The 56,712-nt window shown below is 70.2% G+C and carries 51 protein-coding genes, 3 tRNA genes and 1 other RNA gene (2 of these 55 running past the window's edge); 35 read left to right on the plus strand and 20 right to left on the minus strand.

Features of this window, described 5'->3' with window-relative positions:
• From JOD63_RS06295 to JOD63_RS06355, 13 genes are all read left to right on the plus strand, one after another.
• Window positions 1–934 carry the 3' portion of a pyridoxal phosphate-dependent aminotransferase gene (locus JOD63_RS06295; protein ID WP_045276773.1) on the plus strand. The gene continues 209 nt to the left of window position 1, outside the view, so the window shows 934 of its 1,143 coding nt (coding positions 210–1,143); its start codon lies off the left edge, out of view; it ends in the stop codon at window positions 932–934.
• Window positions 935–997: 63 nt separating this feature from the next.
• The gene (gene lepA / locus JOD63_RS06300) at window positions 998–2,848 is read left to right on the plus strand and encodes a translation elongation factor 4 (protein WP_045276774.1); all 1,851 of its coding nucleotides are present in this window, start codon (window positions 998–1,000) and stop codon (window positions 2,846–2,848) included.
• A 9-nt stretch (window positions 2,849–2,857) separates the two neighbouring features.
• Window positions 2,858–3,508 carry a DUF1990 family protein gene (locus tag JOD63_RS06305; RefSeq protein WP_045276775.1) on the plus strand — a complete coding sequence of 217 codons (651 nt, stop codon included), beginning with the start codon at window positions 2,858–2,860 and terminating at the stop codon, window positions 3,506–3,508.
• Between the two features lie 7 nt (window positions 3,509–3,515).
• Window positions 3,516–4,733, plus strand: a complete 1,218-nt coding sequence (hemW, locus tag JOD63_RS06310; protein WP_045276776.1) for a radical SAM family heme chaperone HemW — start codon at window positions 3,516–3,518, stop codon at window positions 4,731–4,733.
• Window positions 4,734–4,817: 84 nt separating this feature from the next.
• Entirely contained in the window at window positions 4,818–5,858 is a 1,041-nt protein-coding gene (hrcA, locus tag JOD63_RS06315; RefSeq protein WP_045276777.1) for a heat-inducible transcriptional repressor HrcA, read from the plus strand.
• Window positions 5,859–5,909: 51 nt separating this feature from the next.
• Entirely contained in the window at window positions 5,910–7,025 is a 1,116-nt protein-coding gene (dnaJ, locus tag JOD63_RS06320; RefSeq protein WP_211088064.1) for a molecular chaperone DnaJ, read from the plus strand.
• A 3-nt stretch (window positions 7,026–7,028) separates the two neighbouring features.
• Window positions 7,029–7,763, plus strand: a complete 735-nt coding sequence (locus JOD63_RS06325) for a 16S rRNA (uracil(1498)-N(3))-methyltransferase (RefSeq protein ID WP_045276779.1) — start codon at window positions 7,029–7,031, stop codon at window positions 7,761–7,763.
• Between the two features lie 41 nt (window positions 7,764–7,804).
• The gene (locus tag JOD63_RS06330) at window positions 7,805–8,152 is read left to right on the plus strand and encodes an HIT domain-containing protein (RefSeq protein WP_045276780.1); all 348 of its coding nucleotides are present in this window, start codon (window positions 7,805–7,807) and stop codon (window positions 8,150–8,152) included.
• Window positions 8,153–8,192: 40 nt separating this feature from the next.
• Window positions 8,193–9,224: a PhoH family protein gene (locus tag JOD63_RS06335; RefSeq protein WP_245244320.1), complete on the plus strand. Its 1,032-nt coding sequence runs from the start codon at window positions 8,193–8,195 to the stop codon at window positions 9,222–9,224.
• Entirely contained in the window at window positions 9,221–9,691 is a 471-nt protein-coding gene (gene ybeY, locus JOD63_RS06340) for an rRNA maturation RNase YbeY (protein ID WP_045276782.1), read from the plus strand. Before JOD63_RS06335 ends, ybeY begins: the two co-directional genes overlap by 4 nt.
• Window positions 9,688–11,046 carry a hemolysin family protein gene (locus tag JOD63_RS06345; protein WP_045276783.1) on the plus strand — a complete coding sequence of 453 codons (1,359 nt, stop codon included), beginning with the start codon at window positions 9,688–9,690 and terminating at the stop codon, window positions 11,044–11,046. The genes ybeY and JOD63_RS06345 overlap by 4 nt, the downstream gene beginning before the upstream one ends.
• Window positions 11,046–11,942 (plus strand): GTPase Era, encoded by an 897-nt coding sequence (gene era, locus JOD63_RS06350; protein ID WP_045276784.1) that lies wholly within the window; start codon window positions 11,046–11,048, stop codon window positions 11,940–11,942. Before JOD63_RS06345 ends, era begins: the two co-directional genes overlap by 1 nt.
• A gap of 1 nt (window position 11,943) precedes the next feature.
• On the plus strand, window positions 11,944–12,879 hold the full coding sequence (locus JOD63_RS06355) for an NADP-dependent oxidoreductase (RefSeq protein ID WP_045276785.1): 936 nt from the start codon (window positions 11,944–11,946) through the stop codon (window positions 12,877–12,879).
• A gap of 15 nt (window positions 12,880–12,894) precedes the next feature.
• On the opposite strand, the gene JOD63_RS06360 is transcribed toward JOD63_RS06355, so the two are convergent.
• The gene (locus tag JOD63_RS06360; protein ID WP_045276786.1) at window positions 12,895–13,527 is read right to left on the minus strand and encodes a hypothetical protein; all 633 of its coding nucleotides are present in this window, start codon (window positions 13,525–13,527) and stop codon (window positions 12,895–12,897) included.
• A 220-nt stretch (window positions 13,528–13,747) separates the two neighbouring features.
• Between JOD63_RS06360 and leuA the strand changes: the two genes are divergently transcribed.
• Window positions 13,748–15,508 (plus strand): 2-isopropylmalate synthase, encoded by a 1,761-nt coding sequence (gene leuA / locus JOD63_RS06365; protein WP_045276787.1) that lies wholly within the window; start codon window positions 13,748–13,750, stop codon window positions 15,506–15,508.
• Window positions 15,509–15,617: 109 nt separating this feature from the next.
• Here the strand turns inward: leuA and JOD63_RS06370 are convergent, their stop codons facing one another.
• Entirely contained in the window at window positions 15,618–16,304 is a 687-nt protein-coding gene (locus tag JOD63_RS06370; protein WP_045276788.1) for a trimeric intracellular cation channel family protein, read from the minus strand.
• A gap of 113 nt (window positions 16,305–16,417) precedes the next feature.
• Between JOD63_RS06370 and recO the strand changes: the two genes are divergently transcribed.
• Genes recO through JOD63_RS06385 form a run of 3 tightly spaced genes read left to right on the plus strand, consistent with a single transcriptional unit; the run spans window position 16,418 to window position 18,702 of the window.
• On the plus strand, window positions 16,418–17,158 hold the full coding sequence (recO, locus tag JOD63_RS06375) for a DNA repair protein RecO (protein WP_045276789.1): 741 nt from the start codon (window positions 16,418–16,420) through the stop codon (window positions 17,156–17,158).
• Window positions 17,155–17,964 carry an isoprenyl transferase gene (locus JOD63_RS06380; protein ID WP_045276790.1) on the plus strand — a complete coding sequence of 270 codons (810 nt, stop codon included), beginning with the start codon at window positions 17,155–17,157 and terminating at the stop codon, window positions 17,962–17,964. Before recO ends, JOD63_RS06380 begins: the two co-directional genes overlap by 4 nt.
• A gap of 57 nt (window positions 17,965–18,021) precedes the next feature.
• Complete coding sequence (locus JOD63_RS06385; RefSeq protein WP_045276791.1) at window positions 18,022–18,702, plus strand: DsbA family oxidoreductase; 681 nt, start codon at window positions 18,022–18,024, stop codon at window positions 18,700–18,702.
• A 77-nt stretch (window positions 18,703–18,779) separates the two neighbouring features.
• On the opposite strand, the gene JOD63_RS06390 is transcribed toward JOD63_RS06385, so the two are convergent.
• Entirely contained in the window at window positions 18,780–19,283 is a 504-nt protein-coding gene (locus JOD63_RS06390; protein WP_045276792.1) for a glutathione peroxidase, read from the minus strand.
• 90 nt (window positions 19,284–19,373) lie between these two features.
• On the opposite strand from JOD63_RS06390, the gene dusB reads away from it, so the two are divergent.
• From dusB to JOD63_RS06420, 6 genes are all read left to right on the plus strand, one after another.
• The gene (gene dusB / locus JOD63_RS06395) at window positions 19,374–20,540 is read left to right on the plus strand and encodes a tRNA dihydrouridine synthase DusB (protein WP_045276793.1); all 1,167 of its coding nucleotides are present in this window, start codon (window positions 19,374–19,376) and stop codon (window positions 20,538–20,540) included.
• Window positions 20,530–21,906: a deoxyguanosinetriphosphate triphosphohydrolase gene (locus tag JOD63_RS06400; RefSeq protein ID WP_045276794.1), complete on the plus strand. Its 1,377-nt coding sequence runs from the start codon at window positions 20,530–20,532 to the stop codon at window positions 21,904–21,906. The genes dusB and JOD63_RS06400 overlap by 11 nt, the downstream gene beginning before the upstream one ends.
• On the plus strand, window positions 21,906–23,756 hold the full coding sequence (dnaG, locus tag JOD63_RS06405) for a DNA primase (RefSeq protein WP_045276795.1): 1,851 nt from the start codon (window positions 21,906–21,908) through the stop codon (window positions 23,754–23,756). The genes JOD63_RS06400 and dnaG overlap by 1 nt, the downstream gene beginning before the upstream one ends.
• Before the next feature lie 43 nt (window positions 23,757–23,799).
• Window positions 23,800–24,588 carry an ATP-binding cassette domain-containing protein gene (locus JOD63_RS06410; protein ID WP_045276796.1) on the plus strand — a complete coding sequence of 263 codons (789 nt, stop codon included), beginning with the start codon at window positions 23,800–23,802 and terminating at the stop codon, window positions 24,586–24,588.
• 64 nt (window positions 24,589–24,652) lie between these two features.
• A tRNA-Asn gene (locus JOD63_RS06415) sits at window positions 24,653–24,725 on the plus strand.
• 62 nt (window positions 24,726–24,787) lie between these two features.
• Window positions 24,788–25,465 (plus strand): hypothetical protein, encoded by a 678-nt coding sequence (locus JOD63_RS06420; protein WP_045276797.1) that lies wholly within the window; start codon window positions 24,788–24,790, stop codon window positions 25,463–25,465.
• Here JOD63_RS06420 and def read toward each other — a convergent pair.
• Window positions 25,462–26,028 carry a peptide deformylase gene (gene def / locus JOD63_RS06425; protein ID WP_084613713.1) on the minus strand — a complete coding sequence of 189 codons (567 nt, stop codon included), beginning with the start codon at window positions 26,026–26,028 and terminating at the stop codon, window positions 25,462–25,464. The genes JOD63_RS06420 and def overlap by 4 nt on opposite strands.
• A gap of 42 nt (window positions 26,029–26,070) precedes the next feature.
• Here def and JOD63_RS06430 point away from each other — a divergent pair, with 42 nt between their 5' ends.
• Window positions 26,071–27,150, plus strand: coding sequence for a DMT family transporter (locus JOD63_RS06430; protein ID WP_045276798.1), 1,080 nt, complete (start codon window positions 26,071–26,073; stop codon window positions 27,148–27,150).
• Between the two features lie 6 nt (window positions 27,151–27,156).
• Here the strand turns inward: JOD63_RS06430 and JOD63_RS06435 are convergent, their stop codons facing one another.
• The 3 genes from JOD63_RS06435 to JOD63_RS06445 form a co-directional block, all read right to left on the minus strand.
• Window positions 27,157–27,444, minus strand: a complete 288-nt coding sequence (locus tag JOD63_RS06435) for a hypothetical protein (RefSeq protein ID WP_045276799.1) — start codon at window positions 27,442–27,444, stop codon at window positions 27,157–27,159.
• Between the two features lie 81 nt (window positions 27,445–27,525).
• Window positions 27,526–27,599, minus strand: a tRNA-Ile gene (locus JOD63_RS06440).
• Between the two features lie 31 nt (window positions 27,600–27,630).
• Window positions 27,631–29,619: a DUF262 domain-containing protein gene (locus JOD63_RS06445; RefSeq protein WP_045276800.1), complete on the minus strand. Its 1,989-nt coding sequence runs from the start codon at window positions 29,617–29,619 to the stop codon at window positions 27,631–27,633.
• A gap of 213 nt (window positions 29,620–29,832) precedes the next feature.
• Between JOD63_RS06445 and JOD63_RS06450 the strand changes: the two genes are divergently transcribed.
• Both JOD63_RS06450 and JOD63_RS06455 read left to right on the plus strand, forming a co-directional pair.
• Window positions 29,833–30,606 carry a hypothetical protein gene (locus tag JOD63_RS06450; RefSeq protein WP_045276801.1) on the plus strand — a complete coding sequence of 258 codons (774 nt, stop codon included), beginning with the start codon at window positions 29,833–29,835 and terminating at the stop codon, window positions 30,604–30,606.
• Between the two features lie 185 nt (window positions 30,607–30,791).
• On the plus strand, window positions 30,792–31,295 hold the full coding sequence (locus tag JOD63_RS06455; protein ID WP_045276802.1) for a DUF3145 domain-containing protein: 504 nt from the start codon (window positions 30,792–30,794) through the stop codon (window positions 31,293–31,295).
• Window positions 31,296–31,456: 161 nt separating this feature from the next.
• On the opposite strand, the gene JOD63_RS06460 is transcribed toward JOD63_RS06455, so the two are convergent.
• From JOD63_RS06460 to aceE, 6 genes are all read right to left on the minus strand, one after another.
• The gene (locus tag JOD63_RS06460) at window positions 31,457–32,695 is read right to left on the minus strand and encodes a beta-ketoacyl-[acyl-carrier-protein] synthase family protein (protein ID WP_045276803.1); all 1,239 of its coding nucleotides are present in this window, start codon (window positions 32,693–32,695) and stop codon (window positions 31,457–31,459) included.
• 58 nt (window positions 32,696–32,753) lie between these two features.
• Entirely contained in the window at window positions 32,754–33,002 is a 249-nt protein-coding gene (locus JOD63_RS06465) for an acyl carrier protein (RefSeq protein ID WP_045276804.1), read from the minus strand.
• A 77-nt stretch (window positions 33,003–33,079) separates the two neighbouring features.
• Complete coding sequence (locus JOD63_RS06470; RefSeq protein ID WP_045276805.1) at window positions 33,080–34,081, minus strand: beta-ketoacyl-ACP synthase III; 1,002 nt, start codon at window positions 34,079–34,081, stop codon at window positions 33,080–33,082.
• Between the two features lie 14 nt (window positions 34,082–34,095).
• Window positions 34,096–35,007, minus strand: coding sequence for an ACP S-malonyltransferase (locus JOD63_RS06475; protein ID WP_045276806.1), 912 nt, complete (start codon window positions 35,005–35,007; stop codon window positions 34,096–34,098).
• A gap of 88 nt (window positions 35,008–35,095) precedes the next feature.
• On the minus strand, window positions 35,096–36,307 hold the full coding sequence (locus JOD63_RS06480) for a PucR family transcriptional regulator (protein WP_045276807.1): 1,212 nt from the start codon (window positions 36,305–36,307) through the stop codon (window positions 35,096–35,098).
• Between the two features lie 8 nt (window positions 36,308–36,315).
• Window positions 36,316–39,045, minus strand: coding sequence for a pyruvate dehydrogenase (acetyl-transferring), homodimeric type (gene aceE, locus JOD63_RS06485; RefSeq protein WP_045276808.1), 2,730 nt, complete (start codon window positions 39,043–39,045; stop codon window positions 36,316–36,318).
• 174 nt (window positions 39,046–39,219) lie between these two features.
• Between aceE and JOD63_RS06490 the strand changes: the two genes are divergently transcribed.
• The 3 genes from JOD63_RS06490 to JOD63_RS06500 all read left to right on the plus strand — a co-directional run bounded on the left by JOD63_RS06490 (window position 39,220) and on the right by JOD63_RS06500 (window position 41,804).
• Window positions 39,220–39,292 (plus strand) — tRNA-Val (locus JOD63_RS06490).
• A gap of 37 nt (window positions 39,293–39,329) precedes the next feature.
• Window positions 39,330–40,061 (plus strand): zinc ribbon domain-containing protein, encoded by a 732-nt coding sequence (locus tag JOD63_RS18185; protein WP_045276809.1) that lies wholly within the window; start codon window positions 39,330–39,332, stop codon window positions 40,059–40,061.
• An 18-nt stretch (window positions 40,062–40,079) separates the two neighbouring features.
• The gene (locus tag JOD63_RS06500; RefSeq protein WP_045276810.1) at window positions 40,080–41,804 is read left to right on the plus strand and encodes a bifunctional 3'-5' exonuclease/DNA polymerase; all 1,725 of its coding nucleotides are present in this window, start codon (window positions 40,080–40,082) and stop codon (window positions 41,802–41,804) included.
• Between the two features lie 4 nt (window positions 41,805–41,808).
• Here JOD63_RS06500 and JOD63_RS18190 read toward each other — a convergent pair whose 3' ends face one another.
• Both JOD63_RS18190 and JOD63_RS06510 read right to left on the minus strand, forming a co-directional pair.
• Window positions 41,809–43,584: a DUF4012 domain-containing protein gene (locus tag JOD63_RS18190; RefSeq protein WP_045276811.1), complete on the minus strand. Its 1,776-nt coding sequence runs from the start codon at window positions 43,582–43,584 to the stop codon at window positions 41,809–41,811.
• A complete protein-coding gene (locus tag JOD63_RS06510; RefSeq protein ID WP_045276812.1) occupies window positions 43,581–44,255 on the minus strand; it encodes an LPXTG cell wall anchor domain-containing protein in 675 nt (224 codons plus the stop codon). Before JOD63_RS06510 ends, JOD63_RS18190 begins: the two co-directional genes overlap by 4 nt.
• 145 nt (window positions 44,256–44,400) lie before the next feature.
• Between JOD63_RS06510 and rnpB the strand changes: the two genes are divergently transcribed.
• Window positions 44,401–44,761: RNase P RNA component class A (gene rnpB / locus JOD63_RS06515), an RNA gene on the plus strand.
• 23 nt (window positions 44,762–44,784) lie between these two features.
• On the opposite strand, the gene ppgK is transcribed toward rnpB, so the two are convergent.
• Window positions 44,785–45,546: a polyphosphate--glucose phosphotransferase gene (gene ppgK, locus JOD63_RS06520; protein ID WP_045276813.1), complete on the minus strand. Its 762-nt coding sequence runs from the start codon at window positions 45,544–45,546 to the stop codon at window positions 44,785–44,787.
• Between the two features lie 74 nt (window positions 45,547–45,620).
• Here ppgK and JOD63_RS06525 point away from each other — a divergent pair, with 74 nt between their 5' ends.
• The 3 genes from JOD63_RS06525 (at window position 45,621) to JOD63_RS06535 (ending at window position 50,270) form a co-directional block, all read left to right on the plus strand.
• The gene (locus JOD63_RS06525) at window positions 45,621–45,845 is read left to right on the plus strand and encodes a hypothetical protein (RefSeq protein WP_045276814.1); all 225 of its coding nucleotides are present in this window, start codon (window positions 45,621–45,623) and stop codon (window positions 45,843–45,845) included.
• Window positions 45,846–45,917: 72 nt separating this feature from the next.
• Complete coding sequence (locus tag JOD63_RS06530) at window positions 45,918–47,255, plus strand: glutamine synthetase family protein (RefSeq protein ID WP_045276815.1); 1,338 nt, start codon at window positions 45,918–45,920, stop codon at window positions 47,253–47,255.
• 12 nt (window positions 47,256–47,267) lie between these two features.
• Window positions 47,268–50,270, plus strand: coding sequence for a bifunctional [glutamine synthetase] adenylyltransferase/[glutamine synthetase]-adenylyl-L-tyrosine phosphorylase (locus JOD63_RS06535; protein ID WP_045276816.1), 3,003 nt, complete (start codon window positions 47,268–47,270; stop codon window positions 50,268–50,270).
• Window positions 50,271–50,369: 99 nt separating this feature from the next.
• Here the strand turns inward: JOD63_RS06535 and glnA are convergent, their stop codons facing one another.
• Window positions 50,370–51,794, minus strand: coding sequence for a type I glutamate--ammonia ligase (gene glnA, locus JOD63_RS06540; protein WP_045276817.1), 1,425 nt, complete (start codon window positions 51,792–51,794; stop codon window positions 50,370–50,372).
• Window positions 51,795–51,896: 102 nt separating this feature from the next.
• On the opposite strand from glnA, the gene JOD63_RS06545 reads away from it, so the two are divergent.
• Window positions 51,897–52,319, plus strand: coding sequence for an RDD family protein (locus JOD63_RS06545; RefSeq protein ID WP_045276818.1), 423 nt, complete (start codon window positions 51,897–51,899; stop codon window positions 52,317–52,319).
• Window positions 52,320–52,343: 24 nt separating this feature from the next.
• Here JOD63_RS06545 and JOD63_RS06550 read toward each other — a convergent pair whose 3' ends face one another.
• The gene (locus tag JOD63_RS06550) at window positions 52,344–53,054 is read right to left on the minus strand and encodes a DUF4191 family protein (RefSeq protein WP_045276819.1); all 711 of its coding nucleotides are present in this window, start codon (window positions 53,052–53,054) and stop codon (window positions 52,344–52,346) included.
• 119 nt (window positions 53,055–53,173) lie between these two features.
• Between JOD63_RS06550 and JOD63_RS06555 the strand changes: the two genes are divergently transcribed.
• Entirely contained in the window at window positions 53,174–54,532 is a 1,359-nt protein-coding gene (locus JOD63_RS06555; protein WP_045276820.1) for a hypothetical protein, read from the plus strand.
• 17 nt (window positions 54,533–54,549) lie between these two features.
• Here JOD63_RS06555 and sucB read toward each other — a convergent pair whose 3' ends face one another.
• Both sucB and lpdA read right to left on the minus strand, forming a co-directional pair.
• Complete coding sequence (gene sucB, locus JOD63_RS06560) at window positions 54,550–56,271, minus strand: 2-oxoglutarate dehydrogenase, E2 component, dihydrolipoamide succinyltransferase (protein ID WP_045276821.1); 1,722 nt, start codon at window positions 56,269–56,271, stop codon at window positions 54,550–54,552.
• 64 nt (window positions 56,272–56,335) lie between these two features.
• Window positions 56,336–56,712 carry the end of a dihydrolipoyl dehydrogenase gene (lpdA, locus tag JOD63_RS06565; RefSeq protein WP_045276822.1) on the minus strand. The gene runs 997 nt beyond the window's last position, so the window shows 377 of its 1,374 coding nt (coding positions 998–1,374); its start codon lies beyond the right edge, outside the window — the gene reads right to left on this strand; its stop codon occupies window positions 56,336–56,338.

The following is a 56,712-nucleotide window of genomic DNA, read 5'->3' on the forward strand; positions in this document are numbered from 1 at the left end:
CGACGCCATCGTCCGCAAACTCGCACGGGAGAACGGCCTGATCGTCGACGAGGAGCAGGTCTGGGTCACCGTCGGTGCGACGCAGGCGCTGCACACGGCGATGGCCGTCACGCTGGCCCACGGCGACGAGGTGCTCGTCCCCGACCCCGGCTACACGACCTTCACGATGAACGCGCACATGCTCCAGGCGGTGCCGGTGCCGTACCCGCTGCGGCCGGAGCGCGGCTTCCAGCCCGACCTCGACGAGCTCGATGCGCTGGTCACCCCGCGCACGCGCGCGATCATCGTCAACACGCCGTCGAACCCGCTCGGCTCGACGTTCGACCGCGCGACGCTCGCCGGCATCCTCGATCTCGCCCGTCGGCACGACCTGTGGGTCATCAGCGACGAGGTCTACGAGCGGTTCACCTGGGGGAGTCCGCACGTCAGCCCGGCATCACTCGATGACGACGGTCGCGTGCTGTCGGTCTTCTCGCTGTCGAAGTCGCATGCCATGACGGGTGCGCGTGTCGGGTGGCTCGTGACGCCGCCGGGGTGGCGGCCCACCATGCTGCGCGTGCAGGAGGCGATGGTCAGCTGCGTCGACGAGCCGGCGCAGCGCGCAGCGGTCGCCGCGCTCGACGGCGACCAGCACGACGCCCGCGCGGCCGCCGACGGATATCGCGCGAACCTCAATGCGGCGACCGCCCTCCTGCGCGCCCGGGGCGTGCACCACCTCGAGCCGACCGGGGCGTTCTACCTCTGGATCGACGTCTCGCACGTCTCCGACGGCGATGTGCTCGCCTGGTGCGAGCGGTTCCTCGAGGAGGACGGTGTCGCCGTCGCGCCGGGTTCGGCATTCGGCGCATCGGGCGAGGGCTGGATCCGCGTGTGCGTCGCCACCGGGCAGGAGCTGCTGCTCGAGGGCCTGCGCCGCATCCCGGCGCCGGGGTGAGCGCGCGCGCCCGTCACACGGTGAAATCGCGCACAGGTCCGCACCCGTAGAATCGACTGCGACATGTCACCTCGCGCCCTGAAGCCTCTCGAGCCTGCCGCCACGCCGCCCGAGGCGATCCGCAACTTCTGCATCATCGCCCACATCGACCACGGCAAGTCGACGCTGGCCGACCGCATGCTGCAGATCACCGGCGTCGTCTCCGACCGCGACATGCGCGCGCAGTACCTCGACCGCATGGACATCGAGCGCGAGCGCGGCATCACGATCAAGTCGCAGGCCGTGCGCATGCCGTGGCAGACGGATGCCGGCACCTTCGCGCTGAACATGATCGACACCCCCGGCCACGTCGACTTCACCTACGAGGTCAGCCGCTCCCTCGCCGCCTGCGAGGGCGCGATCCTCCTCGTCGACGCGGCGCAGGGCATCGAGGCGCAGACGCTCGCCAACCTCTACCTGGCGCTCGAGAACGATCTGCAGATCATCCCGGTACTCAACAAGATCGACCTGCCCGCCGCCGACCCCGAGAAGTACGCGGCCGAACTCGCCAACCTCATCGGCGGGGATCCGGCCGACGTGCTGCGTGTGTCGGGCAAGACCGGCATGGGCGTCGAGACGCTGCTCGACCGGATCGTCGAGCAGATCCCCGCGCCGAAGGGCGACGCCGACGCACCGGCGCGCGCCATGATCTTCGACTCGGTGTACGACTCGTACCGCGGCGTCGTCACCTACGTGCGCATGGTCGACGGCAAGCTCGAGCCGCGCGAGCGCATCCAGATGATGTCGACGCGAGCGCAGCACGACCTGCTCGAGATCGGCGTGTCGAGCCCCGAGCCGGTCCCGACCCGCGGGCTCGGCGTGGGCGAGGTGGGCTACCTCATCACCGGCGTGAAGGACGTGCGCCAGTCCAAGGTCGGCGACACCATCACGAACCACCGCAAGCCCGCGACCGCCGCGCTCGCGGGGTACACCGATCCGAAGCCGATGGTGTTCTCGGGCATCTACCCGATTGACGGCAGCGACTACGGCGACCTGCGCGAGGCGCTCGACAAGCTCAAGCTCTCGGATGCCTCGCTGCAGTACGAGCCCGAGACCTCGGTGGCGCTCGGCTTCGGCTTCCGCTGCGGGTTCCTGGGCCTGCTGCACCTCGAGATCATCACCGAGCGCCTCTCGCGCGAGTTCGACCTCGACCTGATCACGACGGCGCCGTCGGTGACGTACGAGGTCACCACCGACACCGGCGAGTCGGTGACCGTAACCAACCCGAGCGAGTACCCCGACGGCCGCGTGGCCTCGGTGTCGGAGCCCGTCGTGAAGGTCGGCATCCTGCTTCCGAAGGACTACGTCGGCACGGTGATGGAGCTCTGCCAGCAGCGCCGCGGCACCCTCCTCGGCATGGACTACCTCAGTGAGGACCGTGTCGAGCTGCGCTACAACATGCCGCTCGGCGAGATCGTCTTCGACTTCTTCGATCACCTCAAGTCCAAGACGCAGGGCTACGCCAGCCTCGACTACGAACCGGCCGGCTCGCAGACCGCCGACCTCGTGAAGGTCGACATCCTGCTCCAGGGCGAGAAGGTCGATGCGTTCAGCTCGATCGTCCACCGCGACAAGGCGTACGCCTACGGCACGCTCATGACCGAGCGGCTGCGCAAGCTCATCCCGCGCCAGCAGTTCGAGGTGCCGATCCAGGCCGCGATCGGCGCCCGCATCATCGCCCGCGAGAACATCCGCGCGATCCGCAAGGACGTGCTCGCCAAGTGCTACGGCGGTGACATCACGCGCAAGCGCAAGCTGCTCGAGAAGCAGAAGGAGGGCAAGAAGCGCATGAAGATGGTCGGTCGCGTCGAGGTCCCCCAGGAGGCGTTCATCGCCGCGCTCTCGGGCGACGTCGAGGGCAAGGCCGCCAAGTAGGCTGTTCAGATGCGTCGAGGAACATTCCGGGACGACACCGTCGACTACGCCGCCGTCGGGGCGACGCAGGCGCCCGATCTCATGCAGTATCCGCCCGAGCGGAGCATCCCCGCCGAGCAGGCATGGCGCATCGGCAGCGGTGAGGCGCGCTTCCAGACCGCCGCGGAGGCCCTGATGTCGTGGGGTGCGCTGCGCGGAGCAGGGCTGGCGGTCGCCGACGTGCGTCCGGCGTCGGGTCCGATGTACTCCGGGGTGAGCTTCGACGCCGAGGGTCACCCCGTCGCCCCGAGCCGCTCCGAGGCCGACGTGCGCTACGACGCCGACGGCACCCCGTACGTGGGTGCGGGCACCACACTGCGCGTCGACGGGCGTGTCAAGGGGCTGAAGGCCGACGCCGAGCTCCGTGTGATCTTCGCGCTGGAAGAGCCGCGCCGCGTGGGCTTCGCCCTGGGCACCGTCGGCGAGTCGGTCGTGAGCGGCGAGGAGTCGTTCATGCTCGACTGGTACGACAACGACGAGGTGTGGTTCACCGTCCGCGCGTTCGACGCCCCCGCCTCGCTCGTGTACCGGATGATCCCCGCTCTCACGCGCAGGCGCCGCCGCGAGCTGTTCACCGGGTACCTGCGCGCGATCTCGCCGCTGTACACCACCCCCGCGTGAGGGCCTGATGGGCTCGGCGCTCCCGCTCGGCGACCCGGTCCCCGCCGACGGCTCACTTCCCGAGGGCACGGCGGTCGATCCGCACACCCCGTTCAGCGTGTACCTGCACGTGCCGTTCTGCCGCGTGCGGTGCGGGTACTGCGACTTCAACACGTACACCTCGTCGGAGCTGCGGGGTGCGCGACAGGACGAGTACGCCGACACGCTGCTGACCGAGATCGCCCTCGCCGCGCGCGTGCTCGACGGCGTCGGCGCCCCGCGACCGGCATCCACGGTCTTCTTCGGCGGAGGCACGCCGACACTCCTGCCTCCCGGAGATCTCGCCCGCATGCTCGACGGGGTCCACGCGACGTTCGGCCTCGAGCCCGGTGCCGAGGTCACCGTCGAGGCGAACCCCGACACCGTGACGGACGCCGTCGCCGACACGCTCGCGGCGGCCGGCGTGACGCGACTGTCGATCGGCATGCAGTCGGCAGTTCCGCATGTGCTCGCCGCCCTCGACCGCACGCACGAGCCCGCCAACGTGGCGACGGCAGTCGCCGCCGCGAGACGCGCGGGTCTCGACGTGAGCGTCGACCTCATCTACGGCGCACCGGGGGAGTCTCTGGCGGACTGGCGCGCATCCCTCGATGCGGCGACGGCGCTCGCACCCGACCACATCTCGGCCTACGCGCTCATCATCGAGGAGGGGACCAAGCTCGCCCGGCAGATCCGCCGCGGCGAGGTCCCGGCTCCCGACGACGATCTGCAGGCCGACATGTACGAGCTCGCCGACGAGCTCCTCGCCGCAGCCGGATTCTCCTGGTACGAGGTGTCGAACTGGGCGCGCACCGATGCCCAGCGCTCACGCCACAATCTGGCCTACTGGCGCGGATCGGACTGGTGGGGCTTCGGTCCGGGCGCCCACAGCCACGTCGCCGGCACGCGGTTCTGGAACGTCAAGCATCCGGCCGCCTACGCGCAGCGTCTCGCCGCCGGGGAGTCCCCGGCCGCCGGGCGCGAGGTTCCGGATGCCGCGGCGCTCGAGCTCGAGCGCATCCTGCTCGGCTCGCGGATCCGGGAGGGCCTTGTGATCGCCGACCTGCCGGCACCGGCGCGCACAGCGGTGGCCGGCCTCATCGCCGACGGTCTGGTCGAGGCGGGCCCAGCGCTTCGCGGGAGCCTCGTGCTCACCCGCCACGGGCGGCTCCTGGCGGATGCCGTCGTGCGCGCACTCACCGAGTGACGCGCCTCGCCGTCGTGGGGGAGGGCATCCGATAGAATTGGCACTCCGGTCATGTGAGTGCCAATCTCGGGACGAGGAGGCGTGGTGGTCAGCGAACGAGGACTGCAGGTGCTGCGGGCTATCGTCCAGGACTATGTCGACACGCGCGAGCCCGTCGGCAGCAAGGCGATCGTCGAGCGTCACGCCTTCGGCGTCTCGGCTGCCACGATCCGCAACGACATGGCCCAGCTCGAGGACGAAGAGCTGATCACGGCACCCCACACGTCGTCGGGCCGCGTCCCGACAGACAAGGGGTACCGCGTCTTCGTCGACCACCTCGCCGAACTCCGCCCGCTGAGCGCGGCCCAGCGGACCGCCATCTCGTCGTTCCTCGAAGGCCCCGGCGACCTCGACGACGTGATGGCGCGCACCGTGCGCGCACTCACGCGGCTCACCGGCCAGGTGGCGATCGTGCAGTACCCGTCGTTCGCCCGCGCGACGGTCACCCATGTCGAGCTCGTGCAGCTCGGCGGGGGACGGATGCTGGTCGTCGTCGTCACCGACACCGGACGGGTCTCGCAGCGCCTCGCGTTCGTGCGCGACGAGTTCGACGACGCCGACCTCGCCACCATGCGCGCATCGATCGCCACGCTGGTCGTCGCTCAGCCCGTGCAGAACGGAATGCAGCGCATCGCCGATCACCTCGCCGGCGACCGGCTCGCGCCGTCGCCGCGCGTGCAGGCTACCGACGAGATCGCCCGCCTCGTCGCCGAGGAGCTCGACGAGTTCCGCCAGGACAAGCTGGTGATGGCCGGCAGCGCCAACCTCGCTCGTCGCGAGGCGGACTTCCGCGGCAGCATCTATCCGCTCCTCGAGGCGATCGAGGAGCAGGTGACGCTGCTCCGGCTGATGGGCGAGATGGTGGCCGACGAGCAGGGCCTCGCGACCAGCATCGGTCGCGAGAACGAGCCGTTCGGCCTCGCCGAGGCGTCGATCGTGACGAGCGACTACGACGCGACCGGGTCGCGCGCCCGCGTGGGCGTGCTCGGCCCCACACGCATGGACTACCCCACCAATCTTGCGGCGGCACGTGCCGTCGCCCGCTACCTCACGCGCCTGCTCGAAGAAGACGAGAGCAGCCGCTGACGCGGAACGAACACCACGACCCCGCGGCGCGCCGCGGGCAGGAAGGCGAAAGTGGCTGACCACTACGAGGTCCTCGGCGTCTCGCGCGAAGCGACCACCGACGAGATCAAGAAGGCGTACCGTCGCCTCGCGCGGGAGCTGCACCCCGATGTGAACCCCGGCGAGGAGGCATCCGAGCGCTTCAAGCTCGTGACCCACGCGTACGACGTGCTGAGCAACCCCGATCAGCGCGCCCGCTACGACATGGGCGGCGACAACGCGTTCGGCGGCGGCGGCGCAGCCGGATTCGGCGGGTTCGGCGACATCTTCGAGACGTTCTTCGGCGCCGGCGGCGGTGCCCGCGGCGGGCGTCCGCGCTCCCGGCGCGAGCGCGGTCAGGACGCCCTGGTGCGGGTCACCCTGGACCTCGGCGACGTCGTCTTCGGCGCCCACCGCGACATCGAGGTCGACACCGCGGTGCTCTGCGAGACGTGCGAGGGCTCCTGCTGCCAGCCGGGCACCCAGCCGGTGCGGTGCGACATCTGCCAGGGCAGCGGCCACGTGCAGCGTCAGGTGCGCAGTCTCCTCGGCAACGTCGTGACCAGCGCCCCGTGCAACATCTGCCAGGGCTACGGGACGACGATCCCGTACCCGTGCGGCACCTGCCAGGGACAGGGCCGCGTGCGCGCCCGGCGCACCGTGTCGCTCGACATCCCCGGTGGCGTCGAGACGGGCCTGCGGCTGCAGCTGCCCGGATCGGGCGAGGTCGGGCCCGCGGGCGGCCCCAACGGCGACCTGTACGTCGAGGTGACCGTGACGAACCACGACGTCTTCAGCCGTGACGGCGATGATCTCCTGGCGACACTCGAGGTCTCGATGCCCGACGCCATCCTCGGCGCGAACACCACGATCGAGTCGCTCGACGGTCCGGTCGACCTCGAGGTGCGCGCGGGCGTGCAGTCGGGCGACGTGCTCACGATCAAGGGGCGCGGCATCACGCCGCTGCGCGGCACCCAGCGCGGAGACCTGCGCGTCGGCGTCCACGTCGTGACCCCGACCCGGCTCGACCACAAGGAACGGGCGCTCATCGAGGACTTCGCCGCGCGCACGAAGGCACCCGCGCCCCGCCTGGCCGAGTTCCACCAGGGCCTGTTCGCCAAGCTGCGCGACCGCTTCCGCAACGGCTGAGCCATGGCGCTGCACTTCCTGCTCGAAGGACCGCTGACCGCCGAGGCCGGCGACGAGGTCGTGCTCACCGGCGCCGAGGCGCACCATGCGGCGACGGTGCGGCGCGTCCGCGCCGGCGAAGCAGTGACGGTGGGCGACGGTGCAGGCGTCTGGCTCACCGGCGAGGTCGCCTCGGTCGCGGCGCGCGAAGTGGTGGTGGTGATCGCTGCGCGTCGCACCGATCCGCAGCCGTCCCCCCGCGTCGTGCTGGTGCAGGCGCTGGCGAAGGGCGACCGCGACGAGCTGGCGATCCAGGCCGCGACCGAGCTCGGCGTCGATGCGATCATCCCGTGGCAGGCGTCCCGGAGCGTCTCGCGCTGGGACTCGGCGAAGGCCGAGAAGGGGCGGGCCCGCTGGGCCACGATCGTGCGCGAGGCTGCGAAGCAGGCCCATCGCTCGTGGGTTCCCGAGATCGGCGAGCTCACGACCACCCGCGCCCTCGCGGCGCTGGCATCCACCGCGCGAGTCCTCCTCCTCGAACCGACCGCCGACACGCCGCTCACCGGACTCGACCTGGCCGCCGGCGACGGCGACCTCGTGTTCGTCGTGGGCCCGGAGGGCGGGTTCGCCCCGGAGGAGCTGGCAGCGCTCACGGCTGCCGGTGCGACCGCGGTGCGCCTCGGCGCGACCGTGCTGCGCACCTCGACCGCCGGGCCGGCCGCACTGTCGGTCGTCAACGCCGCACTCGGCCGCTGGTGACCGACCGGTCCGCGCACCGCCCTGCTGGCTAGACTGAATCCATGAGCGAGCCCAGCGTGTTCACGCGCATCCTGAACGGCGAGATCCCCGCCGAGGTCGTCGCCGAGACCGAGAACGCGGTGGCCATCAAGGACATCGCGCCGCAGGCTCCGGTCCACGTCGTCGTCTTCCCGCGCGACGCGACGTACCGCGACGTCGTGGAGCTCGCAGCCGGTGATCCGGCTCTCCTCACCGAGATCGTCGGCCTCGCGAACTCGGTGGCCGCAGACCTCTCCGACGGTGATTTCCGTCTCGTGTTCAACCGCGGCGCCGGCGCCGGCCAGACGGTGTTCCACGTTCACGCCCATGTGCTGGCCGGCGGACTGAAGGAGTCGAGCCTCGGTGGCTGACGAACCCACGATCGAACGCGTGTACGCCGACGGCGTCGCCATGGTGCAGCTGCTCGGCCCGCAGGACCGGCTGCTGCGCGTCGTCGAGCGCGAGCACCCCGGCGTCGACGTCCACGTCCGCGGCAATGAGATCACCCTGACGGGAGAGGCGGATGCCGTCGCCGCCGCACGCACGCTCGTCGACGAGCTGCTCGCTATGACGAAAGCGGGGCACGCGCTCGGCGAGTCCGACGTGTCGTCGTCGAACCGCATCCTCCGCAGCGACGGCGGGCCGCGCCCCTCGGAGGTGCTCGGGGAGGCGATCCTGTCGTCGCGAGGCAAGGTGATCCGCCCGAAGACCCTCGGTCAGAAGGCATACGTCGACGCCATCGAGGAGAACACGATCGTCTTCGGCATCGGCCCGGCCGGTACCGGCAAGACGTATCTCGCGATGGCCAAGGCCGTGCAGGCGCTGCAGCGCAAGGAGGTCAGCCGCATCATCCTCACCCGGCCGGCGGTCGAGGCGGGGGAGCGGCTCGGATTCCTGCCGGGAACGCTCACCGACAAGATCGACCCGTATCTGCGGCCGCTGTACGACGCGCTGAACGAGATGCTCGACCCCGAGCTCGTGCCGAAGCTGATGGCGACGGGGACGATCGAGGTCGCCCCGCTCGCCTACATGCGCGGCCGTACGCTGAACGACTCGTTCGTCGTGCTCGACGAGGCGCAGAACACCACGCCCGAGCAGATGAAGATGTTCCTCACGCGTCTCGGCTTCGGCACGCGCATGGTCGTCACCGGCGACATCACGCAGGTCGACCTGCCCCAGGGGGCCTCGGGACTCCGCCTCGTGACCCGGGTGCTCGGCGACATCGACGACATCCACTTCTCGTACCTGACGAGCGACGACGTGGTGCGCCACACGCTGGTGGGCCGCATCGTCGACGCGTACAGCGAATACGACGAGCGTCGGCTGGCCGCGCGCCGCGAGCGCGACGAGGCGAGCGAATTCGCCAACCGAGCCGAGCGCCGAGGCGCCCCGCGCCCCGGCGGCCCGCGCGACCACATGCCCAAGCGAGGACGTTCATCATGACCATCGAGATCAGCAACGAATCCGGGATCGCCGTCGACGAGACGGTGCTGCTGCGCCTGATGGAGCACAACTTCGCCGAACTGCACGTGAGCGCCGACGCCGACGTGGCGATCCTCCTCGTCGACGAGGGCGCGATGGAGTCGCTCCACGTGCAGTGGATGGACGAGCCCGGCCCCACCGACGTGCTCAGCTTCCCCATGGACGAGCTGCGACCGGGCACCGAAGACGCGCCGACGCCTCCGGGTCTGCTCGGCGACATCGTGCTGTGCCCGCAGGTCGCCGAGACCCAGGCGGTCGCGGCGAAGCACTCCACGCAGGACGAGCTCGTCATGCTCACCACCCACGGGCTCCTCCACCTCCTCGGCTTCGACCACGCCGAGCCCGAGGAGGAGCGCGAGATGTTCGGACTGCAGCGCGAGCTGATCTCGGCGTTCGAGGCATCCGAGCGCCGACGACCCCGCGCATGACCGCCGCCCTCCTCCTCGCCGCCGCCGTCGTCCTGCTCGCCTTCGGCGCCCTCATGGTCGCCGTCGACGCGGCGCTCGGCGTCACCTCCCGCGCCGACCTGGCCGATCTCGCCGCCGGCGGCCGCAACGCCGCCGCGCTCGGGCGGATCGGCGCCGACCCCGAGGCGCACTCGACCGCGGTGAACTTCATCCGCGTGCTCGCCGAGACGACGGCTGCCGTGCTCGTCACGGTCGCGCTGGTCGACCTGTTCAACAGCATCTGGTGGGCCATGCTCGCCGCCGCCGTGCTCATGACGGGGATCTCGTACGTCGTCGTCGGCGCGAGCCCCCGGTCGGTCGGTCGTCGGCACGCGAAGGGTCTGCTGCGCTGGGCCGCACCCATCATCCGCGGAGTGCGCATCATCCTCGGGCCGCTCGCGCATGGCCTCGTCGCCCTCGGCACACGCATCACGCCCGGCGCTCGGAGCTCGTCGTTCGCGTCGGAGGAGCAGCTGCTCAGCATCATCGACGAGGCGACCGAGAACGAGCTCATCGAGGAGGACGACCGGGAGCTCATCCACTCGGTGTTCGACTTCACCGACGCGTTCGTGCGCGAGGTGATGGTGCCGCGCACCGACATGGTCACGGTCGACGCATCCTCGACCACGCGCGAGGCGATGGCGGTGTTCCTCGACAAGGGGGTGTCGCGCGTCCCCGTCGTCGATGACGACGCCGACGACGTCACCGGCGTCCTCTATCTCAAAGACCTCGTGCAGTTCGGCTTCCGCGATGAGGCCGGCTGGCGCGATGCCCCGATCACGCGCATCACCCGGCCGGCGGTGTTCATCCCCGAGTCGATGAAGGCCGAGACGCTCCTGCAGCAGATGAAGCGCGATGCGGTGCACGTCTGCCTCGTCGTCGACGAGTACGGCGGCGTCTCGGGCCTCGTGACCCTGGAAGACCTCATCGAGGAGCTCGTGGGCGAGATCGCCGACGAGTACGACCCCCGCGCCGACGAGGTCACCGAGCTCGCGCCCGGGCACTACCGGGTGAGCTCGCGCCTCGGACTCGACGAGGTCGGCGACCTGTTCGGGCTCGAACTCGACGACGAGGACGTCGACTCGATCGGCGGGCTCCTCGGCAAGGCGCTCGGACGCATCCCGCAGCCGGGCGCGACGGCGGACTACGCCGGCCTCGTGATGACCGGCGGCGCCACGCGCGGCCGCGGTCGCGGGATCGCGACGGTCTTCGTCGAGCGCAGCGACACGGCCGACGAGGCCGAGCCTGCCGCCGCACGACACCCGCGCACCGGCGAGATCCGCGTGGTCGCACCCCGCACGGGCGAGACCCGTGTGGTCAAGAAGGGCGGAAGATGATGGCCGAGCAGACCCGATCCGGTTTCGTGACGTTCGTAGGACGACCCAATGTGGGCAAGTCGACGCTCACGAACGCACTCGTCGGCGAGAAGGTCGCCATCACCAGCGACAAGCCGCAGACGACGAGGCGCGCGATCCGCGGCATCCTGAACCGCCCGAGCGGCCAGCTCGTCATCGTCGACACCCCGGGCCTCCACAAGCCGCGCACCCTCCTCGGGCAGCGCCTGAACGACCTCGTCGAGCAGGTGCTCGGAGACGTCGACGTGATCGGCTTCTGCGTGCCGGCGACCGAGAAGGTCGGCCCCGGAGACCGGCGCATCGCCGAGTCGCTGTCGGGGTACGGGCGCGCCAAGAAGGTCGCGATCGTGACGAAGACGGATGCCGCGTCCCGCGACCAGATCACGGAGCGCCTGATGGAGGTCGACAGCCTCCGCGAGGACTGGGCGGCCGTCATCCCGCTGTCCGCCGTCGCCCACGAGCAGCTCGACGTGCTCTCCGACGAGCTGCTCGCCCTGATGCCGGTGGGTCCTGCGCTGTACCCCGAGGGCGTCGTCACCGACGAGACGCTCGAGGACCGCATCGCCGAGATCATCCGCGAGGCCGCGCTGGAGGGCGTGCGTGACGAGCTGCCGCACTCGATCGCGGTCACGATCGAAGACATCGCGCAGCGCGAGACGGGGTCGATGACCGACATCCACGCGAACCTCATCGTCGAGCGCGACAGCCAGAAGGCCATCATCATCGGCCACAAGGGCTCGCGCCTGCGCGACGTGGGTGCACGCGCCCGCGCGCAGATCGAGCCCCTGGTGGGGACGAACGTGTTCCTCAAGCTCCACGTGCGCGTCGCCAAGGAATGGCAGCGCGACCCCAAGCAGCTCGGGCGGCTCGGGTTCTGACGTGGCCGCGCACTGGATCGCGCCGCGGCCGGGCACCCCGGAGGTCTGGGAGTTCGTCGAGCACGAGGTGCCGGCGCCCGGCAGCGGCGAGGTGACGATCGCGGTGCGCGCCGCGGGGATGAACCCCGCCGACGTCAAGCACGTCGCGTCGGAGCGCCCTGGGGCGACGTTCCCCGTGCCGATCGGGTACGAGGTCTCCGGCGTGCTCACCGCGATCGGCCCCGACACCGTGATCGGCTCCGGCGCCGCGCGGATCGGTGACGAGGTGGTGGCCTTCCGTGTGCAGGGAGGCTACGCCACCGCACTCACGGTCGACGCGTCGACGGTGTTCGCGAAGCCGGCGCGGCTCAGCCACGCCGAGGCCGCGAACCTCCTCCTCGCCGGCACGACGGCGGCCGAGATGCTCGACGTGGTGAGCGCCGGAGCGGGCGAGACCATCCTGGTGCACGGCGCCTCCGGCGCGGTCGGGGTGAGCGTCCTCCAGCAGGCTCGGCTTCTGGGCGTGCGGGTCGTGGGGACGGCGGGTGAGCACGGCGCCGAGCGTGTACGACGGTACGGCGGCATCCCGGTCCGCTACGGCGACGGGCTCGCCGCGCGGGTGCGCGAGGCCGCGCCGTCGCCGGTGGCGGCGGCGCTCGACTGCGTCGGCACGGCCGAAGCCGTCGACGTGTCGCTCGACCTCGTCGCCGACCGCTCCCGAATCGTCACCATCGTCGCCGCGGCACGCGCCGCGGAGTCCGGATTCCGCGCCGTCGCGGGGGCGCTGCCGGCCAGCGCCCGGTTCCGCGACGCCGCCCGCGCCCGGCTCCTCGACCTCGCAGCGTCGGGCTCGCTCGAGGTGCCCCTCGCGACGACCTACCCGCTCGCCGACGCGAAGGAGGCCGCGGCCCACCTCATGGCGGGGCACACCGGCGGGAAGATCGCACTCATCCCGTGACGGCGGTCGGGCAGCTCAGCCGTCGATCGCGCGCAGCGCGGAGCGGATGACGACGACGCCCTCCCCGTAGTCGGCATCGGCGGCGTCCTGCCAGGTGCCGTCGTCCCAGACGACGTCTACCCAGAGCCACCCGTTGTCGGGAGTCGATCCGAGGAGCGCGTCGCCGAGTGCATCCGGCAGCCCGTCCTGGATCTCCTGCAGCTCAGCCTCGTCTCCGGCTCCCGGCTCGCCGCCGGTCGGGTCGTCGAGCATCATCGGGTCGTAGAGCGCCAGCATGATCGGCGGCTGGGTGACGGTGAACGTCTCGCCGTCGTACGTGCCCTGCACCGCGTAGGAGCCCCACGTCACGTCGCCCGAGGTCTCGGAACCGTCGAGCCTGTCCCACGACCACTCGGCGAGGGGGAGTCCGGAGCACTGCGGCGGGTACGACTCCTGAACCGCGCCGAGGCACAGCTCGACAACGCCCGCGACGTCCATCACCATCCCCTGGGCGATCACCTCGCCCTCCGGCGGCGCCGGCCACAGCGAGCCGAGAGAGCTTCCGGGCGGGGCATCGCCGGCGGGCGCTGCGGTCGCGCAGCCGGTCACCAGCACGGCGGCGACGATCGTGAGGGCGGTGAGAGCAGGAAGTCGGCGATGACGGGTCATATCTGGTCAGTGTCGTGCACAAAGCGATCGTCTCGCCCGCTTCGGCGACATCCTGCTAACATCGACGCATGCGCTTCGGCCGGCTTCTCCTTCTTAGCCGCCGCGACGAGACCTCGTTCTAGGGCCTTCCTCGTCGCGGAGCTTCGTCGTTGGCCCGCATCATCCGGTATCGCGTCGGCCGTTCGGACCGCCGATCCAACACAGAAGTGAAGCGACCATCATGGAGAACTCCCAGAAGCCGTCCGGCATGCCGATCCACAAGTATCGGCCGTTCCACGAGCAGATCCGGGTGGATCTGCCCGACCGCACCTGGCCCGCACAGCGCATCACCACCGCGCCGCGCTGGTGCGCCGTTGACCTCCGCGACGGCAACCAGGCGCTGATCGACCCGATGAGCCCCGAGCGCAAGCGCATCATGTTCGACCTGCTCGTGAGCATGGGCTACAAGGAGATCGAGGTCGGGTTCCCCTCGGCCAGCCAGACCGACTTCGATTTCGTGCGGCAGCTGATCGAAGAGGATCTTATCCCCGACGACGTCACCATCCAGGTGCTGACCCAGGCGCGCGAGCACCTCATCGAGCGCACGTACGAGTCGATCGCCGGCGCCAAGCAGGCCATCGTGCACCTGTACAACTCCACGAGCGTGCTGCAGCGCGAGGTGGTCTTCCGCACCGACAAGCAGGGCATCATCGACATCGCGCTCGAGGGCGCGCGCCTGTGCCGCGAGTTCGAGAAGCGCATCCCCGACACGAAGGTGTACTACGAGTACTCGCCCGAGAGCTACACGGGCACCGAACTCGAGTTCGCAGTCGACATCTGCAACCAGGTGCTCGAGGTGCTCGAGCCCACTCCCGACCGCAAGGTGATCATCAACCTGCCCGCGACGGTCGAGATGGCGACGCCCAACGTCTACGCCGATTCGATCGAGTGGATGTCGCGCAACCTCGCCCACCGCGAGAACGTCATCCTGTCGCTGCACCCCCACAACGACCGCGGCACCGCGATCGCGGCCGCAGAGCTCGGTTACATGGCCGGCGCCGACCGCATCGAGGGGTGCCTGTTCGGCAACGGGGAGCGCACCGGCAACGTCGATCTGGTCGCGCTCGGCATCAACCTGCTGACCCAGGGCATCGACCCGCAGATCGACTTCAGCGACATCGACCAGGTCAAGCGCACCGCCGAGTACTGCAATCAGCTGCCGGTTCCGGAGCGCAGCCCCTGGGCGGGCGACCTCGTCTTCACCGCCTTCTCGGGATCGCACCAGGACGCGATCAAGAAAGGCTTCGAGGCGATGGAGGCGCGCGCCGATGCCGCCGGCGTCACCGTCGACGAGATCGAGTGGGCGGTCCCGTACCTGCCGATCGACCCCAAGGACCTCGGCCGGTCGTACGAGGCCGTGATCCGGGTCAACTCGCAGTCGGGCAAGGGCGGCGTCGCGTACCTCCTGAAGTCCGACCACTCGCTGGATCTGCCCCGCAAGCTGCAGATCGAGTTCTCGGGCGTGGTTCAGGCGAAGACCGACGCCGAAGGCGGCGAGATGACGAGCGACCAGATCTGGTCGATCTTCACCGACGAGTACCTGCCGTCTTCCGTCGCCGACGATCGCTGGGGACGCTACGAGCTGCTGGCGACGAGCACGCGCAGCGACATGTCGGGCGACGTCGCGTTGGACGTGACCCTGCGCGCGGGCGAGGAGACGGTCTCGACCTCCGGGCACGGCAACGGTCCGGTCGCCGCGTTCCTCGAGATCGTGCGCGGCGCCGGCTTCGACGTGACGCTCTACGACTACGTCGAGCACGCGCTGAGCGCGGGCGGCGACGCACAGGCCGCTGCGTACGTCGAGCTGCAGGTCGACGGGGAGCGCCTCTGGGGCGTCGGCATCGACGGAGACATCTCCACGGCGTCGCTCAAGGCGATCGTGTCGGGCGTGAACCGCGCCATCCGCATCCGCGAGAGCGCCGGCGAGCTCGTCGACGCCTGACGCCCGACTCGAGCAGATGCGCTTGCTCGACGGCCGGGACCTGTGCCCGGCCGTCGAGTGAGGAGCGCCGAGCGAGACCGCAGCGACAGGATGAGACGCGCGCAGCGGGTCAGGGCTTGATGATCGGGATGGCGGTCGTCTCGACCGCGACCTTGCGCCGGTAGAGCGCGCGCTGCTCGGGCAGCGAGATGTCGAAGATCACGGCGAGCAGCCGGATCACCGTGGTCACCACGATGCCGATGATCGAGGCCACGACGATGTCGACGCCGAGCGCGTGGGTGGCCGCGAGCACGAGGCATCCGACGCCCGCCGCGACGGCGTACAGCGAGCCGACGTGCATGATCGCGACGGGCAGACCCATGATCACGTCGCGCAGGATGCCGCCGCCCACCGCCGCGCAGACGCCGACGAAGATCGCGGGCACGGGCGGCAGACCGACGACGAGCGCCTTGCTGGTGCCGAAGGCGCCGAACATGCCGATCACCAGGGCATCGAGGCCGAGGATGACGGCGTTGACGCGCTGGAAGACCCCGGCCAGCAGCATCCCGACCAGGGCCGCGCCGGTGGCGGTGAGCAGGTACCAGTTGCTCTGCAGGGTCGTGGGAGTCACGTTGAGGAGCAGATCGCGGATGAGTCCTCCGCCCATGCCGACGACGATGCCGATGATGGCGACGCCGAGGAAGTCGAGGCGGCGGTCGCCGCGGAAGCCCGACGCGAACAGTGCACCCTGGATGCCGCCGAGGCCCACGGCGATGAGGTCCGCCCAGAGCGGGATGACGAAGACCGGCTCGTTCACCCGTACATTCTCGCGGCATGGCGCGCGAATGCGCGCATCCGGATTCTCACACGGGGAGCACTCCGGCGGTGCGCCATGGCGCCGCCGGTGCGGCGGCGGAGGATAATCGTCTGGTGCCCACCTACCGCGATGAGGTCGTGGTCCTGCGCACCCACAAGCTGGGTGAGGCCGACAGGATCGTGACGATGCTGAGCCGCCGTCACGGCAAGCTCCGCGCCGTCGCGAAGGGCGTCCGACGCACCTCGTCGCGCTTCGGCTCGCGCCTCGAGCCGTTCATGGTCGCCGACGTGCAGCTCTACGAGGGCCGCTCCCTCGACGTGGTGCAGCAGGCCGAGTCGCTGGGCTCGTACGGCGCCGACATCGCGGTGCACTACGACCGCTACACGTCGGCGCACGCGATGGTCGAGGCTGCCGACCGGCTCAACGAGGCCGAGGCCACCCCCCAGCAATACCTGCTCCTGGTAGGAGGCCTCCGCGCTCTGGCGAAGGGCGAGCACGCGGCACGCAGCATCCTCGACTCGTATCTGCTGCGCGCGATGGCGCTGTCGGGCTGGGCGCCTGCCCTCTCCGAGTGCGCGCGCTGCGGCACCGTCGGCCCCCACGACGCGTTCGTCGCGCAGCTGGGCGGAACGATCTGCCGGGACTGCGCGCCGGTCGGCGCCGCACGGCTCGACGACGCGACAGCCGGCCTCCTGCGGTCGCTGATGGCGGGGGAGTGGGACGAGGTGGATGCCGCGCCCCCACGGGCGACGGCCGGCGCATCCGGACTCATCGCCGCCTACGCGCAGTGGCACCTCGAGCGTGGCATCCGCTCGCTCGCCCACGTCGCCGCACCCGAGGAAGGACCCCGGTGACACCGAAGCCCTACACGCACCGCGATGCGGTGCCGTACCGACCGCTCGACTGGACCGGCGTGTACCCGCCCGCCTTTCCGCGCGGCGCGGTGCCGAACCACGTCGCGATCGTCATGGACGGCAACGGCCGGTGGGCGAACCGGCGCGGACTCACGCGCGTCGAAGGTCACAAGGCAGGCGAGGCAGCCCTGCTCGATGTCGTCGCCGGCGCGATCCAGGCCGGCGTCAAGCACCTGTCGGTCTACGCCTTCTCGACCGAGAACTGGTCGCGGTCGCCCGACGAGGTGCGCTTCCTCATGGGGTTCAACCGCGATGTCCTGCACCGCCGCCGCGACCAGCTCAACGAATGGGGGGTGCGCGTGCGCTGGGCTGGGCGCAAGCCCCGCCTGTGGTCGAGCGTCATCAAGGAACTCCAGCATGCGGAGCGGCTGACCGCCGGCAACGACGTGCTCACGCTCACGATGTGCGTGAATTACGGCGGGCGTGTCGAGATCGCCGACGCGGTGCGCTCGATCGCCGACGACGTGGCGGCCGGCATCCTCAAGCCGTCGGCGGTGTCGGAGAAGCTCATCCAGAAGCGGCTGTACCTGCCCGACATGCCCGACGTCGATCTGTTCGTGCGCTCCAGCGGCGAGCAGCGCACGTCGAACTTCCTCCTGTGGGAGTCCGCCTACGCGGAGTTCGTCTTCCTCGACACGCTGTGGCCGGACTTCTCCCGAGTCGATCTGTGGGAGGCGATCGGGCTGTACCTCGACCGCGACCGGCGATTCGGCGGCGCCGTGGACACCCCGGGAACCGCCGGCTGAGCATCCCAGTATGCATCCGCCGGAATAGACGCGGGGTGAGCGGTGGTTGCCCTCAGCATGACGGATGCCATCAAGATCGACGTGTGGAGTGACATCGCCTGCCCCTGGTGCTACATCGGCAAGCGGAATCTCGAGAACGGACTGGCAGCCGCGGCCGCCGACGAGGATGCCCCCGAGGTCGAGGTGGTCTTCCATTCCTTCGAGCTCTCACCCGACACCCCCGTCGACTTCGACGGCGGTGAGGCAGAGTACCTCGCCACGCACAAGGGCGTGTCGACCGAGCAGGCACAGCAGATGCTGGAGCGCGTCACGGGCGTCGCGGCGGACGCCGGTCTCGCCTACCGCTTCGATCTGCTCAAGCACACCAACACGGTGAAGGCGCACGAGCTCCTCCATTACGCGAAGGAGCAGGGTCGCCAGGCGGTGCTCGCCGAGCGCCTCATGTCGGCGTACTTCACCGAGGGCCGACACCTCGGTGAAGAGGACGAGCTCGTCTCGCTCGCCGCCGACGCCGGACTCGACGCCGACGGCGCACGTGAGGCCCTGCGGAGCGGTCGCTTCCTCGCCGCGGTGCGTGCCGATCAGGCGCAGGCATCCGCCTACGGCATCAACGGGGTGCCGTTCTTCGTCATCGACGGCAAGTACGGCGTGTCGGGCGCCCAGCCGGCCGACGCCTTCGCGCAGATCGTGCGGCAGGTGTGGGCCGAGCACCGCGAGCCCGCAGACGTCGACGCCTGATTCGGCCAGACAGCGATCAGCCCCCGATGCTCACCGGAGTGTCGGGGGCTGATGCGCGTCTGGATCAGGAAAGCGGGTCAGCGCGGAAGGTTCGCCTCGATGACCGCCACGATGGCCGGGTCGTCGGGCTTCGTCTTCGGGCGGAAGCGGTGCAGTTCGCCGCCGGGCGCGATGACGAACTTCTCGAAGTTCCACTGGATCGGGCCGCGGTTGCCCTCGGCGTCGTCGGCCTTCTTCAGGGCCTTGTACAGCGGCGCGGCCTTGCCGCCGTTGACCTTCACCTTGTCGAAGACGGGGAAGCTGACCCCCCAGGTCGTCGAGCAGTACTCGAGGATCTCGTCCATCGACCCCGGCTCCTGCCCCATGAACTGGTTGCACGGGAACCCGAGCACAGTGAATCCGCGGTCGGCGTACGCACGCTGAAGCTGCTCGAGCTGCTCGTACTGCGGTGTCAGTCCGCACCGCGAGGCGACGTTCACGACGAGCACGACCTGGTCGGCGTAGTCCGCCAGCGTCGCGCTGCCGCCGTCGGCGGTCTGGAAGGGGATGTCGCGAAGATCAGTGGTCGTGGCCTCGGTCATAGCGACAGGCTAACCGCTCTTCACGTGGCGGGGGCCGCCGCACGCCCGGTTCGCCGCGCTCGCACAGCCTGCGTCTGGGAGGATGGGGGAGTGACAACCGCCATCGCCCCCGCTCGGACGCTCCGGATCGGACCCATCGAACTCGATGCGCCCGTCGTGCTCGCGCCGATGGCCGGCATCACCAACACCGCTTTCCGGCGACTGTGCCGCGAGTACGGGGCCGGCCTCTACGTCAGCGAGATGATCACCACCCGCGCCCTCGTCGAGCGCAACGCGACGACGATGCGCCTCATCACGCACCACGAGTCCGAGAAGCCGCGGTCGATCCAGCTCTACGGCGTGGACCCGGCGACCACCGAAGCGGCAGTTCGGATGCTGGTCGCCGAAGACCGTGCCGACCACATCGATCTGAACTTCGGATGCCCGGTGCCCAAGGTCACGCGCAAGGGCGGAGGCGCCGCGCTGCCGTGGAAGCTGGGGCTGTTCCGCGAGATCGTCACGCGCGCCGCGCGCGCGGCAGGCGATACCCCGCTCACGGTGAAGATGCGCAAGGGCATCGACGGCGACCACCTCACCTACCTCGACGCCGGTCGCATCGCCGAGGACGCCGGTGTCGCAGCCGTCGCCCTGCACGCCCGCACCGCCTCGGAGTTCTACTCGGGCGAGGCCGACTGGTCGGCCATCACCCAGCTGAAGCAGGCGGTCACGAGCATCCCCGTCCTCGGGAACGGCGACATCTGGTCGGCTGAGGACGCCGCGCGCATGATGGCCGAGACCGGCTGCGACGGCGTCGTCGTCGGTCGCGGATGCCTCGGACGGCCCTGGCTGTTCGGCGACCTCGCCCGCGCGCTCGGGCGGCCCGGCTCCGCGCCCGAGATGCCGGTAGATGCGACGCTCGGCTTCGTCGCCCGCGCCTTCCGACGACATGCGGAGCTCCTCGTGGAGTTCTTCGAGGACGAGGGTCGCGGCTGCCGCGACATCCGCAAGCACGTCGCGTGGTACTTCAAGGGCTATCCCGTCGGCGGAGAGCTGCGTGCGAGCCTCGCCACCGCGTCGACGCTCGCCGAGATCGACGATCTGCTGGCGACGCTCGATCTCGACGCGCCCTATCCTGGAGCGGCGGCCGAGGGGCAGCGCGGCCGCGCGGGCACACCCAAGCGCCCCGCCCTCCCCGAGGGCTGGCTCGATTCGCGCGACCTCGCCCCCGAGGCATCCAGCGCCCTGGCAGAAGCGGAGCTCGACCACAGTGGCGGCTGACGGCATCGCGGCGACGCGCCCGACCGGATACGGCGACGTCGATGCCGAACGGTTCCACTCCGAGACGCACCGGTCGCAGCGCGATGACTTCGCCCGTGACCGCGCCCGCGTGCTCCACTCGGCGGCGCTGCGCCGCCTCGCGGCGAAGACGCAGGTGCTGAGCCCGGCGAGCCCCGCCGACTTCGCCCGCAACCGCCTCACCCACTCCCTCGAAGTGGCGCAGGTGGGGCGCGAACTCGCGACGTCGCTCCATCTGGCAGCCGACGTCGTCGACACCGCATGCCTCAACCACGACCTGGGGCACCCGCCGTTCGGCCACAACGGCGAACGGGCGATGAACGACTGGGCGGAGGACATCGGCGGGTTCGAAGGCAACGCGCAGACCCTGCGGATCGTCAGTCGTCTGGAGCCGAAGGTGATCGCCCCCGACGGCCGCAGCCACGGTCTCAACCTGACGCGCGCGAGCCTCGACGCGACGTGCAAGTACCCCTGGACCGCCGACCACCCCCTTCCCGACCCCGGCGGCCGGCTGAAATTCGGCGTGTACCCGGAGGACGAGGACGTGTTCCGGTGGATGCGCGCCGGCGCTCCCGGGCGCGTCCGGTGCATCGAGGCCGAGGTGATGGACCTCTCGGACGACATCGCCTACTCCGTGCACGACTTCGAGGATGCGGTGGTCAACGGCTACCTCGACCCCGCGCGCCTGGCGGACCCCGCCGAGCACGAGTCGCTCCTCACCGCGATCCAGACCTGGGTCGGTTTCGACTTCTCGCGCGAGGAGCTCGAAGACGCGATGTTCCGCCTCACGCGTCTGCCCGAGTGGATCACGTCGTTCGACGGGGCCCGCGCCGATCTGGCCGGGCTCAAGAACCTCACGTCAGACCTCATCGGACGCTTCGCCCGTGCCGCGACGACGGCGACCCGAGATGCGTACGACGTGTCGGTGCTCACGCGGTACCGTGCGCACGTCGTCGTCCCCCGCGTGGTCGAGGCCGAGATGGCCGTGCTCAAGGGCATCATCGGCGCGGTGGTCGTCTCGATCGACGGTCGCCGCGAGCTCTACAAGGAGCAGCGGCGCGTCCTCAAGCGCCTGGCGACCGCGCTGTGGGAGCGGCCCGAGGCGCTCGATGCGCTCCACGCTGCCGACTTCCGCCACGCCGAGACCGATCGTGCGCGTCGCCGCGTGATCGTGGATCAGGTCGCGAGCCTCACCGACCAAGTCGCGATCTCGTGGCACGGCCGGCTGGTGGGGGAGATCGACGCGGCGTCCCTCGGCATCTGGGCGCCCGGTGCGCGCGCTCGGGTCGACGTGGCGGCTCGTGCGCTGCCCGCGATCGACACGCCACTGTTCGACGGGCACCGCTGATGGCGCGCATCCGCCAGGCCGACGTCGAAGAGGTCAAATCGCGGACGAACATCGCCGATGTCATCGGCGAGCGGGTCGCCCTGAAGTCGGCGGGCGTCGGAGCGATGAAGGGTCTGTGCCCGTTCCATGACGAGCGGAGCCCGAGCTTCAACGTGCGCCCGCAGGCCGGCTTCTACCACTGCTTCGGCTGCGGCGAGTCCGGCGACGTGTACTCGTTCCTGCGCAAGATGGACCACGTGTCGTTCCAGGAGGCGGTGGAGCGCCTCGCCGGCCGCATCGGCTTCGCCCTGCACTACGAAGACGGCGGGCCGGCGCCGGAGAACACCGGCCGCACCCGGCTGTATCAGGCCAACAGCGCCGCCGCGGAGTTCTTCCGCTCGCAGCTGCTCGCCCCCGAAGCCGACATCGCGCGCCGCTTCCTCGGCGACCGCGGCTTCGATGCCGGCGCAGCGGCGCACTTCGGGGTCGGCTACGCGCCCAAGGGGTGGTCGGGGATGCACAACGCGCTGCGCGCGCAGGGCTACAGCGACGAAGAGCTGAGCGCCGCGGGCCTCGTGTCTCAGGGCCAGCGCGGCGTCTACGACCGCTTCCGCGGGCGCGTCGTCTGGCCGATCCGCGACGTCACCGGGCAGGTCATCGGCTTCGGTGCGCGCCGCCTGTACGAAGACGACCAGGGCCCCAAATACCTGAACACGCCCGAGACGACGATCTACAAGAAGGCCCAGGTGCTGTACGGCCTCGACCTCGCCAAGCGCGACGTGTCGCGCGAGCATCGCGTCGTCGTGGTCGAGGGGTACACCGACGTCATGGCGTGCCATCTCGCCGGGATCACCACCGCGATCGCGACCTGCGGCACGGCATTCGGGTCGGACCACATCACGGTGCTCCGCCGGGTGATGGGCGACGATTCGACCGCCGGCGAGGTCGTCTTCACCTTCGACCCGGATGCCGCGGGGCAGAAGGCGGCGCTGCGCGCCTTCGCCGATGCCAAGCGCTTCAACGCCCAGACGTACGTGGCCACCGGCCCGGAGGGCCTGGACCCGTGCGACCTGCGCCTCGCGCGCGGCGACGGCGCCGTGCGCGCCCTCCTCGAGGGCAAGGTGCCGATGGTCGAGTTCGTGCTCGATCAGCGCATCGCCGGCTTCGACCTCGCGAGCGTCGAGGGTCGCGTCGGCGCGCTCCGCGCCTCCGCCCCCGTCGTCGCAGAACTGCGCGACGCGCTCCTGCAGCCGGAGTACATCCGCGTGCTCGCACGACGGCTCGGAATGGACACCGAGGACGTGCGCCGCGAGGTCGAACGGGCCGGTCGCAGCGCCGTACGCCGTGATGACGGTCCCGCGCCGAGCGCCGCCGGCGGCGACGAACCGGCTCCCGCGGTCCGCGTCTCGCTCGCTTCCCTCCCGCGCACCCCCGACGTCACCCTCGAACGCGATGCCCTGATGGGCTTCCTGCAGTTCGGCCACCGCCTCGACGGCGCCACCGTCGCCGGAGCCCTCGCACTCCCGTTCCGCCACCCCGCGCTCGAGGCGGTCCGCGCGGCGGTGTCGCAGGCCGCCGACATGCAGCGTCCCGGCTGGGCGGTCGATGCGATCGACCAGGTGCGGGAGCCGTATCGCTCCCTCGCTGCCGAGCTCCTCGCCGGCGATTTCCCCGCTCTGAGCGATGATGCCGCCGTCACCTCCGCCGGCGACCTCGCCCGGCGGCTCGCGATCCGCGCGCTCGCGCAGGAGAAGAGCGAGCTGCTCGGCGCCATCCAGCGTGTTCCGGCGCAGTCCGAAGAAGGCATGCGCATCCGGGTGCGCCTGCGCGAACTCGACGCCGAACGCGAACGGGTGCTCGCCGAAGCCTGAACCGCGCTGGCGCCGTCCTCGGCTTTCGAGGCAGGATGAAGTCATGCCCCATCGCCCCGCCGACGACGCCGCCATCCGCGTCGACGACCTCTCGATCGCCCGGTCCTCCCGCTCCGGTCCTCTCCAGCGGGTGGTCGACGGGGTGACGTTCACCCTCGCCGACGGCGGCGTGCTCGCCGTCATGGGGCCGACGGGCTCCGGCAAGTCGAGCCTCGTCGCCGTGCTCGCCGGCGAGAGCGGAGGAGGCCTCGCCGTCGTGGGTGGCGAGGCTCACGTCGCCGGCATCCGCGTCCGTCGTCCGGGGCGCGCCCACCGGCAGCTCACGTACTACACGGGGTACTTGCCCCAGGGCGCCGGCGCCCACCTGCCCGCACGGCTCACCGTGTCGGAGGTGATCGCCCAGCCGATCACCAGCCGCGATCGACGAGTCAACGCTCGTGCTCTCGAGGTGCGGGTCGCCACGCTCCTCGACGAGCTGATGCTGCCGCTCGGAGCCGCCGCGAAGTACCCGTACGAGCTCAGTGCCGGCATGCGCCAGCGCGTCGCCCTCGCGCGCGCTCTCGTGCTGCAGCCGCGCATCCTCATCGCCGACGACCCCTTCGCCAACCTCGACGTCGAGGTGCGGCGTTGCGCGAAGGATGCGGTCCTGCGGAGGCGCGCAGATCTCGGCATGGCGGCGCTCATCGTGACCAACGATCGCGACGTCGTCGACGACCTCGACGCCGACGTGATGGTGATGCGCGGGAGCCACGTCGTGGCCTACGGTCGCAGCGTCGACGACCTGCTCTGGACGCCGAGCGCGGGCGAGAATCGCCGACTCGTGGCCGGCTGATGTCATGAGCACCCCCTGAGCTTTGCTACTATTGACTGGTTGCCCGCGCGACAGCGCAGCACATTCCTCCATAGCTCAATTGGCAGAGCAATCGGCTGTTAACCGATAGGTTCTTGGTTCGAGTCCAAGTGGGGGAGCGAAAGCCCCGGGGCTCCACCCCCGGGGCTTTTTCATTCGGCCCGCCGATTTCGAGGGATGCATGACGGCTCGACGCGCTCGTACGACCATCACCGCGGTCGAAGGCTCCGTTCCCCGGCCGGCGCCGATCCATCGCTCGGTTCCGCTGCTGATCGCTCTCGCCGTGTACGCCGCCGCGGTCGCCTGGGTGGGCATCTCGGTCGCCTTCGACCGGATGCCGCTCACCGTTCCGTTCGCGGTTCCGGCGCCGTGGGTGTTCCTGCTCCTCGTGCCGTCCGCGGCAGCGATCCTGCTCGCGCTGCGCGGAATCGTGCTGTGGTCCATCGTCGCGGCCGTGCTCGGGCTCGCGCTCGTCCTTCCGGGGGCGGCGGCATGCGTCGCGGTCGTCGTGGCGTCGTGGGTCGTCGCGCGCACACGCGGCCGCTGGGCCGCGCACGACCTCGACACCGTGCTCACCACGGCTGCGGAACGCGATCTGCCGGTGCTCGTCGTCGAGCACGTCGCAGGCGGCGCCCGGCGCCGGCGCGACGCACAGAGCATCCAGGTGCAGGTTCGCGACGTCGACTCCGGTGCTCTCGCCACGGCGCGCCTGTGGGGGACGACGACCGTGGGAACCCACCTCGTGCGTCAGGGGATGAACGTCATCGCCTCGGCGCCGCCCGGTGCGGAGGCGCACCTGCGCCGCTGGGTCGAGCGTCAGAACCGGGTCGCCGCGTCGACGGCGCACTCGCGCCCCTAGGCGTCGAGGTCGTCGACGCCCGGCATCCAGGAGCTCCCGGGCCGGCCCCATCCGCGCTTGCGCGCGATCTTCTGCGCCGTCTTCCAGTCGCCGTCGCCGAGACGGTCGACGTAGATGATGCCGTCGAGGTGGTCGAACTCGTGCTGCATGATCCGCGCGCGCCACCCGCTCACCTGGATGCTGACCGGGGCGCCGTCGAGATCGGTGCCGGTGACGAGCACCTCATCGGAGCGCCGCAGCGGGAACCGCTCGCCGGGGAACGACAGGCACCCCTCGGACTCCTCATCGGGGTCGGGTTCGCCCGGTTCGAGCGGGCGCATCCACAGCTGCGGGTTGATCAGGACGCCGCGCCAGGGCGCACCCTCATCGTCTTCGTACGTGTACGTGTAGATGCGCAACGCGACGCCGACCTGCGGCGCGGCGAGTCCGACGCCGGGCGCAGCATCCATCGTCTCGAACATGTCTGCGACGAGGGTGCGGATCTCGTCGTCGATCTGCGCGACGGGGGCGGCGGGAGCGTGAAGGACGGGATCGCCCATGATGCGAATCGGGAGAACAGCCACGCCTTGAGCCTATCGAGCGCGCGCGGCGGCTAGGGTCTTCATGTGGTCTTGACCGGTGAGGTGCTCGAAGACGTCGGCGATCAGCTCGTCGGCGCCTTCCAGAATCCCGACATCCTGATCGGCATCCCGCTCGCCCTCGTCGGCGCGGTGTTCATGTCGTTCGGTGCGCAGTATCAGCACCGGGGCGTGACGAAGGTCGAGGCGATGAGCGGGTCCGCCGCGAGCGGCGGGCTCAGCCTCGCGCACCTCGGACGCCTGCTGAGCCGGCCGTCGTGGGTGATCGGCACGATCATGCTGGGCCTCGCCATCGTCTGCCAGCTGACCGCGTTGTCGTTCGCGCCGCTCATCGTGGTGCAGCCGCTCGGCGCGATCTCGCTGGTGATCACGACACTCCTCAACGCGCAGATCTCGGGGCACCGCCCGACGCGGCGATCCATCACGGCGATCTCGGCCTGCGTGGGCGGCATCTTCGTGTTCGTCACGATCGCTGCGCTGTTCGCGACCGAGAAGCCGGTGTCGAACCAGCAGGTCATCACGATCCTGCTGCTGCTCCTGCTCGTCACGATCGTCTTCACGGGTCTGTGGATCTGGCTGCGCGCGCGGATGGGAGCCCTGTTCTACATCTCGGCGGCGGGCGTGATCTATGGTTTCGTCGCCACCCTCGCGAAGGTCGTGATCTCGCGCATCCAGTCCGGCGACTTCGAATGGCTGACGCTGCTGTGCCTGTTCGCGCTCGTCGCCGCCACCATCGTGGGTGCGTACTTCGTGCAGACTGCGTACTCGTCGGGCCCGCCCGACCTCGTGATCGCCGGCCTGACGGTGATCGACCCCATCGTCGCCATCCTCATCGGCCTGTTCGTGCTGGGTGAGGCGACCGGCGCCCCGCTGTGGGCGTACATCGCGTTCGGTGTGCTCGGTGCGATCGCGATGTGGGGCGTGTACCAGCTGGGCCGCTACCACCCGCAGGTGCTCAGCGACAGCCAGGGACTGCCCATCGAGCGGGGGAGCGGCGGTGACGCCTCGCACCCGATGACCGGGTCCATCCGCGTGCAGGAGGCCGTCGCGAAGGTCTGGCCCGATCCTCCCGTCAAAGACAAGGCCGACGAGGCGGAGAACCGCTGAAGCAGCTCAGTCGTCGAGGTCGATGACGATCGATCCGTCGTCGATGCTGCCTCCGTCGCCGGGGCTCGGAGCCGGTGCGGGCAGCTCGATCTGAGCCTCCCACTGGGCGTTCGCATCTTCGGCAGACGGCCTCCAGACGGCGTCGAAGCCCGACCCGATCCCGGCCAGGGCTCCGCCCGCAGAACCGGCCGTCTGACGACGCAGCTGGTCGCGCTTGAGCGCCGGGGCGCAGGCGACGAGCGTGATCGCCACGGCGCCCACAGCGCCGAGAATCGTCCACGCGATGGCATCCATGTCGTGAATCATCGCACAGCGCGCTCTGCCGGATGCCCCGCAGACGAGCGGAGGGCCGCCCGCAGGCGGCCCTCCCGGGAGTAGGGCGGGTGGGACTTGAACCCACGATCGTCGGGTTATGAGCCCGCTGCCTTGACCAGCTTGGCCACCGCCCCGCGCACCGAGCCTATCTGCCCGGCGCAGGGCCTACATCGCGTCGCCGATGTAGGAGTACTTCACGAACACCTCGGGAGCGATGCCCGCCTCTTCGAGCACGCCCTGGACGGCACCCATCATGTAGCTGTAGTCCCAGCCCATGTAGAGCCAGTGGCCGTCGTCGATGCGGTCCCAGTGACCCGTCCACGACTGCTCGGTGTACACCGGGCCTCCTCGGCGCGCGCTGTACGTCACCACGGCGTCGCGGTCGTCGGCCCACAGACGCTTGAACACGCGGTTGAAGAGGTACTTGAGATCGGGGACCTCCCAGTGCTCGCCCTGATACTCGACGTACGACCACTCCCGGTGCCATCCTGCGGGCCATCCCCGGCGGCGCACCGCATCGAGGATCGGTGTGAGCCCGTCGTCGTCGATATGCGTGATCTGCGGGCGGCGCCAGGTCTCGGTGAACCGGCCGGTCAGCGCGGCGGTGCGTGCACCGATAGCCGCGGTGTTCCAGGTGGTCGTCTCTGCGACGGCGGTCGTCAGGTCGACCGCGCTTCGCCGGTACAGCGCCTGCTTGACCGGGAACGGCGCATCGAAGGCCTGCAGGGCCAGCGGCTCCTCGATGAGCGTGAGGTTGCCGAGCGTCGGCGCGAGGGCGCGCAGGCTGTTCTGCTCGTCTTCGCTGAGGTCGGCCCAGGCGCGGGCGCCGTCGCCCGACCAGGCGTCGGACGGCGTGAGCGGCACGATGTGGTCCACATCGACGGATGCCGCCGCTTCGACCCCGGCGAGGCGCCCGAGAACGTATCGCGGGTGGGGGAGCGGCGAGAACTTCAGCGCGAGCGCCATTCGCTCGTCGGAGGGCATGATGCGCGCGGCGGCGACGACGAGCGCGTCGTGCCCCTCCGCGCGTGCCCGGCACAGCCGCGCGACCAGTCGGTCGACGGTGATCCCCGCCACGGCGCGTCGCAGCAGGAGGGACTGCACGAGTTCGAGGGTGTCGATGAGCTCGGCGCGCGGGATCCTGCCCCGCCGGTGCTCCTGATACGCCCGCATGGTGAGCGGGTGCATGGTCGATCCGAAGGCGGCGATCGCTGCGAGGTGACCGGCGATCTCGTCGTCACCTGCGCGGGCCGGATCGCGGAGGATGCCGTAGACCTCGGCGTAGTCGCGCCACGTCGACGCGTGGGCTTCGAGCGTCTCCACGGTGAGCATCGGGAAGACCTCGCGGAAGGTGTCGTAGACGCCACGCCGGCGCGCGTCGATCTCGCGCCCGGTCTCCATCACGAGGTACTGCCGCCAGAACTGCGCGATCGCCTCGCCCGTGCTGCGTTCGATCGGCAGCCAGAACTCCTCTTCGACGCGCCGCTGCTGCTCGGGAGTGAGCCCCATCAGCACGTAGTTGTGGATCAGCTCGTGATCGCGCAGCGGTTCACCGGTGGAATTGAGGCTCTCGAAGATCTGCTGCGCGTTCGCACCGGCCCCGAGGGTGATCGCGACGTGCTCGAGCTTCTGCAGCCCCCGCCAGATGCGCGGCGCCTCGACGGCGCTGATCTGGCTGCGGAAGAAGGCGTAATTGTCGGCGAAGCGCGACTCCCGAGCGCCATCCACCCCGGGCACGTCCGACACCACGGATTCGAAGACGTCGGCCCAGGCGGAGTGGGGGAGGAGCCGGGTGCGCGTGGGCTCGGAGACGAACAGCACCCGAGACAGTTCCCGGGCGAGATCGGGATCGCTCTCCTCGACCGTGTGGTGCAGGGCTGCCGCCATCAGCATGAGCGTGGTGATCCGCTGCTGACCGTCGATGAGCAGCAGGTCGGGACCGGCCCCCTGCGACGAGAGCACCGAGCCGATGAAGTGCATGCGGTGATCGTCGAGATCGGCGACCGCGCGGATGTCGCGAAGCAGCTGCTCGCACGCCCCGATGTCCCAGCGATACTGGCGCTGGTAGACGGGGACGACGATCCGCCCCGACCCGCCGGCGAGCCAGCCGATCGTGTTCACCGCGGTCGCGGCGACGTTCGTGGCAGTGACCATCGGGTGCGCTCGCCTCCCCAGGCTCTCGGATCGGGATGCCCATCGGGCACGCCTCGACGAGTTTAGACGACGCGTCACGTCAGCCCGGCGAGCACGACGCGAGCATCCCGATATTCACGGCCCGCCCCTGTGGCCGCCTCGAGGCTCCAAGGTAGGCTTGCCTAAGTCGAGCCTGTTAAAACGTGCTGGCTCACTGACGAAAGGCAACCTGACATGGGTTACATCAAGTCCGCCGCGCTCGAGGAGACCGGCTACGTCGTCCTCGACAGCTACGCCCAGGAACTCGATCCGAAGGAGTGGCTCGACATCGAGTACGTCGACTGGAAGTCCTCCGGCGACACCCGCTTCGCACCTCTCGCCTCGGCGAAGGGCGAGATCGAATGCAACGGCTTCTGGAACCACAAGCCGCCGCGTACCGACAAGGACGGCGTCTGGGTCGAGTCGCAGGTCGCGAAGGCGCCGAACCTCACCCGTCGCGCGCAGGAGCCGGGTGCGAACGTCGGCCGCTGCCGCGTGATCGAGTTGCAGCCGACCCCGTACGGCGAGTGCCTCTACAACCTGCACCAGGACGACAACAACCGCCTGAACCCCGACGGCACCGGCTGGGTCGTGCGCGGCTTCTTCAACCTCACCGACGACAAGGACAGCTTCTTCGTCCTGCGTGAGAACCGCACCGACCCCCTGGGCGAGGTGCGCATCGCCCTGCCCGCGGGCGCCCAGCTGATCATCGACACCCAGCGGCTGTGGCACGCGACGACCCACGTCGGCACCGATCCGCGCTACAACCTCATCACCTCGTGGACGAGCGGTCCCGAGCTCGACGCGTACATCGAGAAGTACAACGGACGCAACCGCGTCGAGAGCGTGCATGTCGACCAGGCGATCCTCGACGCCGGCTACGCCGAGCAGGCCCGCAAGGATGCCGCGCGCGCTGCCTACTACGCGGCCAAGGGCCAGGCCGAGGTCCTCGCCATGAGCGAGGCCTGAGCCTCACCAGCCGAGACGGGTCCCGATCGAGCGGTCGGGACCCGTCGTCGTTCCCGCGACACGCGGGAATCACAGCCTTGTGATTTGCGGCGTCGCCGGGTGATAATGGCCGCAGACAACCGAACAAGCCATGAGGCGCCCGTCAGGTCGTAGGGGAAGACGCACCTGAACGAACGGGAGAGATCATGGCGACATCACAGGCGCGCGGGGTGATCTTCATCCACTCGGCGCCACGGGCGTTGTGCCCGCACCTCGAGTGGGCTGTCGGGCGTGCGCTCGGCCGCGCCATCAATTTCGACTGGGCGGAGCAGCCCGTGCTCGCCGGCAGCCGCCGGGCCGAGTTCTACTGGGAGGGCCCGGTCGGCACCGGCGCCGCTCTCGCGACCGCGATCCGCGGGTGGGAGCACCTCCGGTTCGAGGTGAGCGAGGATCCCACGCCGCGCAGCGACGGCGGCCGCTGGCTCCACACGCCGAGCCTCGGAATCCACTACGCCCAGACCGACACGGCCGGCAACGTCGTCATCGGCGAGGACCGGCTGCGGTACGCCCTCGACATCGCCGGAGCCGATGTCTTCGAACTGCACCGCGAGCTGCACGTGGCGCTCGGCGGTGCGTGGGACGAAGAACTCGAGCCCTTCCGCCACGCCGGCGACGACGCGCCCGTGGTCTGGCTGCACAAGGTCGGCTGACCCACAGACTCAGGCGGTCGGAGGCGCGACTACCGAAGCTCGGTGCACAGTCCCGGGCAGCGGGAAAGCGAATCCCCGCCTGACACGACAAGACGCCCCCCGGTGGCTTCCCGGGGGGCGTCTTTCGTTCGATGCGACGTCGTGCGCGCGTCGACTGCGCGTCAGACGCTGGCGAACGCGGCGACCGCGTTGTGGCCGCCGAAGCCGAACGAGTTGCTGATCGCGAGGTGCGGACCGTCGCCGAGCGGAGTCGGGGCACCCGAGATCCGGAACGGCACCGCCGGGTCCTGCGTGCTGATGTTGATCGTGGGCGGCGCCACGCGATCGCGGAGCGCGAGCACGGTGAACATCGCCTCGAGCGCACCGGTGCCGCCGAGCAGGTGCCCGGTCGAGGCCTTGGTGGCCGAGACGGGGATGTCGTGGATGCGGTCGCCGAACACGGCCTTCAGCGCCTGGTACTCGTTCGGGTCGCCGACCGGGGTCGACGTCGAGTGGGCGTTGATGTGGGTGACGTCGTCGATCGACGCATCCGCCATCGCCAGCGCCATCTCGACCGCGCGCGCCGCACCGAGGCCCTCGGGGTCGTTCGCGGTGATGTGGTACGAATCCGCCGTGACGCCGCCGCCGACGATCGCTGCGTAGATCTTCGCGCCGCGAGCGCGGGCGTGCTCCTCGGTCTCGAGGATGAGCACCGCGGCACCCTCGCCCATGACGAATCCGTCGCGGTCGATGCTGCAGGGGCGCGATGCGGTTGCAGGGTCATCGTTGCGCCGCGAGAGGGCCTGCATCGACGAGAAGGACGCGATCGTGACGGGGTGGATCACCGACTCGGTGCCACCGGCGATCACGACGTCGGCGAGACCCGAGCGGATGTGCTCGACCGCGTTGACGAGCGACTCCGTGCTCGAGGCGCAGGCGCTCGCGACCGTTCGCGCATAGGCGCGTGCGTTGAAGTGCAGCGACAGGTTGCCCGCCGCGGCATTGGGCATGAGCATGGGCACGGTCATGGGCAGCACGCGACGCGGGCCCTTCTCGCGCAGGGTGTCCCAGCCGTCGAGCAGGGTCCAGAGGCCGCCGATGCCGGTGGCGAAGTCGACGCCCAGGCGCTCGGGGGCGACGTCGGGCTCGCCGGCATCCGCCCACGCCTCCATGGCCGCCACCATCGCGAACTGCGACGACGGGTCGAGCCGCTTGGCGAGCGGGCGTGCGAGGACGGTGTCGGGACGCACCTTCGCCTCGGCGGCGAAGGTGACGGGCAGGTCGTACTTCTCCACCCAGTCGTACTCGAGGGTGCGCGTGCCCGAGACGCCGTCGAGCAGGGCCGCCCAGCTCTCGGGGGCGGTGCCGCCCAGGGGGGTGGATGCTCCGATGCCGGTGACGACGATGCGGGGAGTGCTCATGCTGTGTGCTCCTCGTGTGGACGTGCCGGTGGGGGCCGAAGCCCCCACCGGAGGGACGTCACGCCTGGTTGGACGTGATGAAGGTGACCGCGTCGCCGACGGTCTTGAGGTTCTTGACCTCGTCGTCGGGGATGGTCACGCCGAACTTCTCTTCGGCGTTGACGACGATCGTCATCATCGAGATCGAGTCGATGTCGAGGTCGTCGGTGAACGACTTCTCGAGCGCGACCTCGTCGGCCGAGATGCCGGTCTCGTCGGTGATGAGCTCAGCGAGCCCGGCGAGGACCTCGTCGGTGGTGAATGCCATGGGTATCTCCTGTTTTTCTTCGGGGAATCACGGACCCGGGCGGGCCGGGTCTCAGTCTAGGGTCGAACGTTTGCGGCTCAGGGGAGCACGACCACCTGGGCGCCGAACACCAGGCCGGCGCCGAATCCGATCTGCAGGGCGAGACCGCCGCTGAGCTCGGGGTGCTCCTCCAGGAGGCGGTGGGTCGCGAGCGGGATGGATGCTGCCGAGGTGTTGCCGGTCGTCTCGATGTCGCGGCCGATGACCACCGACTCCGGGAGACCGAGCTGCTTGGCGAACTCGTCGATGATGCGCATGTTCGCCTGGTGGGGCACGAAGGCGGCGAGGTCGGATGCCTCGATGCCGGCGGCCTCGAGGGCCTGACGCGCGACCTTGACCATCTCCCAGACCGCCCAGCGGAAGACCGTCGGGCCCTCCTGACGCAGAGTGGGCCACGGTGCGGCGCCGTCGCGGAACTCGGTGAGCGTGAAGTTCATGCCCACGGCCTCGGACTTCGATCCGTCGGAGCCCCAGACGGTCGGGCCGATCCCCGGCGTGTCGCTCGGGCCGATCACGGCGGCGCCGGCGCCGTCGCCCAGCAGGAACGAGATGGACCGGTCGGCGGGGTCCACGATGTCGCTCAGCTTCTCGGCGCCGATCACGACCGCGTACTTCGCCGCACCGGCGCGGATGAGCGCATCGGCCTGGGCGACGCCGTACGCGAAGCCGGCGCAGGCGGCGTTGAGGTCGTATGCGGCCGCAGGGTTCGAGCCGACACGGTCGGCCACGATCGCCGAGACCGACGGTGACTGCTTGGGGTTGCTGATCGTCGCGACGATGACGGCGTCGATGTCGGATGCCGGGATTCCCGAGCGTTCGATCGCCTCGCGGGCGGCGTCGGTGGCGAGGTCGATCGCGTCGGTGTCGGCGACCGCGCGCATCCGCGTGATGATGCCGGTTCGCTGACGGATCCACTCGTCGCTCGAGTCGATCGGGCCGATGAGATCCTCGTTGGGCACGGCGACCTCACCGCGCGCGGCGCCGTACGCGTAGATGCGGGTGTGCGCCGCGCCGGTGGGCTGGACGAGGGTGGGGGTCATTCGCTTGTCTCCGCTCATGCGTCGGCCCCGACGAGAGCGCCGGCGGCCGGGAGGTCTTCGGGAGTCTTGACCGCGACGGCCGGGACTCCACGCAGCCCGCGCTTGGCGAGCCCCACGAGCGTACCCGCCGGCGAGAGCTCCACGATGCCGCTCACCCCGTGTTCGGCGAACGCCGCCATGCACAGGTCCCACCGCACCGGTGACGCGACCTGCGCCACGAGGAGGTCGCGGAACGCCGTGCCCGACGACACCACGGATCCGTCGCGGTTCGTCCAGACGGTGACGCGCGGGTCGGATGCCTCGACCTCGCCCGCAGCGGCGGCGAGCGTGTCGACCGCGGGAGCCATGTACCTGGTGTGGAAGGCACCTGCGACCTGGAGCGCGATGACCCGCGTGCCCGCGGGCGGTGCGGCGCTCAGCGCCTGCAGCGATTCGATCGATCCGGCGGCGACGATCTGCCCGCCGCCGTTGTGGTTCGCCGGGGTGAGGTCGAGCTCTTCGAGCCGAGCGATGACGGCGGACTCGTCGCCCCCGAGCACCGCGCTCATGCCGGTCACCTCGGCGGCTGCGGCCTCGGCCATCGCCCGTCCGCGGATGCCGACGAGACGCAGGGCGTCCTCCTCGGAGAGGATGCCCGCCGCCGCTGCGGCCGCGAACTCACCGACCGAGTGTCCGGCGACGCCGGTCACGCGCTCACGCGAGGGCAGGGCGTTCCACGACAGAAGGCTCGCCGCGACGATGAGGGGCTGGGCCACCTGCGTGTCGCGGATCCGGTCGGCGTCCCACTCGGTTCCGGCGGCGACGAGGTCGACCCCCGACCACTCCGAGTAGCGCGCGAGGCGCTCAGCGGCGCCGTCGAGCTCGAGCCAGGGGGAGAGGAACCCGGGGGACTGCGAGCCCTGTCCGGGGAAGACCGCGATCATCACCACTCCATCCTGCCAAGGATCGGCGGAGCGGATCTGGCGATCCTGTCACAAGAATCGGAGAAGCCTTTGTGCGCGGCGCACAGCGGGATCAGGGCCGCGGGCGGCGGGGAACCGAGGAGCGCCGGCGCGTCGCGTCTGTTCCGATGGAGCCGAGGATGAGCGCCGTCTGCAGGATCAGCGCCTCGCGCGGGCCCGTGGCATCCCACCCGATGACCTCGGACACCCGCTTGAGGCGGTAGCGCACGGTGTTGGGGTGCACGAAGAGCTCCCGCGCGGTCGCCTCGAGCGAGCGCCCGTTGTCGAGGTAGCTCCACAGCGTCGTCACGAGGTCCGCGCTGTGCGCCTGCAGCGGGCGGTAGATCCGCTCGACGAGCGTCTGCTTGGCGAGCGGATCGCCTGCCAGCGCGCGCTCGGGGAGCAGGTCGTCAGCCTCGACGGGTCGGGGCGCGTTCCGCCAGGCCCGGGCGACGGCGAACCCGGCGAGCGAGGCCCGCGCGCTCTGCCCGGCGTCGACCAGTGCCGGCACCGTCGGCCCGAGCACCAGGTGCCCGGGGCCGAAGCCCGGCTCGAGCCGACGCGCGATCTCGGTGAACGGCAGGTCGGCCGCGAGGTCCTCGGTGCGCGCGGGAGGCTCCGCCCGACCGAGGACGAGCACGAGGCGCGACCCCTGCACGCCGATGAGCACGTCGACGCCCAGCTTGCGGGAGGTGCGGCGCAGCTGATCGACGTCGAACTGCGCCGGCGTCGTGCCCACCAGCACCGCGACCTCGCCGTGACCGTGCCATCCGAGAGCGGCGATGCGACTGGGCAGCTCCTCGTCGGCCTCGCCCGTGAGGATCGAGTCGACGACGAGCGCCTCCAGTCGCGCGTCCCACAGGCCGCGGGCCTCGGCCGCGCGGGCGTAGACGTCTGCGGCCGCGAAGGCGACCTCGCGCGAGTAGAGCAGGATCGCCTCACGCAGGTGCTCGCCCTTGCCGGCGACCCGCTCCTCGGTCACCTCCACGGTGACGCGGATGAGCTGCAGCGTCTGTGTAAGGCTGACGCTGCGCAGCAGCTCCCGCGGCGCGGCCGCGAAGATGTCGGCCGCGATCCACGGAGTGGACTTCGGGTCCTCGTACCACTGGATGAACGAGGTGATGCCCGCCTGCGCGACGAGTCCGACGGCGGACCGTCGCGCAGGCGGCATCTCGGCGTACCAGGGGAGCGAGTCCTCCAGCCGCTTGATCGTGGCCGTCGCGAGGTCTCCCGAGATGCGTCGCAGCCACGCGAGCGTCTCGGTCTTGTCCATCGTCTGGGCCATCGGGGGTGTCAGCTCTCGCCGCCGGCGTTTCCGCTCGTACCGGCGGTCACGTCGTGCAGGCGGTACTTCTCGATCGCCTGAGCCGACAGAGCGCGGTCCACCTTGCCTTCGGCGGCCAGCGCCTGGAGCGTGCGCACCACGATCGACGGACCGTCGATCTTGAAGTAGCGGCGCGCTGCGGCGCGGGTGTCGCTGAAGCCGAAGCCGTCGGCACCGAGGGTCACGAACGAGTTCGGCACCCACGGCCGGATCTGGTCCTGCACGGCGTGCATGAAGTCGCTCACGGCGACCACGGGGCCCGCGGCATCCTTGAGCTTCTCGGTGATGTACGCGGTGCGCGGCTCTGCCTCGGGGTGGAGGAAGTTGTGCTCGTCGGCGGCGAGACCGTCGCGGCGCAGCTCGCCCCACGATGTGACCGACCAGATGTCGGCCTGAACGCCCCAGTCGTCGCGCAGGAGCTGCTGCGCCTCGAACGCCCACGGCACGCCGACGCCCGATGCGAGGATCTGGACCCGGGGGCCCTCGCCCTCAGCGGTCGACACCCGGTGGATGCCGCGCACGATGCCGTCGACGTCCACATCCGCGGGCTCGGCCGGCTGGACGAGCGGCTCGTTGTACACCGTCATGTAGTACATGACGTTGGGGTCGGGGTGGTTGCCGCCGTACATGCGCTCGATGCCCGAGCGGACGATGTGCGCGATCTCGTACCCGTACGCCGGGTCGTACGACAGCGTGGCCGGGTTCGTGGATGCGAGCAGCGGCGAGTGTCCGTCCGCGTGCTGCAGACCCTCACCGGTGAGCGTGGTGCGACCGGCGGTCGCGCCGATGATGAAGCCGCGGGCCATCTGGTCGCCCGCCGCCCACTGGGCGTCGCCGGTGCGCTGGAAGCCGAACATCGAGTAGAAGACGTAGACCGGGATGAGCGGCTCGCCGTGCGTCGAGTACGAGGTTCCGGTGGCCGTGAACGCCGCGACGGCGCCGGCCTCGTTGATCCCGACGTGAAGGATCTGGCCCTGCGGGCTCTCCTTGTAGGCGAGGAGCAGTTCGCGGTCGACCGACGTGTAGTTCTGGCCGTGCGGGTTGTAGATCTTCGCCGTCGGGAAGTAGGCGTCCATACCGAACGTGCGCGCCTCGTCGGGGATGATCGGCACGATCCGGTGGCCGAAGTCCTTCGAGCGGAGCAGGTCCTTCAGGAGTCGGACGAACGCCATGGTCGTGGCGATCTCCTGCGTGCCCGAGCCCTTCTTGGGGAGCGCGTACGCCTCATCGCCGGGCAGCTGCAGGCCGACGTGGTGCGTGCGGCGCTCGGGGAGGAATCCGCCGAGCGCGCGGCGACGCTCCAGCATGTACTGGATCGTCTCATCCTGAGCGCCGGGGTTGTAGTACGGCGGGGCGTAGGGGTTCTCCTCGAGCTGCGCGTCCGACACGGGGATGCGCATCGAGTCGCGGAAGTACTTGAGGTCCTGCAGGGTCATCTTCTTCATCTGGTGGGTCGCGTTGCGTCCCTCGAAGTGATGACCGAGGCCGTAGCCCTTGATCGTCTTGGCGAGGATCACGGTGGGCTGGCCCTTGTGCTCCATCGCCGCCTTGTACGCGCCGTACACCTTGCGGTAGTCGAGCCCGCCGCGGCGGAGCTTGCCCCAGATGTCGTCGTCGGACCAGTCCTTCACCAGCGCGGCCGTGCGCTCGTCGCGCCCGAAGAAGTGCTCGCGGATGAAGGCGCCGTCCTCGGCGCGGTAGGTCTGGAAATCGCCGTCGGGCGTCGTGTTCATGAGGTGCACGAGCGCGCCGTCGGTGTCCTTGGCCAGCAGCTCGTCCCAGCCGGAGCCCCAGACGACCTTGATGACGTTCCATCCGGCGCCGCGGAAGTAGCTCTCGAGCTCCTGGATGATCTTGCCGTTGCCGCGGACCGGGCCGTCGAGGCGCTGCAGGTTGCAGTTGACGACGAAGGTGAGGTTGTCGAGGCCCTCGTTCGCCGCGACCTGCAGCTGGCCGCGGCTCTCGACCTCGTCCATCTCGCCGTCGCCGAGGAACGCCCACACGTGGGAGTTCGAGAGGTCCTTGATGCCGCGGTTCGTGAGGTACTTGTTGGTCATCGCCTGGTAGATGGCGTTGATCGGGCCGAGACCCATCGAGACCGTCGGGAACTGCCAGTACTCCGGCATGAGGCGCGGGTGCGGGTACGAGGGCAGCGCGTTCGGGGCCTTCGACTTCTCCTGGCGGAAGCCGTCGAGCTGCTCCTCCGACAGGCGTCCTTCGAGGAAGGAGCGCGCGTAGATGCCGGGGGAGGCGTGACCCTGGATGAACACCTGGTCGCCGCCGTTGGGGTCGTCGAGCCCGCGGAAGAAGTGGTTGAAGCCCACTTCGTACAGCGACGCCGACGAGGCGTACGTGGAGATGTGGCCGCCCACGCCGATGCCGGGGCGCTGCGCGCGGTGCACCGTGAGCGCGGCGTTCCAGCGGATCCACCGGCGGTAGCGGCGCTCGAGCTCCTCGTCGCCCGGGAAGGCGGGCTCCGCGTCGGGCGAGATGGTGTTGATGTAGTCCGTGGTGGGCACCTGCGGGACGTTCAGCTGCAACTCGTGGGAGGTCTGCAGCAGGCTCAGCATGATCTCGCGTCCGCGCCCGTGGCCCCGCGACTGCACGAGCTGCTGGAGGGACTCCTGCCACTCGGCGGTCTCTTCGGGATCACTGTCGAGGGGGTCCTGCGAATACGGATCCTGATCGTTGACAGTCACAGAAGACCTTTCGTCGTCTGGCAGATCGTGCCAGGGAATCGCTGTCGGCGCCCGGTGGGCTTTGTCCGCCGCACACAATGCACCGTGTGCCAGCCTACAGATTCGCGGGACCGCCGGATGCCGCTCGCGCCGACGGATGCCCGCACCGGGTTTGCTCCTAGACTGAAGGGGTCAGGGCCTTTAGCTCAGCTGGTAGAGCGCCACGTTTACACCGTGGATGTCGTCGGTTCGATCCCGGCAGGGCCCACCGCATAGCCGCCGTCCCGTCGGGGTAGGTTTGATCCGTGAACGCCAGCCCTGCAGACCAGAGCCGCCTCGTCGAGGTCGCCGCTCTCGACGCCCGCATCCGCAACGCGGACAACGCCCGCAAGAACCCGCCGCAGGCCGCGCGTGTGAGGGAGCTGATCGCGGCCCGGCAGGAGCTCTCGCAGGAGCTGACGACCCGCCTCGGTGCGCGCGACGACCTCCGCACCGAGCTGTCGCGCCTCGAGTCCGATGTGGCCGTCGTCGACGCCCGCACGGCACGCGACGCCGGACGCCTGGCCGCATCCACCAACCCGAAGGAGGCGCAGAGCCTCGAGAGCGAGCTGGCCGCCCTCGCGCGGCGCAAGAGCGACCTCGAAGACACCGAGCTCGAGCTCATGGAGCGCATCGAGACGGCGGACGCTGCGGTGGCGGAGCAGGAGGCGCTCATCGCGAAGACCAACGGCGAGGGTGCGGAGCTGAGCGCCGAGGCGAAGCGCATCGTGGCCGAAGCGACCGCGGCCGTCGACGCGGCCACGCGGGACCGCGCAGCCGTCGCATCGGCGCTGCCCGCCGAACTGCTGGCGATGTACGACCGGCTCGCTCAGCGCAGCGCCGGCGCCGCGTTCCTGCGGCGCGGCACGTGCGAAGGATGCCGCATGGTGCTCTCCGGCACAGACCTGCAGATGCTCCGGCGCACCGAGGACGAGGTCATCGTGAACTGCCCGGAGTGCGGATGCATCCTGGTCCGGGACGGCGAGTCCGGACTGTGAACGTCGCGGGCGTCCGTCATGGACGTCACTGACACCGCAAGCTGGGTCGTCCTCGGCCGATCGGCCGGCGATGCCGTCGCGGTGCACCTCGACGCCGACGGCGCGGAGGTGCGGCGTGAGCGCATCGCCCTGACGGCGCTCCCCGGCCGGGTGCGTGAGATCGAGGCGAGCGCCGCGCCCCGCTGGGTCTGGGGAGACACCCCCGGTTGGTACGAGCCGCTCCTCGCCGCAGGGGTGCGTGTCGCCCGATGCCATGACCTGCGCCTGGCCCACGCCATCCTCCGGTGGGCGGCCTCGGTCGACTCGGCCGCCGAGGTGCGGCGATCCACCGCATGGGATGCTGCGCCGGCTGTCGAGTCGGGCCCGGCCACCGCGACGCTGTTCGATCTCGACGACGAAGCGTCGGCGGATGGTCCGCCGAGCGACATCGCCGCGGCGGAGTCCGAATTCGTCCGCCAGCGCGACGCCGTGGCCTCGAGCACCGAGCCGTCGCGGCTCCGCCTCCTCCTTGCCGCAGAGTCCGCCGGCGCGCTCATCGCGAGCGAGATGCGCGCCGCGGGCCTGCCCTGGGACGCAGCCGAGCACGACCGCATCCTCACCCGCACGCTCGGTGAGCGCTCCGCCGGCGGAACGCCCGCGCACGTGGCGGCAGCGGCCGCACGCGTCCGGGCGGCGCTGGGCGATCCGTCACTGAGCATCGATTCGCAGCCGAAGCTGCTGCGTGCGCTTCACCGCGCGGGCGTCCTGGTCGAGTCCACCAGCAGGTGGGAGCTCGCCGAGCAGCGGCATCCGGTGATCGAGCCGCTCCTCGAGTACAAGAAGCTCGCCCGGCTGCAGTCGGCGAACGGCTGGGCGTGGCTCGCGGAATGGGTGCACGATGGACGCTTCCGCCCCGTCTACGTGCCGGGCGGTGTCGTGACCGGCCGCTGGGCGTCGTCGGGCGGCGGCGCGCTCCAGCTGCCGCGACAACTGCGCGCGGCGGTGCGCGCCGACGAGGGGTGGACGCTCGTCGTCGCCGACGTCGCACAGCTCGAGCCGCGGGTGCTCGCCGCGATGTCGTCGGATTCCGCGCTGGTCGCTGCGGCGCGCGGCCGCGACCTCTACGCCGGCATCGTCGAGGGCGGTGCGATCGCCGATCGCGCGGATGCGAAGATCGCCATGCTCGGCGCGATGTACGGCGCCACGAGCGGTCAGAGCGGTCGCCTGGTGCCCCGGCTGCGCCGCGCCTACCCGCGCGCGATGGGGCTCGTCGACGAGGCTGCCCGGATCGGCGAAGACGGGGGAGTGGTATCGACCTGGCTGGGCCGCTCGTCACCCCCGCCGTCCGACGGGTGGCGCGAGATGCAGTCGCGCGCGTCGCAGGTCGAGACGACGAGCGCCGATGTCGACCGCGCGCGGCGCCATGCCCGCGATCGCGGCCGGTTCACGCGCAACTTCGTGGTGCAGGGCACCGCTGCCGAGTGGGCGCTGTGCTGGCTGGCAGAGCTGCGCACGCGGCTCGCCGCCCTGCCGCCGGTCTCGGCCTCACCCGCCGTGCACTCCGGGCCGGCGTTCGCGCGGCATCCTCACGTCGCGTTCTTCCTCCACGACGAGGTCATCGTGCACACCCCGCGCGAGCATGCGGATGCGGCAGCTCGTGCCGTGACGGATGCGGCGGCTCAGGCGGCACGCATCCTGTTCGGTGACTTCCCCATCGACTTCCCGCTCGACATCCGCATCGACGCCACCGCCTCGAAAGGCTGAGCGGTCACCCGCAGGTCGGGGAGAGCGCCTCGTACTGCGCGTCGCCGAACAGTGGGGTGTGCAGGACGTGGAGGTCGTCGGACGCCGCCTCGTGCACGAAGCGGAACTCCGCGTGCAGGGTCTCTCCGGGCGAGACCGTCATCCGAGCGGCGCTCGACGGGAAGCCGTTGTCCTCCACGTCCGTCGAGACGACCCGCTCCCCGTCGACCGTGACCCCGCCCGCGAACGCGTCAGCGGGCCCCGCGACCGTCACGTTGGTCGCGATGTCGCCGATGGGCACGCCGACGATGCCACCGCCGGTGATCCACCACGGGAGTTCGGCGGCCATCTCGGGAGTCACTCTGCTGCCCAGATCCACGCCGATCACGGTTTCGATGAGCCCGTCGGATCGGCACGAGATCGTGCCTGCCGAGAAGGTCACATCGAGGAGCGACCCCATCTTCCCCGCAGTCGCATCGTTGAGGTAGACGGCGAAGGAGTTGTCGCCCGCCTGCGCATGGCGCGACACCGGACCGCCGAGCGGGCCGTCGTCCAGCGAGTCCTGCTCATCAGCGATCGCGCTCCACGCCGAGATGCGCCCCTCCTCGATCGGCCCCAGCAGCACCTGCATCCACGTCATGACGTCCACGGGCGTGGACAGCACATGCTCGACGATCCGCCCCGTCAGCTCCCGCTGATAGGCCGTCTGCTCTTCGACGTCGTACGTCAGGTAGGGCTCGATGAGAAGTCTCTCGACGGCGTTGTCGGTGGTCAGCTGCGAACCGTCGTCGAGGGTCACCGGACCGGTCGCGGCGAGCAGCGCCGCGATCACGGTGGGGTCGATGCTCACGACCGCATCAGGGACCTCGTCGGAGACCGTCGACCACCACTCCCGCGCGAGGTCGGCGGTGAGGGCGAAGTCCGGCGTCATCGAGGTGTTCTGCACATACGTGCCGACCGTCTCGCCGTACAGCTCGACCGTGCTCTCGGGGACGGGCAGGATCGGTTCGACCGTCGGCTGGAACCTGCTCGAGTCGACGAGTTCTCCCATGGCGATGTCTCCGGCGTCGGCGTGGAGCAGCGCGAACGTGCCGGTGATGCCCCCGCCGGTGCGGAGCTCGGCGTTGTTCTGGAGCATGAGCAGGATCGACCGCGGTCCATCCTCGCCGAGCATCCCGGGCAGCACCGACACCGCGCTCGCGGCTGTGCCTGCCACCGGAGCGGCGTCGCCCACGATCCTCGTCAGTTCGGAGAATCCCGAACGCAGCTGCGGGATCAGCATCTCCGGATCGACGTCCGCCATGTCGGTCTGCCCGCGCTCGAGCGCGTCTGCGAGGGAGACCACCGGACCACCGATCGAACGGAGGAGTCCGACGTCGAGACCCTCGGACGTCATCGCTTCCGCGGCAGCGAGTGTCGTGAGCAGCTCCGACGCGGGTTGCGCCACCTCATCCAGCGTGCGGGAGGTGAGCCGGACCGCCGTCAGGTTCACGCCGACGCCCGGGATCCACTCGGCGACACGCCAGACCGGGTCGCTGGTGAGGCCCGCCGCCCGCGCGGAGCCGTCGGCCAGCTCATCGACAGACGAGCGGAGCGCCGCGATGTCGCCGATCTCGGCGGCGCCGCGCACCTGCCCGGCGACCGGGAGAAGCCTCTCCAGTTCGTCCTTCACCATCAGCCCGCGGATGCCTACCCAGGCGGCCGCGGCGACTAGGGCGAGCACGACTCCGCCGATGACGAGCCAGATCGTGAGACGTCGCGACCGGCGAGGCGCTGCCGCCTCGCCGTCGGCGACGCTCACCGCTGCGCGCGTCGCCGACGAGCGAGGATCACGCCGGCGCCCGCGAGGGCGAGGACACCACCCACGGCGGCGACGGGAAGCATGCTCGCGCTGAGTCCCGTCGCGGGCAGGTTGCCCTCGGGGTCCTCACCCGGGTCGCGCGGGCCGGTCACACACACCGGCGTCGCGGGCGGGTACGAGAGCGCAACGTCGAGCTCGGGGTTGACCTCGATCCGAGCGTCGATGCTGCCGCGGGTCCACGCGAAGTTGCCGTCGGTCTCGACCCACTGGCCGTTCTCGAACGCCCACCCGGGCCAGCCCGTCGGATTGCCCTGAGCGTCGACCGAAGCACCCGGCCAGAGGATGCGCCCGCTGAGCTCGCCGTCGACGAGCTCACCGAGGTCGATGGTCGTCGTGTTGGCCGAGTTGGTCGTATCCGTGAGGATGAGGCGCGCGAAGTTGCCGGTCGACTGGTCGTCGGGATCGGTCATCTCCACGGCGTACGAGATCCATGGGACATCGCCGTCGCACTCGCCGACGGCGGTCGACCCCGCGAGCGTCGGATCGGTGGGTTCGTCCGGCGTGTAGCCGGAGTCCGTGTCGTCCATCGGGACGAGCGCCGTCGCGGATGCCACGGGAGCGAACAGGATCACAGCGGCGGCAGCAGCGGCCGCGAACAGAGTCTTGCGCATTGCGAATCAGCCTCCCCAAAGGCTCTCAAGGCGCACACTCGACCCCCATCGGTGCGCGTGGATTACAGGATACCCCGTGAAGCCGACTCGGGCGAGGGCGGCACGGCGAGATTGCAGATTCGCAGGCTAGCATGAACCACGCGAATGGGTCGGCTGGACGGTCGCGTCGCGGGATACCGCGCCGAGGAACGTCCGGGCTCCACAGGGCAGGGCGGTGGGTAACACCCACCCGGAGTGATCCGCGAGACAGTGCCACAGAGAGCAGACCGCCGCAGCCTCGGCCGCGGTAAGGGTGAAAGGGTGGTGTAAGAGACCACCGGGGTCGTGGTGACACGACCCGCACGGTAAACCTCGCCCGGAGCAAGGCCAGACAGAGGATGCTGACGCGGCTCGCCGAGTCCTCGGGTAGGCCGCTGGAGCGGCACGGCAACGTGTCGCCGAGAGAGATGACCGTCCACGGGGCACTCGCCCCCGGACAGAACCCGGCGTACAGGCCGGCCCATTCGCCCTCTCGGAACCGACGTAGGCGTCAGCCGAGCGCGAGCGCGGCGGCGCCGATGATGCCGGCGTTGTTGCGGTGCACCGCCGGGACGATCGGAGTCTTCAGATCGAGCAGCGGCAGGAACTGGTCGGCGTGCTTGGAGACGCCTCCGCCGACGATGAACAGATCCGGGCTGAAGAGGAACTCGATGTGGCCGTAGTACCACTGCAGCCGCTTCGCCCAGTGCTTCCAGTCCAGACCCTCGCGCTCCATCGCCGAGTAGGCGGCGTAGGCCTCGGCATCCTTGCCGTGCTTGGCCCGCTGCACGTGACCGAGCTCCGAATTGGGGATCACGACGCCGTCGTAGATCAGCGCGGAGCCGATCCCCGTGCCGAGGGTCGTGAGGATCGTGAGTCCTGACTTCCCCTTCGCGGCGCCGTAGCGCAGCTCGGCCACACCCGCGACATCCGCATCGTTGGCGAAGTGGATGTCGCGACCGAGGCCGTCCTCGAAGAAGCGCTCGGCCCCGAAGCCGATCCACTTGTCGGAGACGTTGGCTGCGGAGAGGGTCCGCCCGCCCTTCACGATCGCGGGGAAGGCGACCCCGAGCGGGATCGGCTCATCCGCCACGCCGAGCGTGGTGAGCACCTCGGTGACGGCTGCGAGCACGTCCTTCGGCTCGGCGCCGGGGGGCGTCGCGACCTTGACCCGGTCGCTCGCAAGCACTCCCTGTTCGAGATCGACGATCCCGGCCTTGATCCCGGTGCCCCCGATGTCCACTCCGACTGCGCGCGTCGCCTCAGCTGCCATGCCGTCACTCTATCGATCGCCGGCGCGCCCCCGGGGGAGCCTCGCTAGGATCGAGGCCAGAGCGAGGAGCGGCGATGACCCACGACAGCGAGAAGTACTGGTACAACCTCCGCACCGGAGCCGTGGAGAAGGGGTTCGAGTCGCCGTCGGTCGACCGCGCCGGCCCGTTCGACACCCCGGAAGAGGCGGCTGCCGCCCCGCAGCGGATGAAGGAGCGCTCACGCGCGTGGGCCGAGGACGACGCCCGAGACGACTCCTGGGGCACGGATGTGTCGGGCGGGACGCCTGGCTCGCACTAGTCTGGCAAGGGCTGGGACGCGCCCTTGGCGCGCGACCGGCACCGACGTCGGAGTGGCACCGGAGAGGATGCGATGGACAAGCAGCGGGACTTCGTTCTGAGGACGATCGAGGAGCGCGGCGTGAAGTTCGTGCGCCTCTGGTTCACCGACGTGATCGGCACGCTCAAGTCGGTCGCCATCGCACCCGCCGAGGTCGAGGGCGCGTTCGGCGAAGGCCTGGGCTTCGACGGCTCGGCGATCGAAGGCCTCACGCGCTCCTACGAGTCGGACCTGTTGGCTCACCCCGACCCCACCACGTTCCAGATCCTGCCGTGGCGCGGAGAGATCGACCCGACTGCGCGGATGTTCTGCGACATCACGACTCCTGACGGACAGCCGGCGGTCGCCGACCCCCGTCACGTCCTCAAGCGCTCCCTCGCGAAGGCCGCCGATGCGGGGTTCACGTTCTACACGCATCCCGAGATCGAGTTCTACCTGCTCAAGTCTTCGTCGTTCGGTCCGGACGGCCCGGAGCCCGTCGACTCGGCCGGATACTTCGACAACGTCCCCGGCGGCACGGCGCACGACTTCCGCCGACGGTCGGTGCGGATGCTCGAAGACCTCGGCATCTCCGTGGAGTTCAGCCACCACGAGGGCGGCCCCGGGCAGAACGAGATCGATCTGCGGTACGCCGACGCCCTGGCGACGGCCGACAACATCATGACTTTCCGCACCGTCATCAAAGAGGTGGCGATCGAGCAGGGCGTCTACGCCACCTTCATGCCGAAGCCGATGACCGGCAAGCCCGGCAGCGGCATGCACACCCACATGTCGCTGTTCGAGGGCGACGTGAACGCCTTCTACGAGGAGGGCGCCCAGTACCAGCTCTCCAAGGTCGGCCGCCACTTCATCGCGGGCCTCCTGCGGCACGCGAACGAGATGTCGGCGGTGACCAACCAGTTCGTCAACTCGTACAAGCGCATGTGGGGCGGCGACGAGGCCCCGAGCTTCAACTGCTGGGGCCACAACAACCGCTCTGCGCTCGTGCGCGTGCCCATGTACAAGCCGAACAAGGGGCAGTCCTCGCGGGTCGAATACCGCGGCCTCGATTCCGCTGCGAACCCCTACCTCGCCTACGCCCTGCTGCTCGCAGCCGGCCTCAAGGGCATCGAGGAGGAGTACGAGCTTCCGCTCGAGGCAGAGGACAACGTGTGGTCGCTCACCGACGCGGAGCGTCGCGCGCTCGGCTACGCCCCGCTCCCGGCGAGCCTCGACCACGCGCTCGAGTTCATGGAGGAGTCCGAACTCGTCGCCGAGACCCTCGGCGAGCAGGTGTTCAACTACGTCCTCCTGAACAAGCGCCGCGAGTGGCAGGAGTACCGTTCGCAGGTCACGGACTACGAGCTGAAGAGCAACCTCGAGATGCTCTGATCGGGTCTGCGCATGTCCGCACCCGAACGCTCCGCCTCCCTGACCCGCCTGGCACGCCTGGGCTTCGGCGACCTCGCCGTGGTCGCCGACCTCCTCGATGAGATCAAGCGCGACGGCGGCATCGAGGCCGACGTCCTGCTCGACGGTGTCGCCGAGGCGGCTGATCCGGATGCCGCCCTCGGCGCCGTCGCGCGCATCGCGCGGCGCGACCCGGTCGCGCTCCGCGCCATCGCAGCGCTCCCGCAGGGGCGCCGCGTGCTGTGGGCGCTGCTGGGCGCATCGACGGGGTTCGCCGACTTCTTCCTCCGACACCCGGAGGAGCTCGCGCCGATCGCGGGTGGCGGCGTCGCCCTTCCGTCCGAGGCCGAGATGCGCGCCTCCCTCCTCGAATCCGTCGGCGCCGAAGAGGGCTTCGCATCCGACGGATCGGAGAGTGCGTGGGTCGCGCTGCGCGTGCGCTACCGGCGCCAGCTGGCGCTGATCGCGGCGTACGATCTGCTGCACGCGTCACCGGTCGACGCAGTGGCCGACGTCGCCGCGCGCCTCGCCGACGCCGCCGGGGCGGCTCTGGAGGCATCCCTGGCCGTCGCCCGCACCCGGGTGTCGGGCGGTGCCGCCGGCGCCGGGCTCTTTCCGCGTGACCAGGTCGCCGGTGCGCACCTCGCGATCATCGGGATGGGCAAGACCGGGGCACGCGAACTCAACTACGTCAGCGACGTCGACGTGATCTTCGTCGCGGGCGCCGCTCCGGCTCTCATCGACGACATCGGAGAGAGTCGGGTCGTCGACATCGCAACGCGGCTGGCGGTGCAGACGATGCGCGGCATCTCAGGCGTCGAGATCGAGCCTCCCCTCTGGGAGGTCGACGCCAATCTGCGCCCGGAGGGCAAGCAGGGCGCCCTGGTCCGCACGCTCGACTCGCACCTGGCCTACTACGAGCGGTGGGCGAAGAGCTGGGAGTTCCAGGCCCTGCTCAAGGCGCGGCCGATCGCCGGTGACACTGCACTGGGGGAGGCGTACGTCGCGGCGGTGCAGCCGAAGGTGTGGACGAGCGCGGCCCGCGAGAACTTCGTCGACAGCGTCCAGCGCATGCGCGAGAGGGTGACCGAGCACATCCCTGCGGAGGACGTCCCGTACCAGCTCAAGCTCGGCCCGGGCGGCATCCGCGACATCGAGTTCACGGTGCAGCTGCTGCAGCTCGTGCATGGGCTCTCCGACGACCGCATCCGTCAGCGCGGAACGCTTGCCGCGCTGGACTCGCTCGTCGACCAGGGGTACATCGGCCGCAGCGACGCCGCCGTCTTCGCGCGCGACTATCGGGTGCTGAGGCTCCTCGAGCACCGGGTGCAGCTGCGGCACCTGCGCCGCACCCACCTCATGCCCTCTCGGCCCGAGGAGCTGCGCGTGCTGGCGCGTGCGACGCTGCTCGCCGACACGGGCGAGCAGATCTGGCAGGTGTGGGAGTCGGTCAAGCGCGAGGTCCGCGAGATCCACGTGCGCCTGTTCTACCGCCCGCTACTCTCCGCGGTCGCTGCGCTGCCCGCCGAGGAGCGTGCGCTCTCGACCGAACAGGCGCACGACCGGCTCGCGGCCATCGGATTCCGCGATCCTGCCGGCGCCCTCCGGCACATCGCTGCGCTGACGAGCGGCCTCAGCCGCAAAGCGACAATCCAGCGTCATCTCATGCCGGTGATGATCCGCTGGTTCGCCGACGGGGTCGACCCCGACTACGGCCTGCTCGCGTTCCGCCGCCTGAGCGAGCGCCTCGGCGACACGCACTGGTTCCTGCGGATGCTGCGCGACTCGTCGGGCGCCGCGGAGAGCCTCACCCACGTGCTCTCGGGCTCCCGCTATGCGGGGGAGCTGATGGAGTGGATCCCCGAGTCCGCCGCCTGGCTGGACGACTCCGACCTCGTGCGCCCGCGGTCGGGAGTCGCCCTGCAGGAGGAGGCTCGCGCCATCCAGACCCGGCATGCGACGGTGACCGACGCCATGCGTGCGGTGCGGGCTCTGCGCCGTCGTGAGCTGCTGCGCACCGCCATGGCCGCCCTCGTGGGCACCCTCACCATCGAAGAGCTCGCGGAGGCGCTCACGACCATCACCGACGTCACCATCCAGGCGACACTGCGGGCCGTGCGCCGCGAGGTCGTCCCTCCGGAGGACGACGCCATCGACTTCTCGGTGATCGGGATGGGCAGGTTCGGCGGCCGTGAACTGGGTTTCGGTTCGGATGCCGACGTCCTGTACGTCTACCGTGCGAACGGCGTCGCCCCGCAGCGGGCGCACGAACTCGCGACGAAGCTCGTGGCCGAACTGCGAAAGCACAGCGAGGACCATCGCGTGCCCCTCGACCTCGACGCCGATCTGCGTCCCGAGGGTCGCAACGGTCCCATCGCGCGTTCGCTCGAGTCGTACGCCGAGTATTACCGCCGATGGTCGCTCTCGTGGGAGGCGCAGGCCCTGTTGCGGGCTCGCGGAGTCGCCGGCAGCACCAAGCTCATCGGCGCCTTCATGGAGCTCGCCGACGAGGTGCGCTACCCCGCCGCGGCCGACCCGCAGGGTCTGCGCGAGATCAAGCGGATCAAGGCTCGCGTCGAGAACGAGCGGCTTCCGCAGGGCGTCGACCCGTCACGCCACCTCAAGCTCGGCCCGGGTTCGCTCAGTGACGTCGAGTGGCTCGTGCAGCTGATCCAGCTGCAGCACGCGCACCGGGTGCCCGAACTGCGCACCACCTCGACGATCGGGGCCCTCCGCGCGGCAGAGGCTGCCGGGCTCGTCTCGACCGCCGCGACGGAGCGCCTTGCCGAGGCGTGGCGCCTGGCGAGCCGGCTCCGTTCGGCCAACACGCTCCTGTCGGGACAGACCAGCGACGTGCTGCCCGCCGACCGCCAGCGCCTCGACGGCATCGGGCGTCTGCTCGAGTATCCGCCGCGATCGGCCACGCAGGTCGAAGAGGACTACTTCGGCACGACGCGTCGCGCACGGCGCGTGTTCGAGAAGCTCTTCTACGGCTGACCCGTCGCGCGGCGTGCTGCCGCGACGGCATCCTCGACGACAAGACGACAGAACGGCCCCGGGATCGCTCCCGGGGCCGTTCTGCTGCTGGAACCAGTCTCAGACGCCGAAGTACAGCTCGAACTCGAACGGGTGAGGACGCGCCGCGAGCGGCTTGATCTCGTTCTCGATCTTGTACTCGATCCACGTCTCGATGAGCTCGGGCGTGAACACGTTGCCCGCGAGCAGGAACTCGTGGTCGGCGCGCAGCGCCTCGAGCGAGTCGAGGAGCGAGTTGGGCACCTGAGGGATGTTCTTGGCCTCCTCGGGCGGCAGCTCGTAGAGGTCCTTGTCGACCGGCTCGTGCGGCTCGATGCGGTTCTTGATGCCGTCGAGGCCGGCCATCATCTGCGCGGCGAATGCGAGGTACGGGTTGCCCGAGGCGTCGGGAGCGCGGAACTCGATGCGCTTCGCCTTGGGGTTCGAACCGGTGATCGGGATGCGGATGGCAGCCGAGCGGTTGCCGGCCGAGTAGACCAGGTTGACCGGAGCCTCGTAGCCCTTGACCAGGCGCTTGTAGGAGTTCAGCGTCGGGTTGGTGAACGCGAGCACCGCGGGGGCGTGCGCGAGCAGGCCGCCGATGTACCAACGTGCGGTGTCGCTCAGACCGCCGTAGCCCTTCTCGTCGTAGAAGAGCGGTTCGCCGTCGAGCCACAGCGACTGGTGGGTGTGCATGCCCGAGCCGTTGTCTCCGAAGAGCGGCTTGGGCATGAAGGTCGCGACCTTGCCCCACTGCTCGGCGGTGTTCTTGACGATGTACTTGAACTTCAGGATGTCGTCGGCCGCGTGCACCATCGTGTCGAAGCGGTAGTTGATCTCCTGCTGACCGCCCGTGCCCACCTCGTGGTGAGCGCGCTCGAGGATCAGACCCGCCTCGATGAGCTTCAGGCTGATGTCATCGCGCAGGTCGGCCGTCTTGTCGACGGGCGAGACCGGGAAGTAGCCGCCCTTGTAGGGGGTCTTGTTGGCGAGGTTGCCGCCCTCTTCGGCGCGGGCCGTGTTCCAGGCGCCCTCTTCGGAGTCGACCGAGTAGAAGCTGGAGTTCTGCTTCACTTCGTAGCGGACGTCGTCGAAGATGTAGAACTCCGCCTCGGGCGCGAAGAACGCGGTGTCGGCGATGCCGGTGGAGGCGAGGTACTTCTCCGCCTTCTTGGCGACCTGACGCGGGTCCTTGGCGTAGATCTCGCCGTTGCGCGGGTTGTAGATGTCGAAGATCATCACCAGCGTCTTGGCCTCGCGGAACTGGTCGAGGTACGCCGTCGACACGTCCGGGATGAGCTGCATGTCCGACTCGTGGATGTTCGCGAACCCTCGGATCGAGGAGCCGTCGAACAGCTGGCCGACCGTGAAGAACTCTTCATCGACGGTCGAGGCCGGAATGTTGAAGTGCTGCTGCACGCCAGGAAGGTCCGTGAAACGGATGTCGAGGAACTTGACGTCCTCGTCCTTGATGAACTTCAGCACCTCGGATGAATCTTTGAACATGAAGACTCCAGAGGTAGGGCATCGGGATGGCCGCGCGAACGCGGGCTTGACCTGCACGGTATCGGGAGGGGATTGCCCGCCAGTGACACCTATGTTTCCGGCATGTTACACGGCCCTGGTTACGCTGGAACCGTGACGCATGATGCCCCCGACCACCCCGGCGAACGACTCGGACTGCCGCGGGAGGGGAGCGGCTCGATCGCTCGCATCGGCCGGCGCATCGGTGCGCTCTTCGTCGACTACGGCGCGGCCTATCTGATCTCGGGCTTCTTCGGCTGGGATCCGATGGCGATCCTCGCGATCTTCGCCGCGATCCAGATCGTCTTCATCCCGACGCTGCAGGGCAGCCCGGGGCACCGCATCTTCGGACTGCGGCTCGTGAGGGTCGACGGGGCCTGGGTGGGCCTGTGGCGCCCGGTCGTCCGCACAGCGCTTCTCGTGGTCGTCATCCCGGCGGTCATCTGGGACGCCGATCAGCGCGGACTCCACGACAAGGCCGCCGGAACGGTGCTGCTGCGCGCCTGAGCGGGCGCAGCAGCACGGCATCCGTCAGCGCGGGCGGGGGGCCCGCGCCTTGGTGGGGTCGACGCCCTTGGGGATCGGAAGCGACGTCACCGACTGCGAGACCGAGTCGATGCGCTTGATGACGGCGGCCATGGTGGTGCGGTCGATCGACTTCGGCAGCGACTTGATCGTCGGGGCGAGCTTGGCGATCGTCACCTCGTCGTCGCCGTGACCGACGTACAGAACTGTGACCGGCACGCCGGACGCGACGCGCTGGACCTTCATCTTCTCGTCGTTGATGAGCCGCGTCAGCCGTCCGCGGGCGCCCTCGCCGACGATCACGACACCGCCGCGGCCGACCGCACGGTACACGGCCTCCTGCGTCTTGGGGTTGATTCCCACCGGCATCTCGCTCGACTGCCACTTGCGGCCGAGCGAGGTCGACATCACGTGCCCGGTCGCACCGGGCATGCCGTCGATGCGGCGGTACATCGCGTTCGTCGACAGACGCGTCATCGTCATGAGCGACGCGAGCACACCGAGCATGAGGCCGGTGATTCCCCAGAGGATGACGCTCCACACCGCTGCGGGCGGGATGAACAGGCCGGCCGACACACCTGCGGCGACGCCGAGCAGCAGCACACCCGCGAGGAGGAACGGCAGCCACCGGAATTCCTTCTGCGTGAAGGTGTAGAGGGTGCGAAGCTGCGAGAAGAAGCCGGGGCGCTTCTCCGGCACGGTACTGCGTGAAGACATGGCCAACAGCCTACCTTCCGCCGCCCGTCCGTTCCTCCACAGGACCGCACGCGGGCCGCGACTCCCCAGGGGCTCGAGCGGGCGCTCGGCGCCGATTCGGGCGGTGCGATCGTGGCGGGGTGGATGAGCGATCCGATCTCCTGCACGGCGTCTACCGGCCCGTGCGGCGCATCGTGGCCGGGGAGGCGCCGTGGCCGGGTCTGCTGGTGTGGCTGCCCTCGGGCGGAGGGCGGATCCTCGTCGACTGCGGCGTTCTCCCGCCCGGCTGGCCGGGATGGGATGCCGCGCCCGGCGGACACCTCCTTTCGGCGGACGACGTCTCCCGAGAGGGCACGGGGCACTGTGCGGTCATGTCCGTGTGTGTGGAACGCGTCTCGGACTTCCTGGAGCGCCGGCGACGCGCGCGCGTGTCCCTCACCGATGGCGAGGCGGTCACCCTGGCGATCAGCATGGTGCGCGCCGTCGACGACTGCCGCGGCATCGAGAACCCGCATGGCCAGTGGTGGCTCACCGACGACGGGCGCCCGGTGTTCGCGCTCGGCGCCGGCGACGCACCGCTGCGCGACGCGTGCGTCTCGCTCACCGCGGCCGGGGAGGGCGGGGGAGTCGTCGCCCGGGTGTGGGACGTCGTGCGGTCCCTCCTGAGCGAGCCACGGCTCGCCGACGCGGATCTCGACGCCGCCGAGGCGGAGATCTTCGCGCTCTGCGAGCCCGCACAGCTCGCGACCATCGTCCCGGGCTCACCGGTGCCCGCGTCCGATCACGCGAACTCGCGGGGCGCGGTGGTCGAGGACACCGCGCCCGACACGCTGATGGCCCGTCTGCTGAGACACGTCGACGCAGACCTCGCCGACGCGGTGTCGAAGGCGATGCACGACGCGTGGCGGCGCCTCCGCAGGACGCGAGCTCCGCGACGCGCGCCACTGATGCTCGGAGCCGCGGCTGCCGCCGTCGTGCTCGTCGGTGGCCTGCTCTGGCCCACCGGCGACGGTTCCACCGACACCGAGGCGGTGGCCGCATCCGCGGGGAACGCAGCGGGTTCCACCACGACACCCACCGCGATGCCGTCGAGCGACAGGAATGCCGACACCGACTCCTCAGGTGCTTCCGGTGCGGATTCCGCGGGTGATGGGGCGCGATCGTCGGATGCACGTGACCAGGGGACGGAGTCGGATGACGGCGGCGCCACCGATGACGCCGTGGGCGCCGCGGAGGAGCTTCTCGACCGGCATCGCGAGTGCACGGACTCGGGCTGCGTCGCGGCGCTGCTCGCGCGCCCCGACGCAGTCATCGCCCCGGGCGCGATCGACCTGCCCGCGGAGGAGCTCTCCCTCACGCTTCTCGACGACCTGGGGGGCGTGATCGTGCTGCGCGCGACTCCCGCCGACGGCGACCTGACGGATCAGATCGTCGTCATCGAGCGCCGGGACGCAGAATGGCTGCTGCGCGACGTCTATGACATCGCGCAGCAGCCATGAGCGCAGGGCGCCGGGGGTCAGTACCCCAGCTGCGCCTCGAACTGTGCAGCCTCGAGACGGGCCTTGACCGCACCGAGGAAGCGGGCCGCGTCGGCACCGTCGATGATGCGGTGGTCGTACGACAGCGCGAGGTAGACGTACGAACGGACCGAGATCGCGTCCTTGCCGTCGACCGAGACGATGCCCGGCTTCTTCACAACGGCGCCGAGGCCGAGGATCGCCGACTGCGGAAGGAACACGATCGGGGTGTCGAACAGCGCGCCGCGCGACCCCGTGTTGGTGAGCGTGAAGGTTCCGCCGGCCAGCTCGTCGGGAGTCAGCTTGTTGTCGCGGGTGCGTGCAGCCAGGTCGGCGATCTCGCGAGCGAACTGCGCGAGGTTCTTGCCGGCTGCGCTCTTCACGACGGGCGTGAGCAGACCGCGCTCGGTGTCGACGGCGATCGAGATGTTCTCCGTCGCCGGGTACACGATGTCGGTGCCGTCGACCGTCGCGTTGATGATCGGGAACGCCTGGAGCGCCTCGACCGCCGCGACCGCGAAGAACGGCAGGAACGACAGCTTGTCGCCCGTCTTCGCCTGGAAGTCGCCCTTCACCGCGTCGCGGAACGCCGCGAGCTTGGTGACGTCGACCTCGACGACCGTGGTCAGCTGCGCCGTCGCCTGCATCGAGGCGACCGCACGCTCGGCGATCACCTTGCGCAGGCGCGACATGGGCTGAGTGGTCCCGCGCAGTGCGGACACCTCGAGCGGAGCCGGAGCAGCGGCGGCAGCCGGGGCGGCGGCAGCCGGAGCAGCAGCCGCCTCAGCGGCCTTGAGCACGTCTTCCTTGCGGATGCGACCACCCACGCCGGTGCCCGTGACGGACGCGAGATCGACGTTCTGCTGCTGAGCGAGACGACGCACCAGCGGCGTGACGTACGCGACGTCGTCGTCTCCGGTGAGAGCCGGTCCGGCGGCGGGCGCCGGGGCCGCGGCAGGTGCCGGTGCTGCGGGGGCCCCAGCCGGCGCGGGGGCAGCCGCGGCGGGCGCAGCTGCGGCGGGTGCCGGAGCGGGCTCAGCAGCTGCGGGAGCAGGCTGCGCAGGTGCGGCTTCCGCGGGAGCGGCGGCACCGGCTTCGCCGATGCGGGCGAGCGCGCTGCCGACCGCGACGGTCTCGTCCTCGGGAACGAGGATCTCCTGCAGCACGCCGGCGAACGGCGACGGGATCTCGGTGTCGACCTTGTCGGTCGAGATCTCGAGAAGCGGCTCGTCGACGGCGACCTCGTCGCCGATCTGCTTGAGCCACCGGGTCACGGTGCCCTCGGTGACGCTCTCACCGAGTTCGGGGAGGACGACCTCCTTGCCGCCCGACGCCGGTGCGGCAGGGGCCGCCTCGGTCGCGGGCGCCTCGGCAGCGGGCGCCTCAGCGGCAGGTGCCTCGGCTGCGGGAGCCTCTTCTGCGGGGGCGGCTGATGCCTCTGCGGGCGCGGCCTCGGGGGCGTCGTCGGACGCGGGCGCACCCGAGCCGTCGCCGATCTTCGCGAGAATGGCGCCGACCTCGACCGTCTCGTCCTCCTGGACGAGGATCTCTTCGATGACCCCGCTCACCGGCGACGGGATCTCGGTGTCGACCTTGTCTGTGGAGATCTCCAGCAGCCCCTCGTCGGCCTGTACCGTATCGCCGACATTCTTCAGCCAGCGGGTGACCGTTCCCTCGGTGACGCTCTCTCCGAGCGCGGGGAGGACGACGGAAGTGCTCATTGACTTGTCTCCTTCAGGATGCCTGATGTCGTTCTAGCTTAGTGATGCCCGCGGGCATCGGGTGTCAGAGCGCGTGCAGCGGTTTGCCCGCGAGCGCGAGGAAGGCCTCACCCAGGGCCTCGCTCTGTGTGGGATGTGCGTGGATGAAAGGTGCGATGTCTTCGGGGTGGGCTTCCCAGACCACCGCGAGCTGCCCCTCGGTGATGAGCTCGCCGACGCGATCGCCGAGAAGGTGCACCCCGACGACCGGGCCGTCCGCGACGCGCACCACCTTCACGGTGCCCGCGGTGCCGATGATCTCGCTCTTGCCGTTGCCGGCCAGGTTGTACTCGTACGCGGTGACGGCCTCGGCGCCGTGCGTCGCGACGGCCTGAGCCTCGGTGAGGCCGACGGATGCCACTTCGGGGCTGCTGTACGTCACGCGCGGGATCTGCGCGTCGG

This window comes from Microbacterium terrae (assembly GCF_017831975.1).
Lineage (GTDB): Bacteria > Actinomycetota > Actinomycetes > Actinomycetales > Microbacteriaceae > Microbacterium > Microbacterium terrae.

Excerpts from the sequence above, each read along its gene's own strand:
- lepA (WP_045276774.1), top strand. The coding sequence starts at position 998 with ATGTCACCTCGCGCCCTGAAGCCTCTCGAGCCTGCCGCCACGCCGCCC.
- JOD63_RS06305 (WP_045276775.1), top strand. The coding sequence starts at position 2,858 with ATGCGTCGAGGAACATTCCGGGACGACACCGTCGACTACGCCGCCGTC.
- hemW (WP_045276776.1), top strand. The coding sequence starts at position 3,516 with ATGGGCTCGGCGCTCCCGCTCGGCGACCCGGTCCCCGCCGACGGCTCA.
- JOD63_RS06325 (WP_045276779.1), top strand. The coding sequence starts at position 7,029 with ATGGCGCTGCACTTCCTGCTCGAAGGACCGCTGACCGCCGAGGCCGGC.
- JOD63_RS06330 (WP_045276780.1), top strand. The coding sequence starts at position 7,805 with ATGAGCGAGCCCAGCGTGTTCACGCGCATCCTGAACGGCGAGATCCCC.
- JOD63_RS06335 (WP_245244320.1), top strand. The coding sequence starts at position 8,193 with ATGGTGCAGCTGCTCGGCCCGCAGGACCGGCTGCTGCGCGTCGTCGAG.
- ybeY (WP_045276782.1), top strand. The coding sequence starts at position 9,221 with ATGACCATCGAGATCAGCAACGAATCCGGGATCGCCGTCGACGAGACG.
- JOD63_RS06345 (WP_045276783.1), top strand. The coding sequence starts at position 9,688 with ATGACCGCCGCCCTCCTCCTCGCCGCCGCCGTCGTCCTGCTCGCCTTC.
- era (WP_045276784.1), top strand. The coding sequence starts at position 11,046 with ATGGCCGAGCAGACCCGATCCGGTTTCGTGACGTTCGTAGGACGACCC.
- JOD63_RS06360 (WP_045276786.1), bottom strand. The coding sequence starts at position 13,527 with ATGACCCGTCATCGCCGACTTCCTGCTCTCACCGCCCTCACGATCGTC.
- leuA (WP_045276787.1), top strand. The coding sequence starts at position 13,748 with ATGGAGAACTCCCAGAAGCCGTCCGGCATGCCGATCCACAAGTATCGG.
- JOD63_RS06385 (WP_045276791.1), top strand. The coding sequence starts at position 18,022 with ATGACGGATGCCATCAAGATCGACGTGTGGAGTGACATCGCCTGCCCC.
- JOD63_RS06390 (WP_045276792.1), bottom strand. The coding sequence starts at position 19,283 with ATGACCGAGGCCACGACCACTGATCTTCGCGACATCCCCTTCCAGACC.
- dnaG (WP_045276795.1), top strand. The coding sequence starts at position 21,906 with ATGGCGCGCATCCGCCAGGCCGACGTCGAAGAGGTCAAATCGCGGACG.
- JOD63_RS06410 (WP_045276796.1), top strand. The coding sequence starts at position 23,800 with ATGCCCCATCGCCCCGCCGACGACGCCGCCATCCGCGTCGACGACCTC.
- JOD63_RS06420 (WP_045276797.1), top strand. The coding sequence starts at position 24,788 with ATGACGGCTCGACGCGCTCGTACGACCATCACCGCGGTCGAAGGCTCC.
- JOD63_RS06435 (WP_045276799.1), bottom strand. The coding sequence starts at position 27,444 with ATGGATGCCATCGCGTGGACGATTCTCGGCGCTGTGGGCGCCGTGGCG.
- JOD63_RS06445 (WP_045276800.1), bottom strand. The coding sequence starts at position 29,619 with ATGGTCACTGCCACGAACGTCGCCGCGACCGCGGTGAACACGATCGGC.
- JOD63_RS06450 (WP_045276801.1), top strand. The coding sequence starts at position 29,833 with ATGGGTTACATCAAGTCCGCCGCGCTCGAGGAGACCGGCTACGTCGTC.
- JOD63_RS06455 (WP_045276802.1), top strand. The coding sequence starts at position 30,792 with ATGGCGACATCACAGGCGCGCGGGGTGATCTTCATCCACTCGGCGCCA.
- JOD63_RS06460 (WP_045276803.1), bottom strand. The coding sequence starts at position 32,695 with ATGAGCACTCCCCGCATCGTCGTCACCGGCATCGGAGCATCCACCCCC.
- JOD63_RS06465 (WP_045276804.1), bottom strand. The coding sequence starts at position 33,002 with ATGGCATTCACCACCGACGAGGTCCTCGCCGGGCTCGCTGAGCTCATC.
- JOD63_RS06470 (WP_045276805.1), bottom strand. The coding sequence starts at position 34,081 with ATGACCCCCACCCTCGTCCAGCCCACCGGCGCGGCGCACACCCGCATC.
- JOD63_RS06480 (WP_045276807.1), bottom strand. The coding sequence starts at position 36,307 with ATGGCCCAGACGATGGACAAGACCGAGACGCTCGCGTGGCTGCGACGC.
- JOD63_RS06500 (WP_045276810.1), top strand. The coding sequence starts at position 40,080 with ATGGACGTCACTGACACCGCAAGCTGGGTCGTCCTCGGCCGATCGGCC.
- JOD63_RS06510 (WP_045276812.1), bottom strand. The coding sequence starts at position 44,255 with ATGCGCAAGACTCTGTTCGCGGCCGCTGCTGCCGCCGCTGTGATCCTG.
- ppgK (WP_045276813.1), bottom strand. The coding sequence starts at position 45,546 with ATGGCAGCTGAGGCGACGCGCGCAGTCGGAGTGGACATCGGGGGCACC.
- JOD63_RS06525 (WP_045276814.1), top strand. The coding sequence starts at position 45,621 with ATGACCCACGACAGCGAGAAGTACTGGTACAACCTCCGCACCGGAGCC.
- JOD63_RS06530 (WP_045276815.1), top strand. The coding sequence starts at position 45,918 with ATGGACAAGCAGCGGGACTTCGTTCTGAGGACGATCGAGGAGCGCGGC.
- JOD63_RS06535 (WP_045276816.1), top strand. The coding sequence starts at position 47,268 with ATGTCCGCACCCGAACGCTCCGCCTCCCTGACCCGCCTGGCACGCCTG.
- glnA (WP_045276817.1), bottom strand. The coding sequence starts at position 51,794 with ATGTTCAAAGATTCATCCGAGGTGCTGAAGTTCATCAAGGACGAGGAC.
- JOD63_RS06545 (WP_045276818.1), top strand. The coding sequence starts at position 51,897 with ATGTTACACGGCCCTGGTTACGCTGGAACCGTGACGCATGATGCCCCC.
- JOD63_RS06550 (WP_045276819.1), bottom strand. The coding sequence starts at position 53,054 with ATGTCTTCACGCAGTACCGTGCCGGAGAAGCGCCCCGGCTTCTTCTCG.
- sucB (WP_045276821.1), bottom strand. The coding sequence starts at position 56,271 with ATGAGCACTTCCGTCGTCCTCCCCGCGCTCGGAGAGAGCGTCACCGAG.